Below are 46,381 nucleotides of genomic sequence, written 5' to 3'. Positions count from 1 at the left end.
ACGGCTCGATACTTCCTGGCATCGCGTCCGCTCCCAGCCAAGAAGCTGCTTGAAGCCGTGCGCGCTCATTGGGGCATCGAAAACAATTTGCACTGGGTTCTCGACGTTCTGTTCGACGAGGACGCTTGCCGCAGCCGGAAAGGCCATGCTGCCGAAAACCTCGCAGCCATCCGCAAGCTGGCTATCAATACGCTGCAGGCAACACCTGGACCTGCCCGCACCAGCCACAAAATGCTCGAAGCCAGATGGAATAACGACTTCCTTCTCTCCGCCCTCGCTCATATGCGATAGCCCTACGCTTGCGGGGGAGGGCTGGGGAGAGGGTCTCGCCGCAACGGGACAATCCCCTAGAGGAGAAAGCCCTCACCCGACGCGCGGGACGATGCTTCGCATCGCCCGGACGCGTCGACCTCTCCCGCAAGCGGGAGAGGTTTCTGAGCCCGCGGCTAAATACTTCACATCAACCAATACCGCACTGCGGCGCGCGCACGCATGTGCAGCGCGAATGGAGTCGGCTGACCGCTTCCTCTTCGCCTATTTGACGACTTCCCATTTGGCCGCGCTTGCTGCTTTCGTTTCTCCCGCTTACACAGTCATGTGAACGTCATATGGCGCTGCTAGCGCAAGCGCTTCTTTAGTGACGGGCAAGGGAGGTTTTCTTGATGGCTCTTCGACATTTTGGCGCGGCGACGGCTGTCGCACTCACGGTTGGTCTCGGCACCTCGCCGGCACTCGCGGTGACCGAAATCCAGTGGTGGCACGCGATGACCGGCGCCAACAACGACGTCATCGTCAGGCTCGCCAACGACTTCAACACCACGCAGAGCGACTACAAGGTGATCCCGACCTACAAGGGCAACTACGCCGACACGATGAACGCCGGCATCGCCGCGTTCCGCGCCGGCAACGCGCCGCACATCATGCAGGTGTTCGAGGTCGGCACCGCCACCATGATGGCGGCGACCGGCGCCGTGAAGCCGGTCTACAAGCTGATGCAGGACGCCGGCGAGAAGTTCGACCCCAAGGCCTATCTGCCCGCGATCACCGGCTATTACTCGACCTCGAAGGGCGAGATGCTCTCGTTCCCGTTCAACTCGTCCTCCACGGTGATGTGGGTCAACCTCGACGAGCTGAAGAAGGCCAATGTCGAGATTCCGAAGACCTGGCCGGAAGTCTTCGATGCGGCCAAGAAGCTCCGCGCCAACGGCCACGCCACCTGCGGCTTCTCCAACTCCTGGGTCACCTGGGTCAATCTCGAGCAGTTGTCCGCCTGGCACAACGTGCCGCTGTCGACCAAGGCCAACGGCCTCGACGGCTTCGACACCGTGCTCTCCTTCAACGGACCGCTCCAGGTCAAGCATCTCGAAAACCTGGTCGAGCTCCAGAAGGACAAGACCTACGACTATGCCGGCCGCACCAACACCGGCGAAGGCCGCTTCACGTCGGGCGAATGCCCGCTCTACCTGACCTCGTCGGCGTTCTTCGGCAACGTCAAGGCGCAGGCCAAGTTCGCCTTCACTGCGGTGCCGATGCCCTATTATCCGGACGCCAAGGGCGCGCCGCAGAACTCGATCATCGGCGGTGCCTCGCTCTGGGTGATGGGCGGCAAGTCGGCCGACGAGTACAAGGGCGTCGCAAAATTCCTCACCTTCCTCTCGGACACCGATCGCCAAGTCTACATCCACAAGGCCTCGGGCTATCTGCCGATCACCAAGGCGGCGTATGAGAAGGCCAAGGCCGAGGGCTTCTACAAGGACCAGCCTTATCTGGAGACGCCGCTGCTCGAGCTGACCAACAAGGAGCCGACCGAGAATTCGCGCGGCCTGCGCCTCGGCAACATGGTGCAGCTCCGTGACGTCTGGGCGGAGGAGATCGAGCAGGCGCTGGCCGGCAAGAAGACCGCCAAGCAGGCGCTGGACGCGGCGGTGGAGCGCGGCAACACCATGCTGCGCCAGTTCGAAAAGACTGCCGTGAAGTAAGGCGACAAGCGGCAGGCCGGTCAGCCGGCCTGCCGCCCCCGCGGACATCATGCAAAAGCAAGCCATTTTCCAATCGAAGCTATTGCCCTATGCGCTGGTTGCGCCGCAGCTCGCGATCGTCCTGATTTTCTTCTACTGGCCGGCCTTGCAGGCGGTGATCCAGTCCTTCCTGCTCCAGGACGCCTTCGGCCTGTCGACCAGCTTCGTCTGGTTCGACAATTATCTCGAGCTGTTCAGGGAGCGCGCCTATTTCGAGGCGATCCTGCGCACCTTCTTCTTCTCGTTCGCGATCGCGGTCTCATCGCTGTCGTTCGCGCTGCTGCTCGCCGTGATGGCGGACAAGCCGTTGCGCGGCTCCATGCTCTACCGCACGCTGCTGATCTGGCCCTATGCGGTGGCGCCGCCCGTGGTCGGCGTGCTCTGGATCTTCATGCTGCACCCCTCGCTCGGCGTGCTCTCGCGCTACCTGCGAGCGCTGGGCATCGACTGGAATCCGCTGCTCGACGGCGACCAGGCCGCAGCGCTGATCATCCTGGCCGCCGCCTGGAAACAGATCTCCTACAACTTCCTGTTCTTCCTCGCCGGCCTGCAGAGCATCCCCAGAAGCGTGATCGAGGCGGCCGCGATCGACGGCGCCCGCCCGATGCGCAGGTTCTGGACCGTGATCTTCCCGCTGCTGTCGCCGACCATCTTCTTCCTCCTGGTCGTCAACATCGTCTACGCCTTCTTCGACACGTTCGGCATCATCGACACCATGACCCGCGGCGGTCCGGGCAAGTCGACCGAGACGCTGGTCTACAAGGTCTATACCGACGGCCTGCTCGGCGGAAACCTCGGCAGCTCCGCGGCGCAATCGGTGATCCTGATGATCATGGTGATCGTGCTGACGGGCATCCAGTTCCGCTTCGTCGAACGCAAGGTGACCTACTGATGGTCGAGGAAGAAGGCTTTCGGCGCTACATTGCCCATATCATCCTCTGGATCGGGATCGCGATCGTCGCCTTCCCGGTCTATCTCGCCTTCGTGGCATCGACCCAGGACAACGCGGTGATCGCCAACGGGCAGATGTCGCTGCTGCCCGGCGGTCATTTCTTCAAGACCTACTACCAGACCATCTTCGTTGGCACGAGCGGCTCGACGCGCGAGCCGGTCGGCCACATGATGCTGAACTCGCTGGTGATGGCGCTCTTGATCGCGGTCGGCAAGATCGCGATCTCGATCATCTCGGCCTATGCGATCGTATACTTCCGCTTCCCGTTCCGGATGTCGATCTTCTGGCTCATCTTCATCACGTTGATGCTACCGGTCGAGGTTCGCATCTATCCGACCTACAAGATCGTCGCCGATCTGCACATGCTCGACAGCTATGCCGGCCTGTCGCTGCCGCTGATCGCATCGGCCACCGCGACACTGCTGTTCCGCCAGTTCTTCATGACCGTGCCGGACGAATTGCTGGAAGCCTCGCGCATCGACGGTGCCGGCCCCTTCCGCTTCTTCTGGGATACGCTCTTGCCGCTGTCGCGCACCAACATGGCGGCGCTGTTCGTGATCCTGTTCATTCTCGGCTGGAATCAATATCTCTGGCCGCTGTTGATCACCACGCGCGACGACATGCAGACCATCCAGATCGGCATCCGCAAGATGATCACCACCACCGACGCGCTGACCGAATGGCCGATCGTGATGGCAACCGCCGTGCTCGCCATGCTGCCGCCGGTGGTCGTCGTCGTCGCCATGCAGAAATTGTTCGTGCGCGGCCTGGTCGAGACGGAGAAGTAGAGACTTATGGCTAACGTCACCCTGCGCAGCGTCCGCAAGACCTATCCCGGCGGCTTCGAGGCCATCAAGGGCGTCGACGTCGATGTCGGCGACGGACAGTTCTGCGTGCTGGTCGGCCCCTCCGGCTGCGGCAAGTCCACGCTGCTGCGCATGGTCGCGGGGCTGGAGACGGTCACCGGCGGCGAGATCGACATCGGCGGCCGCGTCGTCAACGGGATCGAGCCCGCCGACCGCGACATTGCGATGGTGTTCCAGAACTACGCGCTCTATCCGCATATGAGCGTCTACAACAACATGGCCTATGGCCTGCGCAACCGCGGCATGGCCGAGGCCGAGATCAAGACCCGCGTCGAGGAAGCTGCGCGCGTGCTCGAGCTCTCCGCCATGCTGGAGCGCAAGCCGCGCCAGCTCTCCGGCGGCCAGCGCCAGCGCGTCGCCATGGGCCGCGCCATCGTGCGCCAACCGAAGGTGTTTTTGTTCGACGAGCCGCTCTCCAACCTCGACGCCAAGCTGCGCATCGCGATGCGGGTCGAGATCCGCAAATTGCAGCGCCGGCTCAACACGACGTCGATCTACGTCACCCATGACCAGCTCGAGGCGATGACGCTCGCCGATATTCTCGTGGTGATGAATGGCGGCCAAGTCGAGCAGGTCGGCAATCCGCTTGAGATCTACGAGAAGCCGGCAACGACCTTCGTCGCCTCGTTCATCGGCGCGCCGCCGATGAACTTGATGTCGACGCGGCCCGAGGAGATCCGGTCGCAGCTCGCCGGCAGCAATGCGGCCGATGCCGGCATCGTCGGCATCCGCCCGGAGGATTTCGTCATCACCGACGAGACGCCGGCCGGCGGCGTCGCCTTGCCGCTCACCGTGGAGGCGATCGAGCGCGTCGGCGCCGAGACCTTCGTCTACGGCTCCCGCGAGCAGGAGGACCAACGCGTCGCCGCCACGCCCGGCGAGCTGCCGCCCGGCGAGGTCATCGTCCGCATTCCCGGAACCCAAGCCCCCGCCATCGGCGCGAGAATCCGTGTCGCGGCGGTGCGGGCCAAGCTGCATCTGTTCAGCGGCGACGGGCGGAAGCGGATCGAGACCTGACGGCTTCCGAAGAGCCAGACAACAAAAGTGCGAAAACAACCCCATGCACAGTAGAAGGGGGTTTGTTTTTGTTGGAGAAATTTCTCGCGAATTCGTCATGCCCGGGCTAGTCCCGGGCATCCACGTTCTCAGTGCCGCGAGCAAGGTCGTGGATGGCCGGGACGAGCCCGGCCATGACGCAGCTGAGGCTATGTCGAGCCTATCGACGGTGGAATCGGCCCGTCCACAGGCTCCCCGCTACGTCCTTGAACCCACAGGGGAACATGCCCATATTGCTGATCAAGGGGCGCCGCTCGCGGGCCCTGATGCACCAAAGTCGCTTTCTGCGAGGACTTTGTAAACTATGTCTCGTGTTCCAACGCTCTCCAGTCCCTTCCTGCTGGGCTTCGACGAGATCGAGCGCGTGCTCGATCGGGTCGTCAAAGGCGCCGACGGTTATCCTCCCTACAATATCGAGAGGTGTGACCGCACGGACGGCCAGCCCGAGCGTTTGCGCATCACGCTGGCGGTCGCCGGATTTACGCGCGACCAACTCGATGTAACCATTGAGGAAAACCAGCTCGTGATCCGCGGGCGGCAGCAGGACGACAAGACCCGGCAATACATCCATCGCGGCATCGCCGCGCGCCACTTCCAGCGCACCTTCGTGCTGGCAGAGGGGATGCTGGTGCTGGGTGCGGATCTGAAGAACGGGCTGTTGTCGATCGATCTGGCCCGGCCTGAACCGGAGCGGATCGTTAAGACAATCGCTATCAATGAGCACGAATAATGGAACGAGTAGCGGACTCGACCGCTTAGTGTTCCAGAGGAGTCGAGACCATGAGTGAAGGTCACGTTGCGTTCGAATACGAAGCCAAGAACGTCTCTCCGGAGACCTTGGCAACCCTGGGCGAAGGCCATATCGCCTATGTGAAGCAGATCCGCTCAGAGGACGTGCCGGACCTGTTCCCCGAGGCGCCGAAAATTGCGCCGGGCCTCAAGCTGTTCGCGCTCCACGCCGCCGACGGCACGCCGATCATGCTGACCGACAGCCGCGAAGCTGCGATCGCCAACGCCTGGAGCAACGAGCTGCAAGCAGTGAGCGTGCACTAAAGCGCGCGCGTCGCACGAATAGGGTTTTGACGGGCATGCCTTCGCGAGAAGGCGTGCCCGTTTTCATTTGAGAGGTGATGGTTTCGCGTTGCCATCGCCAGCCAACGGGAATTCGGCGATGGCCCCGCCCGCGTGCGACAGGGCTGTCGCCTATATTAGATGTGGCTAAGGGCACCGACTGTGTCCACGGCGTCGTGGCCGGGCTTGTCCCGGCCATCCACGCAGCACAAAGAACGTGGATGCCCGGGACAAGCCCGGGCATGACGACCTCTGCAAAATTCAAACGCGATGTCCCCGCCCGCGCGCGGGGCGGCCTTGGCTCTTGCACACGAGACCGTCATCAATCCGTGATTTGACATTCCATTCGGATTTGTCAAATCTGACAAAATGCAGGCCAAGGCCCCTCCTCAGGACCGGATCCTCGACGCCGCCTTGCGCGTGTTCCGGCGCCACGGCTTCCGCCGCTCCTCGATCGAGCAGGCGGCGGAGGAAGCCGGACTGACGCGGCAGGCGCTCTATCATCACTTCGCCTCCAAGGAGGCGCTGTTTCGCGCCGTGCTCGAGCGGATCTACGAGCAGGGGCTCGCCGCCGAAATCGCGGCGGCGAAGGCGGCGGAAGAAGCGGGCCTCGAGCTTGCCGACATCCTGGTCGCCGAGATCGGCGCCCGAATGCAGTCGCTGCTCGCTTCGCTCAAGGACTCGCCCCATACCGAGGAGCTGTTTTCCGAGCACCTCGCGCAGGCGCGCGACCTCTACCAGAGCTATTCCAATCGTTTCGCCGACGAGATCGCAACCACGATCGCGCGGGTGTGCCGCAACCGAAAGCTTAACCTCGAAAGCGGCGTCAGCGTGCGCGAGCTCGCGCGCTGCGTCGAGATGGCGATCCACGGCACCAAATCCGCTTTTCCTTCCATGCAGCCGGTCGAGGCGTTCCTGAAGCAGCTCGAGACCATGCTGCGCATGCTGATCGCCGGCGCGATGGCACCGTCCGCAAAGAAGTCCCACCGCAAAACGGGAGTTCGAAAATGACCACCACGACCATCAATGGACGACCTCTGGCGCTACCCGACGATCCGGATGCGCTCCTGATCGACGTGATCCGCGATGGCGGCCTCACCGGCACCAAACTCGTCTGCGGCTCCGGCGTCTGCGGCGCCTGCACCGTGCTGCTCGACGGCACGCCCGTCGTGAGCTGCCTGTTGCCGGCGCAGGCGGCCGCCGGCAAATCGCTGACGACCATCGAGGGCGTCGGAGCAGCCGGATTGCATCCGGTGCAGAAGGCGTTCATGGCGCACGACGCCCTGCAATGCGGCTTCTGCACGCCCGGCTTCGTCGTCGAAGCCGCCGCCTTCCATGACAGCTGGCGCGCGACCAGGGGCGCGGCGACACCTTCGCGCGAGGAGATCGCCGCCGCGCTATCGGGACATCTCTGCCGCTGCGGCGCCTATGAAGGCATCTATCGCGCCGTCGCCGAAGCATGCTCGGGCCGCTTCGACGGCATCGATCCCACCGCGCCGCGGCTGGAAGCCCGCGACAAGGTGACGGGACTGGCCCGCTACACGGTCGACATCCACCATGACGGCCAGCTCGAAGGCGTCATCCTGCGCGCGCACGTCGCGCATGCCAGGATCACCGGCCTTGATCTGGCCCCGGCGCGCGCCATTGCCGGTGTTGCCGCGGTCGTTCCGCTGCTCGACGATGACAACATGGTCCGCTTCGTCGGCGCGCCGATTGCCGCCGTCGCGGCCAAGGATCGCCGCACCGCATTGCAGGCCATCGCCGCGATCAGCTTCAAACCCGAGCCTTTGCCCGCCGTGATCGGGCTCGATGCAGCGCGACGCGACGATGCGCCCGTCGTGTTCGAAAAGAAGGACCGTAAGCGTGCCGGCAACGTATCCGAGGGTGCCGGCGGCGCTCCGGTGTCGTGGAAGGGCAATGTGCGCGGGCCTTCGGCGCCATTCTCGCAAAAAGCCAAGCGGGCCAGGAGCTGGCTCGACGAGGCGCGCCAGCAGCGCAATCCGCTGCTGGTCGAGGAGACCTTCCGCGTCTCGACGCAACAGCACGCAAGCCTCGAACCACATGCCGCCGTGGCCCGGTTCGATGGCGATCAGCTCACAGTGGACATCTCGACCCAGGCCATTCACGAGAGCATGGAGAAGATCGCCAAGCGTTATGGTCTTCCGCACGACAAGGTGCGTGTGATCGCCGATCACGTCGGCGGCGGGTTCGGCTCCAAGGGCAGCGTTGGGCTGGAGACCATCGCCGCGATCGAGCTTGCGCGCGCCGCGAAGGCGCCGGTGCGCGTCGCCTTCGATCGTGAAGAGGAGCTTTCCGTCACTGGCTATCGTCCGGCCGCCGAGCTGAAGCTGTCCTTGCTGCCTTCGGCGGAGGGCCGCCTCAAGGCGCTGTCGCTCACCGCCCATGCCGATACCGGCGCCGCCGTGAACTCGCTGATCGCCGGCCTGGCGCGGCTGATCTATCCGGCCGAGGCAAAAGAGCTCGTCGACTTCGACGTGCTCAGCAATTTGCCGCCCGGGGCGCCGTTCCGTGGCCCCGGCGGTCCGCCGATGTCGTTTGCGCTGGAGCAGGCGGTTGACGAGGCGGCGCTGCGCATGAAGGTCGATCCGATTCAGCTGCGCAAGCTCTGGGACCCCGATCCCAACCGCCAGCGATTGTACGATTGGGCTGCCGGCCTCGACGTCTGGAAGAACCGCAAGCCGGCCGCCTCGCAGACCGGCCGCTACCGGCGCGGCGTCGGCGTCGCCACCGGCTACTGGCTCTATCTCTGGCAGACCGGCTCCTCGGTCGAACTCGCGATCAAGGGCGGCCGTATCGTGGCAAGCTGCGCGGTGCAGGATATCGGCACGGGCACGCGCAGCGTAATCGCCAACACCGTCGCGAAGGCATTCGATCTCGAGCCACAGGATGTGGAAGTTCGCATCGGCCGCTCCAACCTGCCGCCCGGACCGGGCTCCGGCGGCAGCCGCGTCACCGCCTCGGTGGTGCCGCCGACCTTGCTCGCCATCGACAAGCTGAAAGCGGAAATCAAGCGCACCGCGTCTCGCACACCCGCTCCGGGCTCGAACGCGCCATGGCGCGAGATGATCGCGGCTTCCCCTGATATCGCCGTGTCGGCGAGACGCCAGGAGGACGGCAGGCCGCCGCCCGGCGTCAGGCCCGCGCTGCACGAGGCGGGCATCATGGGCCGGGTATTCGGTTGGGTGCTGCGTCTGATGACCCACATGGTGGTCGGCGCCGGCGTGCCGAGCTCGGTGCAGGTGATGGAAGTCGAGGTCGATACCTGGCTCGGCCACGTGCGCGTGCTCAACGCCTATACCGGTCTCGCGGTCGGCAAGCTCGCCGCGCCGACGCTGGCGCGAAGCCAGGCCGCGGGCGCGGTGATCCAGGGCATCGGCTACGCACTCTATGAGACGCGGGAGACCGATCCCTCGAGCGGCCACATATTGAGCGGCAGCATGGAGGATTACCGCATTCCGGGGATTGCCGACATGCCAAAACTGGACGTGCATTTCGACGAGGCCGGTTTCGAGCATGTGCCGGGCGGCAGCGTCGGCATCGGCGAAGTCGCCACCGTGCCGACCTCACCCGCGATCGCCAACGCCATCCGCGATGCGATCGGCGTGAGACTGACTGAAATTCCGTTCCGGCCCGATCGTCTTGTAGCCGCGCTGAAAGGGAGGGATGCAGCATGAGTGTCGCCGTCATGAGCGCCAAGCCCACTGCCAAGCCCACGCCTGAATTCCGCGCCGGAGGCACCGACTTCAGCGAACGCCGCCGCAGCGGCGTGTCGCAGGGAATGCTGATCGATATCTCGGCCACCGGCGACAAGACGATCACCTGGGACGCCGACGGAGCAGCCCGGATCGGCGCGCTGACCACCATCGCCACGATCGCGACCGACGCGCGCATCGCCGCTGCCTATCCCGGACTTGCGGCGAGCGCGCAAGGCCTCGCCACGCCACAGGTGCGCCAGGTCGCAACGCTTGGCGGCAATCTCGCGCAGCGTTCGCGCTGCTGGTATTTCCGCCGGGCCGACATCGATTGCCTGAAGAAAAGCGGCAGCACCTGTCCCGCCCGGTCTGGCAATCATCTCTATGGCGTTGCCTTCGATCTCGGCCCGTGCGTCGCGCCGCATCCCTCGACCATGGCGGCGGCTCTGCTCGCCTATGATGCAAGCATCACCACGGACCGGCGCAGCGGATTGACGATTGCCGGCCTGCTCGGCGACGGCTCGATCTCGCACGCCGATCATACACTCGCAGCAGGCGAGATGATCAAGAGCATTGCGCTTCCTGCTCCGCTCGAGGGCGAGCGCGCTTCCTACAAGCGCGCGATCAGCCGGACCTATGCGGAATGGCCGCTGGTCGAACTCTGCGCCCGCGTCGTGATCGCCGGCGGCAAGTTCGAACTCGTGCGTCTCGCTGCAGGCGGCGTTGCGCCCGTGCCGCTTCGCCTCACCGCCGTGGAAGCCCAGCTCAGTGGCAAGATTGCCAATGCGGCATCGATCGCAGAAGCGGCGAAAGCGGCGAGCTCGGGTGCCAAACCATTGCCGATGACGGCCTACAAGCTCGATCTTCTGCAAGGGCTGGTGCGCGACGTGCTGGAGCGGCTTTCGGACTAACTGGTCGCGCATGCGGCGAAGACCTCGGCAGCGATTGTGCCACCGGCCGCGTTAGCGAAAGCTTTCCTGCCTCAACGCCCCGCCGGGATCAGCGCCCGCAGGATCTCCGGCTTCCAGGTTTGGCGCGCGCTGTCGAAGGCCGCGAAATCGTGGTCGAACTGCCAGTAGGCCCAATCCCAGCCGAGCCGCTCCGCGCTTCGCGCCACGAACGACAGATATCTCGTCCGTGCTTCGGCGGGAGCGGCCTCGTACACGCCGAACTCGCCGAGATAGATCGGACGCTTTTCCTTTTCGGACCAGGACCTGACCTTGTCGAAATCGGCGTGCGCCTTCTGCTCGTCCTCCGGCGTGCCCCAGTCGAGTGGGCCGATTTGCGAGAACGTCGGCGACCACGGTGCGCCCTGATGGGTGAAGCGGATCGGCGCGTAATAGTGAAACGTGACGATGAGGTTTCGGTCATCTGACGGCAGGGCCAGGTCTTCGACGGGCATGTCATCGACGTTGAGAACCGCAGCGATCACCGGCCGCCGCGGGTTGGTGGCGCGGATGATGCCGAGGCACTCGTTCAGAAGGGCGTTCCAGGCGGCAGACGTCATCTGCCCGCCCGGCTCATTGAGCACCTCGAAGACGAGCCTCGGATATTTTCCGGCATAGCGCCCGGCGATTTGCGTCCAGAACGCTTTCAGCTTCTCGGCGCACGCGGAGACGTCGCGCTGACAGACATGGGTGTCGTGCTCGTCCAGGATGGGGATGAGCTTTCGGGCGAGCACCTCCTCGATCACGGCATCGAGCCGTCTCAAGACGATCTCATCCAGCGAATTCTCCGCATTCATGAACTTGAAGCCGAAGAAATTGATCCGGACGTGCGAGAACCCGGCGCGCCTGATCGCGGTGAGGTTGTCCAGACGAAAGGGCGCGTTCCGGCCTCCCTCCCAGATGCCGTCGTAGCCGAGGATGTTGATGCCGCGCCCCAATTTCGGGGGAGCGGGCGCGTGGGCCTGCGCTTCTGCCTCGGCCGGAAAGCAGATCCCAAGCACGAACAGCGCCAGGGCGAGGCCGAAAGCTACCGACCAGCGGACGCAGATGGCATTCATCCTGCCTGCCCCATCATTGCTGCGGCACCGGCCGGCATACTGCGAAGAAGAATGCGACGAGCAGCACCGAGGTGAACATCGTGGAGCGAAGGAACATCGTCTCCGTGAAATTCGATTGAAAGCTGAGGACGACAAATCCGATGATGAGCGCGCAGTGGCGACGGTCGATCGACCGCGTCGCGATCAAGTACAGGACCTTCTCCGAGAACAGATAGACGCTCGCCACGAACAGCACGTACCCCAGGAATCCCGTCTCCATCGCCACCGCGATGTAGCCGCTATGGTAATTGTCCAGCACCCAGCCGTGGTTCTGGTTGAAATAGTCGTAAATCGCAGGTCGCGTCCAGAATCCGTTGATGCCGAAGCCCAGCAGCGGCGCATCGTTGAAATGGCCGATGGCGTACTGCCAAATGAAGGTTCGCTCCGTCAAATTGATGGTGGATTCGCCGAGATGGATGGAATCGTAGCCCGTGACATAGAAATACAGGATCAGCAGCGCAGCCAGGATGCACATGACGACCGGCAGCACCGCGTAGATCTTCATGCAGCGGATCGACCACATCGAGGTCACGAGCAGTGCACCGGCGGCAATTGCGACGGCGCCGGCACCACGGGATTCCGAGGCGATGACGCATGTCGATGCCAGGAGAAACGTCAGGAGGAAGACAATCCAGCCCTGGCCCGTCATCTTCTGATAGCAGGCAAAGAACATCAGGTAGGCGCTGATGAAGCCGAGAGTCTGCTTCGATTCGTAGATCCCTTGCCACTGGCCGTTGTGCATCCAGCTCTGATCGACGCCGATCTCGGGCACGAAGACCGCACACAGGGCCGAGGCGGCGACCAAGATGAAGAGCCCCAGCGCCGTCGCTCCGACGATCTCGTCGATGTCGACCCGCGTGATAAGGCAGTACGCGCCGAAGGTCGTCATCACGAGGGCCGCGCTCTTCATGATCGCCACAGCGGCGAGGCCGGTCCAGAGCACGGACACAGCGGCGAGAGCATAGAATGCGACCAGCGCGATGAAGTCGGGATTGGGCTGCACGCGCACGCAGGGACGCACGAACGCACTGGCATAGATCAGGGCGACCCACATCAAGAGCGCAACGGCCTGTTGCACAAAGCTCCATTCTGCGGGAAGCAGCGCGGGGTTGAAGACACCCATCGACGCGATCACGTTGACGGTGATCGAGCCGCGCATCACGTTTCTGGCGAGCTTTTCCACGCCGATGCCGGGCGCTTGCCAGATCGCGCCGTCGTCCTCTTCGGAATCGTGCACGCTGGTCACGAGCTGACCGCCTGACGCAGGGCGGATCTTTCCACACCGCGCACCACGAGCGCCTTTGCACGCGCGCCTGCCGCGGGGATCGGCCGGTCGAGGCCTGATTCCAAGGGCCGTTCTCCCACCGCGGCCGCGAGGCGCAACGGCGTCATTCCATTCCCAGTCACGTCCGCTCAGTCCACAGCTTCGAACGGCTCTCAGCGGATGTTGGCGCCGCCCAACGTGCCGTGCGTCTCAAGCGGGAGGATTGTCGTACCTTCTACCTTTGAGATCAAGGCGGCATGACGGGACGCTGCCCTCACAATCAGGTGCCAGACAGGATCGGGCCCTTACCAGGAGGGACGGAAGGTTACGCCGCCGTTGCCGGCGGCAGTGCCAGCACGGAATAGATCGCCTGCGCATCGCGCGAGGCGCGGAGCTTCTTGGCGATGTCCTGGTCGCGCAGCAGGCGGGCGATACGGGCGAGCGCCTTGAGGTGATCGGCGCCGGCGCCTTCGGGGGCGAGCAACAGGAAGACGAGATCGACCGGCTGGCCGTCCATCGCCTCGAAATCGATCGGACGATCGAGCCGAGCGAACAGGCCGAAGATCTTCTCCAGCTTGGGCAGCTTGCCGTGCGGAATCGCGACGCCATAGCCGACCGCGGTGGTGCCGAGCTTTTCCCGTTGCAGCAGCACCTCGAACACCGAGCGCTCGTTCTGCCCGGTCAGCTCGGCGGCCTTGGCCGCGAGCTCCTGCAGGGCCTGCTTCTTGCTGTTGACTTTCAATGCCGGGAGAATCGCCTCGGGTGCGACCAGATCGGTAATCGGCATGGAAGCTTTCCGAGGTGAATTAAACCGTCAGGTTCCGATTTGGCCGGCTTGATAGACCAAGCTCGGCCGGCGTCAATAACATGAAGCAGGAGGCGGACTTAGCCCCGTTCCAGATGTGGGGGGCTTCTACTCCAACGCAATCCCGGTGCCAACTCCTGCGTGCGGCTTTGCCCCCGTCATTGTTAAGGGCGGGATGGTGCGGGCGCCGGCTGGCGGGCCTAGCCACCGGCCTGGCCGTCCACCTTGGCTCCCGGCGGGTCGATCCAGCCCACGTTGCCGTCCGCCCTGCGGTAAATGATGTTCACCCGGCCGGACGAGCCATGCTGGAATACCAGGCAGGGTGCCCCGCTGAGGTCAAGTTCCATGACGGCTTCGCTGACCGAGAGCCGCTTCAGCGACGTGGTTTGCTCGGCGATGATGACGGGGCTGTAGCCGGTGACTTCCTCTTCACCCTCTCCGGGCGCTTCCAGCACATAGCTGGTGGCGTCGAGCGCTGCCATCGCCTCGGAGGCAGCATGGGCCTTGCGCGCGGAGCGGTCCTTGAGCCGGTTCTTGTAGCGCCGTAGCCGCTTCTCGATCATCACCAGCGCCTGGTCGGCACTGGCATAGGCATCCGGGGCGTTCGAATCGGCTTCCAGCGTGATTCCCGAATCGAGATGCAGGGCGCAATCGGTGCGAAAGCCGAAGCCGTCCTTGCTCAGCGTGATATGGCCGGAATAATTGCCGTCGAAATATTTGCGCAGCACTTCGTCGGTGCGGTCGGCAACGCGGCCGCGCAGAGCCTCGCCGACGCTGATGCTCTTTCCCGAGATTCTGAGAGTCATGTGATGCCTCGCTTGGTTGGTGCCCAGCTTGGATCGGTCTCGATGGGGCATCGAGAGTAGCGCGATTTGGCGCCAGCGCAATCAGGCCGGTTCGGGATTCCGGGAGCGATCGGACAATGCGGTAGAGAGGACGTTACCAAGAGCGCTCTGCTTGTCGCGGCGGCGTTGCACCGAGGAAGGTATGCGCATGGCTTCGCGGTACTTCGCGACCGTGCGGCGGGCAATATCAATGCCCGAGGCGCGCAAGCGTTCCACGATGGTGTCGTCCGACAGGATCGCGGAGGGCTCCTCCGAATCGATCAGCTGCTTGATGTGGTGACGCACCGCTTCCGCCGAATGCGCTTCGCCCCCGTCGGCCGAGGCGATCGAGGCCGTGAAGAAATATTTCAGCTCGAACGTGCCGCGGTTGGTCGCCATGTATTTGTTGGCGGTGACGCGCGACACCGTGGATTCGTGCATCTGGATGGCGTCGGCGACGGCCTTCAGATTGAGCGGCCGCAAATGCGCGACGCCGTGGGTGAAGAACCCGTCCTGCTGGCGCACGATCTCGGTCGCCACCTTCAGGATGGTGCGGGCGCGCTGGTCGAGCGCGCGCACGAGCCAGGTCGCGTTCTGCAACGCGTCGGTGAAATAGGACTTGTCGCCGTCCTTGCCGATCTTCTTCGACAGCTCGGAATAATAGGTCTGGTTAACCAGCACGCGCGGCAAGGTGTCGCTATTGAGCTCGACATGCCAGCCGCCGTCGGGACCCGGGCGGACATAAACATCGGGCACCATGGTCTGCAGGCGCGCCGAGCCGAACTTCATGCCGGGCTTGGGATTGAGGCGGCGGATCTCGCCGATCATGTCGGCGATGTCCTCGTCGTCGACGCCGCAGATCTTGCGAAGAGCCGCGATGTCGCGCTTGGCGAGCAGATCGAGGTGCTCGACCAGCGCCTGCATCGCGGGGTCGTAGCGGTCGAGCTCGCGCAGCTGGATCGCCAGGCATTCGCTTAAGGAGCGCGCGCAGACGCCGGGTGGATCGAATTTCTGCAGCACGGCGAGGACGTTTTCGACCTCGGCTTGCGACGCGCCGAGACGCTCGGCGGCCTGGCCAAGGTCGGGCGGCAGATATCCGGCCTCGTCGACGAGGTCGATCAGGTACTGGCCGATCATGCGTTGCGCGGGCGCGGTGAAGGCGACCGAGAGCTGCTCGGCGAGATGGTCCGACAACGTTGTCTCGGCCGCGACAAAAGCTTCGAGATTGTAGCCTTCGTCACCGGAGGCGCCGCCGCCCCATTCGGTATAGGTGGTCGGCGCGGCATCCTGGGCGTTGCGCGCGGCTGCCTCGGCCGGCTCCTCGGAGAAGACGTTGTCGAGTCCAGTGTCCAGGGTCTGCTCGATCTCGGCGCGGGTGCCGAGATCCTTGCTCATCCATTCTTCCTGGCCCGGCTCGAAGCCTTCCGCGCTGCCCCCGAAGCCGTCCTCGCCCTGGCTGTCGCCATGACCATCACCCTGGCCGCCCTCGGAATCGCCGTAACTGCCGGCCTCGGCCGAAGTTTCGCCCGCGGGCGCCTCGTCGCTAGCCCGTTCCAGCAGCGGGTTTCGCTCGAGCTCCTCTTCCACGAAGGTCGTGAGATCGAGATTGGACAGTTGCAGCAGCTTGATCGCCTGCATCAGCTGCGGCGTCATGACCAGCGACTGCGATTGCCGGAACTCTAATCTCTGCGTAAGCGCCATGAAGCAAGAACCGTTCCCAAAAATGGTCCGATTTTTGCTTATCCTAGTCCGAGCCCGATGTACACGTCTTGACGAAACGCAAAAAGGGGCTAGAGGCGGAATTCCTCGCCGAGGTAAAGGCGGCGCACGTCCGGATCAGCCACGATCTCATCCGGAGTTCCCTCGGTCAAGATTTCCCCGGCATAGACGATATAGGCACGGTCGGTGAGGCCGAGCGTCTCGCGGACGTTGTGGTCGGTGATCAGCACGCCGATGCCGCGGTTGGTGAGATGGCGGACGAGATCCTGGATGTCGCCGACCGCGATCGGGTCGATGCCGGCGAAGGGCTCGTCGAGTAGCATATAGTTCGGCCGTGTCGCCAGCGCGCGCGCGATCTCGACGCGGCGGCGCTCACCGCCCGAGAGCGCGATCGACGGTGATTTCCTGAGGCGCGTGATGTTGAACTCGTCGAGCAGCGAGTCGAGCTGCTGCTCGCGCTTCTTGCGCGAGGGCTCGACCACTTCGAGCACGGCGCGGATGTTCTGCTCGACGGTGAGGCCGCGGAAGATCGAGGCTTCCTGCGGCAGATAGCCGATGCCGAGCCGCGCGCGCTGATACATCGGCAGCTTGGTGACGTCGTGGCCGTCGAGCTCGATCGCGCCGCGATCGGCCTTGATCAGGCCGGTGATCATGTAGAACACGGTGGTCTTGCCGGCGCCGTTCGGACCGAGCAGGCCGACAGCCTCGCCGCGGCGCACATAGATGCTGACGCCGCGCACCACCTGGCGGCTGCCGAAGGCCTTTTCCACGCTATGCACAGCCAGGAAGCCGGGCCGCTTCAACAGCTGCGGCCCGCCGGCACCGTTGGACCTCGTGGCCGTCCGGACGGGATGAACCGCCTGCGGGCGCGGCTCGGCCTGATAGTCGGCCTTATACTCGCCTTGGAACTGGTCGGGGGCACGCGGCTGGTCGCGGGCAATCGGCGCGTCCCTCACAGGACTGGGCACGAGGCCGCCGACGCTGTCACCGAGCGCAGTGATGTCCTGACGCGCAAATCCTGGCCGGCCGCGCTTGGCGGGGCGCCGACGGAACATGCTGAAGAGATCGACCATCCCCGCCTTCTAGCCTTTCGCGTCGTATTGCGCGTCGCCTTGCACGAAATCCGCGCGATCTGCCGCACCAGCCTGAGCGATTTGCTGACGCAGCATGGGTGAAGGGATGTCTCATGCCCAGTGAAACACGCCCCAAAAGCGGCGGACCCCGCTTCGAAAGCCCTGCGCGCTAGATACAGGCTCGCTCGCCAAGCTTCAACCTCGGATCGGGAGCACCTGATCCAAGTTGTTGAATTCACTTTTGTTTACTTGCGCCGGGCAATTGCAAGGGCGGCGCCGCGCCAGGTTTGCCCCCCTGGCCGCAATCATTGCTGCCGCCCTGCGGCAGCAGCGCCTGCACCCGTCCGTTGTCGGATTCCACGCGGGACACGCCGGTGGTCATGTCGACCATCAAGCGATCACCGCGCAGCACGTTCTTGCACTGCGTCAGGACCACCTGGCCGCCAGAGCCGCCGAGCATAGTGATGAGATTGGTCTTGGTGTCGAACACGGCGGTCTCGCCCGTCACCACCTGGTCTTTCTGGGTGACCACGACGTTGCCACGCGCCTCAAGCCGCTTGATCGAGGAGCTGCCGCCCGGACCCGGCTGCGCCGACTGCATCGGCGCCGATTTCGTGCCTTTCGCCGCGGGCTGCGGCGCGGCCGGCTTGTCGCCGCCGCCCGATTCGTAAAACACCACCAGCGTCTTCGAGGTCATGGTGGTGTCGCCCTGCACGACCTTCACATTGCCGGCGAAGGTCGCCTCCTTCTTCTTGTCGCGCATCTCGAGCGAGGCGGCTTCGATCTGGATCGGCTGATCGCGGTTCTGCGAGAAGCCCTGCATCGCATTGGGCACGCCCTGCATCGTGCTCTGCGCAACGGCCGCACCGGTGACGAGCAGCGCGAGGCCGATTGCGAGCGCGGCCTTGCTGACAACAGCGTCGCGCGGAAAACAGGTCATCATGAAAATCACTTCGAATTGGCAGACTTGTTCTGAGGCGTGCGTGTCTTGGTCGGCGCCGGCTCGGGTGGTGGCGGCTGATTAGCGGCGGGCTCGTCCAGCTTGTCGAGGTGCATCACCACATTGCCTTCGAAGCGGATGACGTCGCCGCCTTCGGTAATTCGCAGGCGATCCGCGCTCAGCGTGCCGTTGGTGAGCTTGACGTCGACGCGCTCGTCCGAGGAGACCGTGCCCTTGCCCATGTCGACGAAGGCCGAGTTCAGCCGGGCCTCGTAGCCGGTCGAGGTGCGCAGGAAGATATCCTTGCGCAGATCGAGCTGTTGCTGCTTGTTGTCGAAGCGGCCGGTGCGGGCGTCGAGGAACAGGGTCGATTGATCCTCCATCAGCACTTTCGCACGGAGGTCATTGAGATCGACATGATCGGGATCGGTGATGTCCTGCGTCGCGGTCTTGGCCCAGAGCTCGTAGGGCCGCTGGTCCGGCGTGTAACCGGCGAGGTGCGGCGATTCCATCGTGATCTTGGTGCCCGACACCACCAGATTTCCGGAGTCGAGCGGCAGCTTCGGCATCAGCATGCGGAACGGATTGAAGATCGAGACGCCGACGATGGCGGCCATGGACAGCAGCACCGCTCCCGGGACCGCGATGCGCAGAATCCGCACCAGGCGGCTGTGGCGCGCCGCGCTGGCGAACTTCGCCGCGAGCGCGGCGTCGTAGGTGGGATTCTGGGCCGAGTTCACCTGGGTTCCTACTTGCCTGGCTCCTGACGTATTGCTCACCGCGTCCGGTCGAGGGGGCGCCCCATTCTATCCGGCGCCGCCCAAATATGCAGCCGGCGACAGGCCGTTACGAAAGTGTCCGAAACGGGGCGGCAACCCCGGGCCGACCGCCGCGCGGGGGCCTTCAGGAATGCGCGAAAATGTCCTCTTCCGCCCAGCCCTGGAGGTCCAGCAGGGCGCGGGTCGGCAGGAAGTCGAAGCAGGCCTGTGCCAGTTGGCTGCGGCCTTCACGCACCAGCATGGCATCCAGCCGCTCGCGCAAGGCATGCAGATGCAGCACATCGGACGCGGCGTAGGCGAGCTGCGGCTCGGTCAGGCTATCGGAACCCCAGTCGCTGGACTGCTGCTGCTTGGAAAGGTCGATGTTGAGCACCTCGCGCACGAGGTCCTTGAGGCCGTGGCGGTCGGTGTAGGTGCGGGTCAGGCGGGAGGCAATCTTGGTGCAATAAATCGGCCCGGTCATGACGCCGAAGGTCTGATACAGCACCGCGATATCGAACCGCGCGAAGTGGAAGATCTTCGTGACCGCCGGGTTGGCCAGCAGCGCCTTCAGGTTCGGCGCGTCGGTGTGGCCCTTGGGGATCTGCACCACGTCGGCGCTGCCGTCGCCGGGCGAGAGCTGCACCACGCAGAGCCGGTCGCGGTGCGGGTTCAGCCCCATGGTCTCGGTGTCGATCGCCACCGCTCCGGTGTAGCGGGACAGGTCGGGCAGGTCGCCGCGGTGCAGGCGTACGGTCATGAAAACCTCGGGTCGAATCGGTGCGTCGATATCATAGGCTAGTCGAATGGATCGCGATGTAGCCAGTCGCAACAGGTCACGCAAGCGGCCGTGACCTTACGGGCCGGTCAGATCGCGGCGAGCATGATGCAGATCATCGCCGCGACCGCGATGCGGCTGGGACCGTCCCGGAAAACGTACAGGATCGGATCGTCCGGCATCTCGCGGCGATGCGCCATCATCAGGGCACGGCCGAACCAGTACAGCAGCAGCGGCGTGAGCAGCCACAGCATCCAGGGGCGGCTGTAGAGCGGCGTCACCGCCGAGGACGAGACGTAGAGCGAGAACACGGTCACCGCGTTCATGGCGCTTGCCGCCGCCATAGCGGCGATGACGTGCAGGTCGGTGACGCGATAGTCGCGGTTGGAGGGATCGGCGAGGCCCACGCTCTCGCGCATGCTGAGCTCGCTGAAGCGCTTGATGAGGGCGAGCGAGGTGAACACGAACAGCGAGAAGATCAACAACCATTCCGACAGCACCACGCCGACGCCGACCGCGCCCGCGACGATGCGAAGCGTGTAGAGGCCGGCGAGCGTGACGATGTCGACCAGCATCTTGCGCTTGAGCACGAGCGAATAGGCGATCGTGGTGACGAGATAGAGGCCGAGCACGCCGAGAAACAGCGGCGAGATGCAGAGGCTGGCGGCGAGCGCGAGCAACCACAACGCAGGAATGGCCGACAGCGCCGACGAGATCGGCAAATCGCCGGCCGCGAGCGCGCGGTGGCGCTTGCTCGGATGCTGCCGGTCGGCGGCGAGATCGAGCAGATCGTTCATCAGATAGGCGCCCGAGGCGCAGGCCGAGAACGCCAGGAACGCGAGCAGCGCGTAGCCGAACGTCGAAAGGTTCATCTGATGCGCCGTGAGCGCCGGCACGAAAACCAGCGTGTTCCTGGCGTATTGATGAACCCGCAGCGCCTTCACCCAGGTGGCGAGGCCTGGTCTGCGGACCTCACGATGTTCGATGCGCGTGATGGAGGCAGGATCGAACGGCACGTTGCCCGCCGCGAGATCGGCCGCCGTGACGACGCCATCGAAGCCGAGATGCGCCGCGATCGCCGCGGCATGAGCGGCGAGGCGATCGGCGAGGAGATGGATCTTCTCGCCGCGCGCCCGTGCCGCCAGCGCCCGGTTCATCACCATGGAATCATAGGGCAGATGGGCGTAGTCGATTTCGGCTCGCGCCAGGATCGCCGTGAGCGCCGCCATCCCTGCCCGTCCGCCCGCGCCGAAGCGCGCCAGCAGACGGCCGGGGCTGGAGAACAGCGCCTCCATCAGCAGCTCGGAACGCAACAGCGCGCCTTCGAGGTCGACGACGAGGGTCCGGCCCGCCGACGGCTCGGACACGCCAGGATCATACTGCGAGGCACGCTGCTCCATCCGAAAACGCTCTGACTTGCCGCGACATGGCCGGCATCCGGCCGGGGAGCAGGAAATGGACGAGCAACTCTATGGGAACATTCGCTAAAGGCGGCTTAATCGGGACACCGGGGGCCCGGACCCCGCTTGATATGCGGAGGCTCCAATAATAGTTATTGAAGCATGAGTCGTCGGAGAAGCGCGGTATGGCGGTAAGTGCAGACCTCGGCGAAGCCCTTGAAAGCTTTATAACAAAGCTCGTCGCGTCGGGACGATATCACTCCAAGAGCGAGGTGCTCAGGGAGGGCGTGCGGCTCATCCAGGAGCGCGAGGCGCGTCTCGCTGCGTTGGATGCCGCGATCGCGCGCGGGCTCGACGATGCGGACGCGGGACGGACAAAGCCGATATCAGACGTTTTTGACCGGCTCGAAGCGAGATTGGCCGACAAGGCCGATCGCACGTGATCGTCGTCCTGACCGCGGCAGCCGAGGCCGACCTCGAGGACATCGCATCATACGTTGCCGCGCAAAGCCCGCAAAGCGCGCTCACGCTTATCCGTGGACTGCGGGAGAAGTGCGAAACACTCGCCGATGCACCGCGCGGCTACCCCTTGGTGCCGCGCTACGAGCAGAAAGGCATTCGCCGGCGCCCATTCGGGAACTATTTGATTTTCTATCGTGTCGGTCGCGACGCCATCGAGGTGATCCACATCCTCCATGGCGCGCGAGACTATGAGCCACTGCTCTTCCCGGCGGACTAGCGCCCGCTGCAATTCGTCCCGGCGCACCCTATCTATTGCCGACCTCGTACTGCCTTGCCCCCTCACTGCGATTGAGATGTGATGACCGAACAGACGCTCGCTGCGCCGATCGACGACCAGCGCCCGCGCGGATTCTCGCGCTACCAGGCGCTCCTCATCGCGCTGCTGGCGCTGACGCAGTTCACGATCATCCTCGATTTCATCATCATGTCGCCGCTCGGCGCCATCCTGATGCCCTCGCTCGGCATCACGGCGGGGCAGTTCGGCGTCGCGGTGTCGGCCTACGCCTTCAGTGCGGGCCTATCGGGCATCCTCGCAGCCGGCTTTGCCGATCGTTTCGATCGCAAGCGCCTCCTGCTGTTCTTCTATGTCGGCTTCACGCTGGGCACGCTTCTGTGCGCGGTGGCGCCGAACTATCATGTGCTGCTGATCGGCCGGATCGTGACCGGATTGTTCGGCGGCGTGATCGGCGCGGTCGTGCTCGCCATCATCACCGACCTGTTTCCGCTGCAGATGCGCGGCCGCGTGATGGGAATCATCCAGACCGCGTTCGCCGCCAGCCAGGTGCTCGGCGTTCCCGCCGGCCTGTTTCTCGCCAACCACTGGAGCTGGCATGTCTGCTTCATCGCGATCGTCGTGCTGTCGCTCGTGACGATCGCCGTCATCGCCTTCGCCATGGAGCCGGTCGATGCACATCTGAAGCTGAAGCAGGACAGAAACCCGTTCCACCATCTGGTCGCGACGGTCTTCGAGCCGCGCTACACGCTCGCCTTCGCCGTCACGACGCTGCTGGCGACCGGCGGCTACATGCTGATGCCGTTCTCCAGCGCCTACACCGTGCACAATCTCGGCATCGACATCACGCATCTGCCGACGATCTATCTCGTCTCCGGCCTGTTCAGCATCGTCACGGGGCCGCTGGTCGGCCGCGCCAGCGACGCGTTCGGCAAATATCCGACCTTCGTGTTCGGCTGCGCCATGACCGTCGTCATGGTGCTGATCTACACCCATCTCGGCCACGTCTCGCTCACGACCGCGATTCTCGTCAACGTGCTGATGTTCGTCGGCATCTTCTCGCGCATGATCCCGTCGCAGGCGCTGATCTCGGCGATCCCGGAAGCGAGCCAGCGCGGCTCGTTCAGCGCCGTCAGCGCCTCGCTCCAGCAACTCTCCGGCGGGCTCGGCTCGGTGCTCGCCGGCGCGATCATCGCGCAAGGCGCGGACGGCGCGCTGCTCCATTTCGACCGGATCGGCTACGTCGTCGTGACCACGACGCTCGTCACGCTGGTAATGATGTATTTCGTGCAGAAGGCGGTGGCGGAGCGGACGGGGAAGGCGGTGGTGTGAGGGGGAAGAGACCGATCCAGGTCCCATCGGGACTCACGCGGTAGCGACGCGGCCTCGCCGCCTGCCATCCGCACGATCTGGGTAGCTTTATCTTGGGTCCAGACCCAAAATGGTGCCCAGGAAAGGACTCGAACCTTCACGGCCGTTAAGCCACTGGCACCTGAAGCCAGCGCGTCTACCAATTCCACCACCTGGGCATGCCGTTTGGGGCACGGAGGCGGTTACTACGGTTCGGTGACGCCGTTGTCAATTCATGCGTGAGGCCGGAGTCGGGATGCCGATTGCGCATCGCAAACCGGCCCGATACAAGCCTGACAAGACGCACTCTTTTCCGCAGGAACGGCTCCCATGGCATCGAATCTCGACACGCTCGTCACGGTTTTCGGCGGATCGGGGTTTTTGGGCCGCAGCGTCGTCCGAGCCCTGTGCAAGCGGGATTACCGTATCAGGGTTGCGGTGCGGCGGCCGGAACTTGCCGGATACCTCCAGCCGCTCGGCCGGGTCGGGCAGGTCCACAATGTGCAGGCGAATCTGCGCTATCCGGCCTCGGTCGAGGCGGCGCTGCGTGATTCGCATGTCGTGATCAATCTGGTCGGCGTGCTTACCGAGAGTGGCGCGCAGACTTTCGACGCCGTCCAGGCCAGGGGCGCCGAGACCGTCGCCAAGGCGGCGGCCGCCGCAGGTAGCACGCTGGTGCATGTCTCGGCGATCGGGGCCGATGCGCAGTCGCCCTCGCGCTATGCCAGGGCCAAGGCGGCCGGCGAAGCCGCGGTCCTGGCCGCGGTTCCCTCCGCCACGATCTTCCGCCCCTCCGTGATGTTCGGCCCCGAGGACCAGTTCACCAACCGCTTTGCCGCACTGGCCCGGATGTCGCCGGTGCTGCCCCTGATCGGCGGCGAGACGAAGATGCAGCCGGTCTATGTCGGCGACGTCGCCAGCGCGATCGCGGATGCGGCCGACGGCAAGGCCAAGGCGGGCGCCACGTACGAGCTCGGCGGGCCGGAAGTGCTGACCATGCGCGAGATCATCGAGACCATCCTCGCCATCACCGACCGCAAGCGGATGCTGGTGCCGCTGCCGTTCGGCCTCGCCCGCTTCCAGGCCAACTTCCTGCAATTCGCGCCGGGTGCATTCAAGCTGACGCCGGACCAGGTCACACTGCTCGAGCGCGACAATGTCGTGTCGGAGGCGGCGAAGGCCGCCGGGCTGACGCTGGAAGGCCTCGGCATCACGCCCGATTCACTGGAGGCGATCGCCCCGCAATATCTCTGGCGCTTCCGCGCCGCAGGGCAGTTCCAGCGCATGAGCGTGTGAAGGATCTTCTTGACCTCGCCCCGCTTGCGGGGAGAGGTCGGATTGCGCAGCAATCCGGGTGAGGGGGTACAGGTCTCACAATGACCGCGCCCGCGGAGAGAGAGAGGCCCCTCACCCCAACCCTCTCCCCGTAAGAACGGGGCGAGGGGGCGCACTGTTGCTGGGGCAAAGACTGGCCACACGACCGTCAAAACCTCAGCTTCTTGAACACCGCTTCGGGCAGCGTCTTGATGATCAGCATCACGAGGCGCCATTTGCCGCTGACATAGACGATGTCGGTCTTGCTCTCGACGGCGCGAAGGATCGCAGCGCCGACGACGGGGGCTTCGACGGTGAGCGGGCCGATCAGCTTCATGCCTTCCGTCATCCTGGTGCGGACGAAGCCGGGCTTGACCGTGACGACACGGACGCCGCCACGGCTGGCGCGGGCGCGCAGGCCGGACAGGAAGGCGGAGAAGCCGGCCTTGGCGGAGCCATAGACATAGTTGGAGGCGCGGCCGCGATCGCCGGCCACCGACGACACGCCGACCAGCGTGCCGCTGCCACGGCCCAAGAACTTCTCCGCGAACAGGCCGAGGATCAGCGCCGGGCCCTCGTAGTTGGAACGCATGATCGCGGTGGCGTGGGCAAGATCGCTCTGCGCGCGCTCTTGCACACCGAGCAGGCCGACGATCGAGACGACGACGTCGGGCAGCGTGGGAAGGCCGGCGACGAAGCCCTCGAACGAAGCGGTGTCGAGCACGTCGAATTTGTGGAGACCTACCTCGATATTGTAGCGCGCGCGCAGATCGGCGGCATCAGGCTCCAGTGCGGCGATGTCGCGGCCGGCGAGCCCCACATCGTATCCCGCTCCGGCAAAGGCGCGCGCCGCGGCGCGGCCGATGTGGGATGAGCCGCCCAGCACCAGTAGAGACTTGCGCGACGTCACGGCACTAGACCTCATCAAACAGACGTTGTGAAAGCTTGGAGCGGATGTTGCCGGCAGGATCGAGCGCTTTGCGGATCGCGGCAAAGCGCGACAGGGCGGGATAGCCGGCTTTGAGCGTCTCGCGCGACTGGCGCGCATCCTTGGCGAGATAAAGCCGGCCCCCGGCCGCGACAACGAGCCGATCGATCTCGTCGAGAAAAATCAGGATGTCGCCGCGTACGGGAAAATCCAGCGCCAGCGTATAGCCGGGCAACGGAAAGGACAGGATGCCCTCGCCCTGGCCGAGCTTCTTCAGCACCGGAGGAAGGAGGCATCGCCGCGGCGCGCGACGCGATCGAGAATCTCGCCGAGCACGTCGCGCGCGCCGTTCTCGGGGATCACGCATTGATGCTGCAGGAAGCCGCGCCTGCCGTAGATGCGATTCCAGTCGGCAATGCTGTCGAGCGGAAAGAAATAGGGATAGAGCGAGACCACATGGCTGCCGCCGGCGCGGCGCGCGCCCATGCGATAATACAGCTCGTTGAAGGCGAGGATGCTGAAGCGGTTCAGCGTCATGGAGGGCAAATCGATGGGCACGCCGAGACCGGAATCCTTGCCGGCGTGAAACGGGGCGGCGCCGGCAGGGAGCTCGTTCTTGCCGGCGTGCTCACCGAGATAGATCAGCGAGCGGCCGAGATCCTTGCCGCGTGCGGCACAATCGATCCACGCCACCGAATAGGTCGCGGCATCGCCTGCATCGAGCGCGCGCATCGCGGCATCGAGATCGGATGCCGAGATCACGCGCTCGCGAATCCAGCCCGTTTCGACCTTGCGCAGCCGCAGGGTCGCTTCGAGGATCATTCCGGTCAGGCCCATGCCGCCGATGGTCGCAAAGAACGCATCTGAGTTCTGCTCGCGCGAGGCTTCGATCACTTCGCCCTCGCCCGTGCGCAGCAGGATGGCGTCGACATAACGGCCGAAGCCGCCTTCGCAATGATGGTTCTTGCCGTGCACGTCGGCGGCGACGGCGCCGCCGATCGACACGAAGCGCGTGCCGGGCAGCACGAAGGGCAAGAAGCCGCGCGGGCCGAATGTGTCGATCAGATCCGAGAGCAGCACGCCGGCCTCGAGGCGGATGCGGCCGGTCACGGGATCGAACCACCTGATGCGGTCGAAGCCCATCATCGTCACCGTCCTGACGGCCCCGATCGCGGCATCGCCATAGGCACGACCATTGCCGCGCGCGACGGTGCCTGACACCATGGCTTCACCTACGGCCTCGAAAGACCGCGGCCGCAGCACGTCACTATCGACGACCGGGAAGCGCCCCCAGCCGCTGACGAGGGTCATGGCTCAGCTCCTGCGCCGGGCGCGCGCCGCCCAGCATGGGAACCTGAGTACCGACCAAAAGCTTATATTGCGTTGAAGGCGCGGTCGGCGCGGTGCCCGGATCTCAAAGCCTACTGTCCCAGCGCCAGCGCGACCAGGCCGAGCGTGCCGACGATGACGCGCCACCAGGCGAACAACACGAAGCCGTGGCGGGTGACGTAGGTCAGGAACGTTTTCACCACGATGATCGCGGTGATGAACGACACCACGAAGCCGATCCCGACGATGTTGATGTGGTCCATCGTCATCTCGGCGCGGCTCTTGTAGAAATCATAGGCGAACGCGCCGATCATTGTGGGGATGGCGAGGAAGAAGGAAAACTCCGCCGCCGCGCGCTTGTCCGCGCCGAGCAGCATGGCGGCCACGATGCTGGCGCCGGACCGCGACACGCCCGGGATCATCGCCACGCATTGCGCGATGCCGATATAGAGATACATCAGCAGCGGAAATTTGGTGGCCTCAAACTCGCGCGGCTTGAGCTCGAGCCTGTCGACCCAGAGCAGGATGGCGCCGCCAACGATCAGCGTGAAGCAGACCACCCACGGATTAAAAAGCATGAGCTTGATGTATTTGCCGGCGATGAGGCCGACGATCACGGCCGGCAGGAACGCCACCAGCACGCCGATCACGAAGCGGCGCGCATAGGCATCGCCCGTGAACAGGCCGATGACGACGTCCCATAGCTTCCTGAAGTACAGCCCGACGATCGCGAGGATCGCGCCCAGCTGGATCAGAACCGTAAACGAATCCCAGAAGGCACCCTCGCCGAGGTGGAAGAAGCGCTCAGCAATCAAGAGGTGGCCGGTCGAGGATACGGGAAGGAACTCGGTCACGCCCTCGATGATGCCGAGGATCACTGCCCGTATTGCGTCTGACATATTTACGGTCCATTTCGGCTGGAAAAGCGGGGCTCTTCTCGCCTATTCCCCCCAATGCTGCAATCGCAAAATGCGGCATCACGCTCTTGCTTCGCGGTTTTGAGGGACTAGTGTGGCGCCGCACAAACATTGATGGATTCTTAAGCACCATCAAATAGTCAAAGGCTTCATGTTTACGCTGTTTCATCATCCGTTCTGTCCGCATTCGCGCTTCATCCGCCTGATCGCGGGCGAATACGGGCTCGACCTGAAGCTGATCGAAGAGCGCAGCTGGGAGCGGCGCGAGGCGTTTCTGCTGCTCAATGCGGCCGGCACCACGCCTGTGCTGGTGGACGAGGAACGGCCGCCGATCCCGGGCGCGGCCATCATCGCCGAATATGTCGACGAGGCCTATGGCGCCGGGATGGGCGTCAAGCGCCTGATGCCGGAGACGACATTCGAGCGCGTCGAGGTGCGCCGGCTGATGGCCTGGTTCAACGAAAAATTCTTCGAGGAGGTCTCGCATCCCCTGGTCACGGAACGCATCTACAAGCGCTTCATGAGCGAGGAGAACGGCGGCGGGCCGCCTTCGGCCGACGTGATGCGCGCAGCGAAGGCCAACGTGCGCTATCATCTGGCCTATATCGGCTGGCTGGCGCAGACCCGCAATTTCCTCGCCGGCGACCGGCTCACCTACGCGGATCTCGCCGCCGCGGCGCATCTCTCGGCGATCGACTATCTGGGCGACGTGCCATGGAGCGAGGACGACGCAGCAAAGGCGTGGTACGCGCGGGTGAAATCCCGCCCGTCGTTCCGTCCACTCTTGAGCGAATGGCTGGCCGGCGTACCGGCGTCGCGGACCTACGTGGACCTGGATTTCTGAGCCTTGATCCGACTGAACTGAAGGCGGCGCTGGCGCGCGAAGCGCACGCGCTCGGCTTCGACTGCATCGGCGTCACCGCGCCGGGCACGATCGATGCGGCCGGAAAATACTTCCTCGAATTCATCGCCTCGGGTGGCCATGGCGACATGGACTGGCTTGCCAACCAGCCGGAGCGACGCGTCGATCCGCGCGGGCTGTGGGCCGACGTGCGCAGCGTGATCATGCTCGGCGTCAATTACGGCCCCGACTCCGATCCGCTCGCCGTCCTGAAGCAGCGCACGCGCGCGGCGATCTCGGTCTATGCGCAAGGCGACGACTATCACGACCTGATCAAGAAGCGGCTGAAGGCGCTGGCGCGCTGGCTGGTCGCGACCGCGCCGAGCGAAGTGAAAGTGTTCGTCGACACCGCGGCGGTGATGGAAAAACCGCTGGCGCAGGCCGCGCATCTGGGCTGGCAGGGCAAGCACACCAACCTCGTCTCGCGCGAGTTCGGCTCGTGGCTGTTTCTCGGTGCGATCTACACCACGCTGGAGCTGCCGCGCGATGTCGCCGAGATCGATCATTGCGGCTCGTGCCGGGCGTGTCTCGATGTCTGCCCGACCGCGGCGTTCCCCGCGCCCTACAAGCTCGATGCGCGGCGCTGCATCTCCTATCTCACCATCGAGAACAAGGGCCCAATCCCGCGCGAGTTTCGCAAGGCCATCGGCAATCGCATCTATGGCTGCGACGATTGCCTTGCCGCCTGCCCCTGGAACAAGTTCGCGCAAGAGGGGCGCGAGGCCAAACTCGCCGCGCGTGACGAATTGCGCGCGCCCTCGCTCGCCGAGCTGGCGCGGCTCGACGATGCCGCGTTTCGCGCGCTGTTCACGAAGTCACCGGTGAAGCGCGTCGGCCGCGGCCGGTTCTTGCGGAATGTGCTGATTGCGATCGGCAATTCCGGCGATGTTTCGCTGGCTGAGGAGGCGCGGCGGCTGCTCGATGACGCAAGCCCGCTGGTGCGCGGGGCGGCAGTGTGGGCGCTGGGGCAATTGCTGCCGCGGGACGAGTTTCAAGCAATGAAAACCGCCGAGTTGAGTGTGGAACGCGACGACAGCGTGCGTGAGGAGTGGCGCGCTGTTGCCTAACTCTCGGTGTCATGCCCCGGCTCGACCGGGCGACCCAGTACGCCGCGGCTTCTCGTTCATCACTGCTGCCTCTGGAATACTGGATCGCCCGGTCTTCGCCGGGCGATGACCCCTTCTGTGTGGCGAGCACACATGCGCCTCACCACCCTTGATTTCCCCATCCATTCCCGCAATCTCGCGCGCATGACAAACATGCCTTTCTTCACCCGCGACGGCGATACATTCCATCCGACGGAAGTCGCCAACGGTCCATGGGACCCGAAATCGCTGCACGGGCGCGTCATCGTCGGCCTGCTCGGCTTCGTCATCGAGGAGCGCCATTCCGGGCCCGAATTCGTGCCGGCGCGGCTCACGGTCGACATGTTTCGGCTGCCGACCATCGACAAGCCGATTCACGTGACGACGCGGCTGGTGCGCGACGGCATGCGCATCCGCGTGGTGGAAGCGGAGTTCTGTTCCGGCGGGGTCAGCATGGCGCGGGCCTCGTGCCAGCTGCTGCGTAAGACGCAAAATCCCGATGGCAACGTCTGGTCGCCGCCGAACTGGGACGCACCGAAGCCGGCCGAGATCCCCAAGCCGACGGATCCCAGGCTCGGCATGAACGGCAAATGGGCGACGCGCCCGATCGTCGGCCAGATGGGCTCGCTCGGCCCGCGCAGGCTGTGGATGAGCGAGGTGCGCGAGCTCGTCGCGGGCGCCCCGATGACGCCGTTCGTCCGCGTCGCCACCGGCGCCGATTTTGCCAGCCCGTTTGCGAACGCCGGCGACCAGGGGCTCGGCTACATCAACAGCGACGTCACGATCTATCTGCACCGCCTGCCGGTGACGGAGTGGATCGGCTTCGATGTGGTGAACCACCACGCCACCGACGGCGTCGCGATCGGCGAATGCTGGCTCTATGACGAACAGGGTCCGATCGGCACCGCGACGGTGGCAGCGCTGGCGCAGCGCAAGCCGATGGTGAATCCGTCGAAACGTTAGCTCACCGCCGTCATTCCGGGGCGTGCGAAGCACGAGCCCGGAATCCATCGATCGGCAGAGTTGGTGGAGGAATGGATTCCGGGTTCGCGCTACGCGCGCCCCGGAATGACGACCTAATCCAAATGCCGCTGCATCTCCGGCCGCGCCTTGAGCTCGGCGCCCTGCTTGGCGACGATCTTCGCGATCCGCTCCGGTGCGAAGTTCAAATCCACGAACGCCGGCGCGGTGTTGGCGACCTCGTGATAACAGGCGATCCTGCCGTCCTTCAGCGTCATGATCGCAACGCCCTCGAACATCGCCCGCGCGCCGTCCGCTTCCGGCAGGGTCGACTTATAGCTGAACGTGTAGCGCGCATAGAGCGTGGTGCCATCGGTGACGGGATCGTGCATGTCCCAGCGGAAATCGGTCGCCGTGCGATAGAACCAGTCGTCGATCATCGCGGCGATCTTCGCCCGGCCGGCGAAGGCGCCGTAGAAGACATCGTGGTAGACACCGTCCTCGGTGAACAGCTCGGCGAAGGCTTTACCGTTGCGCTGTTCGACAGCGTCGCAGAAGGCGCGCAGCATGGCTGTGGTGGTCATTGGCGTTGCCTCTCAGTTATTGCGCCCTCTCCCCTTGTGGGAGAGGGCAGCTCCGCTCGTTGACGCGCATTCATTTGGGTGAGGGGTTGCTTCCGCGAGTCCAACTCTCAGTCGGACGCAACGCGAGATACCCCTCATCCGGCGCTTCGCACCACCTTCTCCCGCAAGGGGAGAAGGAAGAAAGACAAGCTCACCCGATCTCCGCCACCGCGGCAAGAATGCGCGCGATGTCCTGCGGGCGGGACAGGCGGTGATCGCCGTCCTGGATCATGGTCAGGACGACGTCGTCGGCGGGCAGGCGATGGGTCAGCTTGAACGCGTGCTGCCAGGGCACATCGGGATCCTTCGCGCCCTGCAGGATGCGGACGGGACAGCCGAGATCGATGGCGCTGCCGAGCACGAGGTGCTTGCGTCCCTCCTCGATCAGGTTCCGCGTGATCGGATAGGGCGAGCCGTCGCCATACTCCGACGGGCGCAGCCAGAAGCCCTTGGTCTCGATCTCCTTCTTCACCGCGGGCGAGAAATTCTTCCACATCAGCTCTTCGGTGAAATCGGGCGCCGGCGCGATCAGCACGAGCCCTGCGAGCGAGGATTTGCCGGCACGCTTCTTGATCTCGCGCGCGAGCAGCAGCGCCATCCAGCCGCCCATGGAGGAGCCGATCAGGATTTGCGGGCCGTCGCAGAAGCGTTCGAACACCGCAACACTGTCCTCGAGCCAGCTGCCGATGGTCCCATTGGCGAAATCGCCGCTGGATTCGCCGTGGCCGGAATAGTCGAACCGGACGATTGCGCGGCCGCGCTCGTTGGCCCAGGCATCCAGCGCCACGGCCTTGCCGCCCTGCATGTCCGACTTGAATCCGCCCAGCCAGACCAGGCCGGGGCCTTGTCCGGGACGGCGGCGCACCGCGATCCTGCGTGCGGACGGCCCCTCACCAACATCGATGAACTCAAGCGCGGCATCGGGAATTGCGTCGGTCATGGAACGTTTACTCTGGCTGTGCGGTTGGAGCTGTTCGGACCTGTTCCGAAAGCACGACCGGCATCGCTATTGGTCCTTTGGGACGCTTGCGGAACAGAGGCAAGGTGTCTATGTCGGTCAGCGTGCCGAGGGCCGTGACCAAAATGCCTCGCATTTGAGGGTTTTTCGCGCCTCGCACCAGCGACTTGCTTGCCGGCAAACGCATCTTCCTTCAAAATAGCCGCTTCTTTCACAACTTTGGAGAACCACCCATTCGCCGTCCTAATAAAGCTCCGCCCGCTGCCAGCAAAGACGGGCCGCGCATCAATGATGATATCCGCAATGCGCAGATCCAGCTGATCGACCAGACCGGTGAGAACAAAGGTACGGTCGAGACCGTCGTCGCCATCCGCATGGCGCAGGAAGTCGGGATGGATCTGGTCGAGATTTCGCCGAATACCAGCCCTCCCGTCTGCAAGATCATGGACTACGGGAAGTACAAGTATTCCGCTCAGAAGAAAGCCGCGGAAGCCCGCAAGCGGCAGAAGACCGTCGAGATCAAGGAGATCAAGCTCCGTCCGATGATCGACGACCACGATTACGACGTGAAGATGCGCGCGATGCAGCGCTTCTTCGAAGAGGGCGACAAGGTCAAGATCACGCTGCGCTATCGCGGCCGCGAAATGGCGCACCAGGAGATCGGCACCAAGCTGCTCGACAAGATCAAGACCGACGTCGCCGAGCTCGCCAAGGTCGAGCAGGACGCGCGGTTCGAAGGTCGCCAGGTGGTGATGGTGCTCGCGCCGCGCTGACGCGCAACGCTTTGGGACCCCGAGAATTCAACGGCCCGTCCGGATCCCCGGCGGGCCGTTTTGTTGTTCACCTCGCTTGCGGGAGAGGTCGCGCCGAAGGCGCGGGTGAGGGCTCTTACCTCTCGGGGGTTCTCGCTTGCGGAGACAGCCCTCTCCCCGACCCTCTCCCGCAAGCGGGAGAGGGGGCGCACCGTTGTCTTGGCGATCCGCGTCGATCTCAAGTCCTCGTCGCCTGCCAGGTGCCGCTGCACCGGTCGCCGGAAATGAGGCCCTTCCACGTCCCGGCGCCGTTCACGCCGGCGAGCCGGCCGCCGCCACTGGCGTGAGAGGCGCCGACCGAGACGTGGACGGCGACAGCGCCGGAGCGCTTGACCCGGCCCGAGACCCGGCCGCCGCCGGCGGAGGAGACGCGGGTGCCCGTCACCGTGAAGGGGACGCTGTAGCCCGAGCTGCAATTGCCGCGGGTCGTGGCGAAGGTGACGTTCCAGACGCCGTCATAGCCGCTGGCGCGGGCGTCGGCCGCCTGTGGCAGCCCAGCCGCGGCGAGCACGGCGAACAGCGCCAGACGGCGCAGACGGGCGAAATCGGCCAGCGAAGTCAGAAATTGCGGGAAATGGGCCATTTTTGAACCTGCTTCAGGCGAGAAGGGCTTGGACATGGGATGGCAGCCTCCAATGGTCGGCGGTCAGGTTGCGGTGGTTCATCGTTGCCAATTGGCCTGTCCTCTGTCATAAGCCCAGCCTTCACCGCCCGGCTGATTTACGGGCTGCCGTGGCGGTGTCTCGTGCGGGTTTCGCGCTTGTTCGCAAAACTTGAGCACAATCAACGCTCTAACGAGCATTTTGACGGCCCAGCCGCCTTCGCGGGCGGATTTCTGTGGCCATTAGGAGAGCCAAATGCCCAAGCTGAAGACCAAATCGGGCGCTAAAAAGCGCTTCAAGGTGACTGCCACCGGCAAAGTGATGCACGCCCAGCGCGGCAAGCGTCACGGCATGATCAAGCGGACGAAGAAGCAGATCCGTCAGCTCCGCGGCACCCGCGTGCTGTTCAAGACCGACGGCGACAACGTCAAGAAGTACTTCTTGCCGAACGCCTGATCGCGTCCACGATCATTGCCATCCGTGCCGCGCATCCCGCGGCGATCCGATAACCAAAGTCATCTCTGAAGGATTTCGTCATGTCTCGCGTCAAACGCGGTGTGACCGCCCACGCCAAGCACAAGAAAGTCTACAAGGCCGCCAAGGGTTTCTACGGCCGCCGCAAGAACACCATCCGTGCCGCCAAGCCGGCCGTGGAGAAGGCCCAGCAATACGCCTTCCGCGACCGCAAGCGTCGCAAGCGCACTTTCCGCGCGCTCTGGATCCAGCGCCTCAACGCCGCCGTCCGTCCGTTCGGCCTGACCTACAGCCGATTTATCGACGGCCTTGCCAAGTCGGGCATCACTGTGGACCGCAAGGTGCTGTCGGATCTCGCGATCCGCGAGCCCGCCGCGTTCCAGGCGATCGCCGAGAAGGCCAAGGCCGCACTGGCGGCGTAATGCGGCGAAGGCCGCACTGGCGGCGTAAGCTGCTCCACTGCGCGACTTGCGCAGCATTAAGCTTGTGATGGCCCGGGCAGAGGCGCGTCTCGCGCTTTACCGCCCCGGCCGTCATCTCTCGCGCAAGCACACTTCTCCGACGTGGATGCCCGGCGAATCTAACGCGAAGACGCGCTTCGCGCTTTTGGGCCGGGCGTGACGGGCCAGGATCATCGGCTCAGCATCCTGGCCAAAAGGGATTGCCATGACCGATCTTGCCCAGCTCCAAACCCAGATCATTGCCGACATCGCCGCGGCTGCCGACGAGGCTGCGCTCGAAGCCGTGCGTGTTGCAGCCCTCGGCAAGAAGGGCTCGATCTCGGCGCTGCTCGCCACGCTCGGCAAGATGTCGCCGGACGAGCGCAAGACGCAAGGCGCGGCGATCAACCAGGCCAAGGACGAAGTCAGCCGGGCGCTTGCGGCGCGGCGCGACGTGCTGAAGTCGGCGGCGCTCGATGCGCGGCTGGCATCCGAGACCGTCGACGTCACCCTGCCGCTGCGTGATGCGCCGGCTGATGCCGGCCGCATCCATCCGCTGAGCCAGGTCTGGGACGAGCTCACCACCATCTTCGCCGACATGGGATTCTCGGTGGCCGAAGGCCCTGACATCGAGACCGACGATTACAACTTCACCAAGCTGAATTTTCCGGAAGGCCATCCGGCGCGCGAGATGCACGACACGTTCTTCTTCCATCCGAAGCAGGACAGCTCGCGCATGCTGCTGCGAACCCACACCTCGCCGGTGCAGGTGCGCACCATGCTGAGTCAGAAGCCGCCGATCCGCGTGATCTGCCCGGGCCGCACCTACCGCATCGATTCGGACGCGACCCACACGCCGCAATTCCACCAGGTCGAGGGCCTCGTCATCGACAAGAGCTCGCATCTCGGCCACCTCAAATGGATCCTGCACGAGTTCTGCAAGGCGTTCTTCGAGGTCGACCACATCAACATGCGCTTCCGGCCCTCGTTCTTTCCGTTCACCGAGCCGTCGCTCGAAGTCGACATCCAGTGCCGCCGCGACAAGGGCGAGATCCGTTTCGGCGAGGGCGAGGATTGGCTCGAGATCCTCGGCTGCGGCATGGTGCATCCCAACGTGCTGCGCGCCTGCGGCATCGATCCCGACGAGTACCAGGGCTTTGCCTGGGGCATGGGCATCGACCGCATCGCCATGCTGAAATACGGCATCGCCGATTTGCGCCAGCTGTTCGACAGCGACGTTCGCTGGCTGTCTCACTACGGCTTCAAGCCGATGGAGGTGCCGACGCTGGCGGGGGGATTGAGCACGTGAGGGTGGCACTCGAAATTGAGTCTGCGAAGATTCTCTTCGTTCCCTCCGTGGAGACAACCCTCTCCCTGACCCTCCCCCGCAAGCGGGGGAGGGAACGGATGGACTTGATGCGTGGCACTCGTCGATTGGGTGCGTATTCTCTGTCCGCCCGACAGGTCGGACTCCCTCCCCCGCTTGCGGGGGAGGGGTGGGGAGAGGGTTTCTCCGCGATGGGGCTGCCAATGGTCGATCCCCAGCATCCGGACTGGAAAATATCCGACAAGCTGCGCGCCAATGCACGCGCGCTCAGGCGCAACTCGACCGATGCGGAGCGAATCCTCTGGTCGGAGCTGCGCGCTGGGCGGTTGAACGGCGTGAATTTTCGCCGCCAAGTGCCCATCGAGAACTACATCGCCGATTTCATCTGCCACGCGGCCAAGCTCGTCATCGAGCTCGATGGCGGCCAACACTTCTCGGACGAAGGCGAGCGCGCCGACGCGCGCCGCTCAGCCGCGATCGAAGCGAAGGGCTTCAAGGTGCTCCGCTTCAGCAATCTCGATGTCCTGACAAACCGTTCCGGTGTTCTTGAAACAATCGTCACTGCCATTGCGGAGAGAGCCCTCTCCCCAACCCTCCCCCGCAAGCGGGGGAGGGAGCAGACCGTCGCCTTGGAGAAAAAGCAGCCATGAAATTCACCCTGTCCTGGCTGAAAGATCATCTCGAGACTGACGAGCCGCTCGAAAAACTCGCCGACAAGCTCACCATGATCGGGCTCGAGGTCGAGAACATCGAGGACAAGGCGAAGGCGCTCAAGCCCTTCACCATCGCGAAGGTGATCTCGGCCGAGCAGCATCCGAATGCAGACCGTCTGCGCGTCTGTATGGTCGACACCGGCGACGGTGGTGCGCCGGTGCAGGTGGTGTGCGGCGCGCCGAATGCCCGCGCCGGACTCGTCAGCGTGTTCTCACCGCCCGGAACCTACATTCCCGGCAAGGACATCACGCTCGGCGTTGGCACCATTCGCGGCGTCGAGAGCCGCGGCATGCTGTGCTCGGCGGCCGAGCTGCAGATCTCCAACGACCATGACGGCATCATGGAATTGCCGGCGGACGCGCCCATTGGCGCGGCTTACGCCGAATGGGCCGGCCTCGGCGATCCCGTGGTCGAGATCAATTTGACGCCGAACCGGCAGGACTGCACCGGCGTGCACGGCATCGCGCGCGATCTCGCCGCCGCCGACATGGGCAAGTTCAAGGACCCCACGATCAAGCCGATCAAGGGCGAATTCCCCTGCCCCGTGAAGGTCACGGTCGAGGATGCCACGCTGTGTCCGGGCTTTGCGCTCCGCCTCGTGCGCGGCGTCAAGAATGGGCCATCGCCGGAATGGCTGCAGAAGCGGCTGACCGCGATCGGCCTGCGTCCGATCAACGCGCTGGTCGACATCACCAACTTCATGACCTACGACCGCGCGCGCCCGCTGCACGTGTTCGACGCCAAGAAGGTGAAGGGCAATCTCGTCGTGCGCCGCGCTCGCGAGGGCGAGAGCCTGCTGGCGCTCGACGGCCGCACCTACAATCTCGATCCCGCCATTTGCGTGATCGCGGACGAGCACGGCGTCGAATCACTCGCCGGCATCATGGGCGGCGAGGCCTCGGGCTGCGACGAGAACACGACTGACGTGCTGATCGAATCGGCGCTGTGGAACGAGATCAACATCGCCCAGACCGGCCGCAAGCTCGGCATCAATTCGGACGCGCGCTACCGCTTCGAGCGCGGCGTCGATCCGGCCTTCATGGTGCCCGGAATCGAGCTCGCGACCAAACTGGTGATGGAGCTGTGCGGCGGCACACCGTCCGAAACCGTCGTGGTCGGCAAGGCTTTTGGCGACGATCGCCTGATCGAATTCCCGATCACCGAGGTCAAGCGCCTGTCGGGCATCGAGGTGCCGCAGGTCGAGATGAAGCGCATCCTGACCCATCTCGGCTTCATGATGGCGGGTCCCGGCCCGGTGGTGAAGGTCGCGGTGCCGTCGTGGCGCTCCGACGTGCACGGCAAGGCCGACATCGTCGAGGAGATCGTCCGCATCTTCGGCGTCGATAAGGTGCCGATGACGCCGTTCGAGCGCGGCGACGAGCCGCGCAAGCCGGTGCTGACGCCGCTGCAGCTGCGCACCCGCCGCGCGCGGCGCGCGCTCGCAAGCCGCGGCATGGTCGAGGCGGTGACGTGGTCGTTCATCGCCAAACCTGCGGCCGAATTGTTCGGTGGCGGACAGCGCGAGTTAGAGGTGGCCAACCCGATCGCCTCGGATCTCTCCGACATGCGCCCGACCCTCCTCGCCGGCCTGATCGCGGCGGCGCAAACCAATGCCGATCGCGGCTTCGGCGATGTCGCGCTGTTCGAGGTCGGCCAGGTGTTCAAAGGCGATCGCCCGCAGGACCAGTTCATGGCGGCGAGCGGCGTGCGCCGCGGCCTTGCCTCGTCCGGAGGTCTCGGACGGCACTGGACCGGCTCGGCGCAGGCTGACGTATTCGACGCCAAGGCCGATGCGCTGGCCGTGCTGGCGGCCGCCGGCGCGCCGATGCAGGCGCTGCAGATCGTGGCGGGTGGTCCCAGCTGGCTGCATCCGGGTCGTTCCGGCACGATCCAGATCGGGCCGCAGAACGTGCTCGGATATTTCGGCGAAGTGCACCCCAGAGCGCTCGAGGCGCTCGGCGCCGACGGGCCGCTTGTCGTGTTCGAGGTGATCCTCGACCGCATTCCCGAGGCGAAGAAGAAGCCGACGCGCGCCAAGCCTTTGATCGAGCTCTCGGCCTTCCAGCCGGTGTCGCGTGACTTCGCTTTCATTGTCGACCGCGCCGTCAAGGCCGGCGATATCGTGCGCGTCGCGCAAGGCGTCGACAAGAAGCTGATCACCGGCGTCAATGTCTTCGACGTCTACGAAGGCAAGGGCATTGATGACGGCAAGAAGTCGATCGCGATCGCGGTCACGCTGCAGCCGCGCGAGAAGACCTTGACCGATCAGGAGATCGAGGCCGTCGCCACGAAGATCGTGGCCGAGGTCACGAAGAAGACCGGCGGCGTCTTGCGCGGATGAGTCCTGCGGACTTCCTTCCGAAGGACGTCAGCCTCACGATTGCGGCGGCGCTCTGCGCCGTCGCTTTCGTTTCAGGCACCGCGCGCGGCTTCTCCGGCTTTGGCTCGGCGCTGATCTTCATGCCGCTGGCGAGCAGCATCGCGGCGCCGCGGCTCGTTGCCGCCCTGCTTCTCGTCATCGACTTCGTTGCGGCCGCGCCGCTGCTGCCGGATGCGTGGCGAAAGGCCGATCGCAAGGCCACCGCGGTGATCGTGCTGGGCGCGCTGATCGGCGTCCCCGCCGGCACCTATTTCCTCAGCGTGCTCGAACCCGTCACCACGCGCTGGATCATCTCCTGCTTCGTTGCGGCGCTGCTCCTTCTGCTGCTGTCGGGCTGGCGCTATCGCGGCAAGGACCACGCCTGGCTGTCGGTCGGCATCGGCGGCCTCTCCGGCTTCTGCAGCGGGCTCGCGCAGACCGGCGGGCCACCGATCGTCGGCTATTGGCTCGGCCGCCCGATCGCGCCGATCGTCGCGCGCGCCAATATCGTGCTGTTCTTCGGTGCCTCGGATTTCTTCTCGATGGTCAGCTACGCGACGACCGGCCTGATCAGCCGCGAATCGCTGCTGCTGTCCCTGATCGTCGGCCCAGCCTATGCGGCTGGCGTTGCGTTCGGCAGCTCATTGTTCGGCCGCGCGAGCGAGAAAGTGTTTCGCGGCATCTGCTATGCGCTGATTGCGATGGCGGTGATCTTTGGATTGCCGGCGTTGGACGGGGTGCTGCGATAACTCTCTCCGCTGTCGTCCCGGGGCGCGCATAGCGCGAGCCCGGGACCCATAATCCCAGGGAGAAGTTGTTGGGCAAGCCGGTCACCACGAGTCGTCGCCAAACCACTCCCTGGGTTATGGGTCCCGGATCGGCGCGCGCCTTGGGGCGCGCTTGTCCGGGACGACAGTGGGGTTTGTCGCGGCCTAGTTGTACTTACTGCCGTGGCACCCGCCGCTTCTTCGTCGACTGCGTCGGCACGTCGGCCGGTTCGTCCTTCAGCGCGCCGATCTTGCGCAGGGCGGCGTCCGCGGCGCGTTCGCCGCTCTCCCAGGCGCCGTCGACGGTGCCCCAGAGCGTCTCGTGGGTGGCTTCGCCGGCGAGGAACACATTGCCGCCGATCGGCTCGGCCAGGGTCCTTCGCGAGAGCTGACCGCCGGGTGAGGCCGCCGACATTGCGCCCATCACGAAGGGCGAGGCGTTCCAACGCGTGGCGCTGGTCTTTTGCACCGCGGCAGCGGCCTCGCTGCCGAACAGCTTTGTGATCCATTCCTTGGCGAAAGCCACCATGGCCTTCTCGCCCTGCTCAGAGAGATCGCGGCCGAACGAGCCGCCGACATCGATCGAGCACAGCGAGGAACCGCCGATATTGGCGAACATCAGCGCCGTGCGGGTCGAATTGCTCTGCTCGATGAGGATATCGTCGCGGGACAGGCCGAGCGGATTGCCCGGCAGCTGCAGCACGATGCGATCGTAGCTGCCGAGGCTGAGCTTCGACGCCGCATCCAGCGTCCGCTTGGGAATGTCGGGCGCGAACTTGATCGCGCCCGATGTCAGCACGTTGGTCGAGACCGTGACGATGGCGGCGCGCGCCGCGATCTTGCCGGACTGCGTCTCGACGCTGACGTCGCGGCTGCTCCAGGCGATGCGGCTCGCCGGCGTCGACAGCGCCACCGGCGCCTGCTCGGCGAGCTTGGCGATCAGCGTGCCCAGGCCCTGGCGGCAGGCGATCGCCGCGTTGCGGTCCTGCGCGCGGCCCTTGTCGATCGCGGACAGCTCCTTGAGGTCCTTGCCGGCAAAGCTCGCGCCCAGCATGAACTCGGCCGCGCCGGCCCAGTCGCCGAGATCCTTCGGCAGCACCGATGCGCAGGAGGTGTCGAGCTTGCCCCGCGCGGCCTCGTCGATCGCACGATTGGCGCGCACCAGGGCGGCCAGGAACTGCTCGGTCTCGCCTGCGCGCGCGTTGCGGCGGCCGATGCGCATCTTCTGGCCCGAAGGCGCCGGCAGCACGTCCAGCCCGGCGCTGCGCGCCAGCCGGATCATCGGGTTGGTGTCGGGATTGTGCATCCAGCGCGCGCCGCGGTCGAACGGCGTCTCGAAGGTCGTGCTGTCGGTGATGCAGCGGCCGCCGACCTGCGCGGCCGCTTCCACCACGATGACCTTGCGGCCCGTTGCCATGATGCGCCGCGCTGCGGCAATTCCCGCTGCCCCCGCACCGATTACGACGATGTCGGCCTCGCGCGGCAGGGGCGCGGCGGATGCGCGCAGCATCGGCATCGCCGCAAGGGCCGCCGACGCCGAAAGAAAGCCGCGGCGCGTGATTGTCATGTCATGGTTTCCGGGGACTTGCGGCGAACGTGAACAGTCCGCGAACCTTGCCGCATCCGATGTTGCACAGCAACCATGATGGTGAATCAACCATGCTTGATCTCACAGGCCGATGAACCGAATTGCAACACGTTTCGACCATGATAGAGAAGGGAAAAAGACGGCCGGAAAAGGCCGTGGGGGGAGTTCGACATGGGGACGGTCCTCGATTCTGTCGGCAAGCTGATTGCCGCGTACCTCTCGAAGGAGGTGCCGGGCTATGAGCCGTTCACGCCGAGCGACCCCGAACATCTGCGCGGCGTCATCGAGCCCGGCGACGTGCTGCTGGTCGAGGGCAACAACCACATCTCCGGCATCATCAAATACCTGACGCAGTCGACCTGGTCGCATGCCGCGCTCTATGTCGGCCCCATAGACGGGGCGGCGGAGGAGAACGGCGAACCGCATGTGCTGATCGAGGCCAATATCGGCGAAGGCGTCAGCTCGGCGCCGCTGTCGAAATATTTCCCCTATCACACCCGGGTTTGCCGCCCGGTCGGGCTGTCCTACGAGGACCGCAATACGGTCTGCCGCTATGCGATCAACCGCATCGGCTTCGGCTACGACACCAAGAACATCGTCGACCTCATGCGCTACCTGTTCCCGCTGCCGGTGCCGCAGCGCTGGCGGCGGCGCATGATCGCGTTCGGCTCGGGCGACCCGACCAAGATCATCTGTTCGGCCCTGATCGCGCAGGCCTTCGACGCCGTGCGCTACCCGATCCTGCCGAAGATCACCAAGGCCGGCAGCCGCGCCGCGCGGCGCGAGATCCTGCACATCCGCGATTCCTCGCTCTACATGCCCCGCGACTTCGACATCTCGCCCTATTTCGAAGTCGTCAAACCCACCATCGTGCACGGGTTCGACTACACCGCCCTGCACTGGGCCGACAAGCAGAAGCCGCTCGAGGAGGTGGCGGGCACATTCAGTGTGTTTCCAGAAACGCTCGTGGCGCCGCCGCTCGTTCCTGAAGCGGCTGACGAAGAGGCGCAGGTTCAAATTCCGGCTGAAGAAGTGAGCGCGCAGGCCGCGGGGATGAGCGCGGCGTTCTCCGAGCATTTCGTGCAGCTGAGCGAGCTCGCGATGTATCGCGCGCGGGCGCGGGCGATGGCGGCTTAGGTCCGCCGTCGTTCCGGCGACGAGACTTCTCCACCGTCATTGCGAGCGCAGCGAAGCAATCCAGACTGTTGCCGCCGTGGCAGTCTGGATTGCTTCGTCGCAAGAGCTCCTCGCAATGATGGCGGAGAGAAACGGCGTTACCGCTCCGCCCGTCCGATCACCGCCATCAGCTCTGCGATCTTGGCGCGCTGGTCGGCCTTGTCGCCGCTCGCGATGGCGTGCTCGACGCAATGGGCGACGTGATCCTTCAGGACCTCTTCCTCGACCCGGCGCAGCGCGGCGCGCACCGCCGCGATCTGTGTCACGATGTCGATGCAGTAGCGGTCTTCCTCTACCATTTTGGAGAGGCCACGAACCTGGCCCTCGATCCGGCCGAGACGTTTTCCGATGGATGCCTTGATGTCCTTGCGCATGGGGTCTATATACCCTTACCGGGTATAGGTTTCAAGAGCAGGCGCAAAGGCCGGAACATGGCAATGAACAACAACGAGCACGAGCATCGTCACGACGCGGCAACGCATTCCGGATGCGGCTGTTCCACGAAAGCTGCAGCGCCGGCGGCCAAGCCCGAGGCTTCCTCGTGCTGCGGCGGTCATGCCGGCCACGGTCATCATCACGGCCATGATCATGGCGACGCCGCAACCAAGGTCAAAGATCCTGTCTGCGGCATGAGCGTCGACCCCGCGACCTCGAAGCATCGCTTCGAACATCGCGGCGAGACCTTCCATTTCTGCTCGGCCGGCTGCCGCACCAAATTCGCTGCCGATCCCGCCAAGTATCTTGCCAAGGACAAGGCACCCGAACCGGAGATGCCCGCGGGCACGATCTACACCTGTCCGATGCACCCGCAGATCCGCCAGGTCGGTCCGGGCACGTGCCCGATCTGCGGCATGGCGCTGGAGCCTGAGGTCGCGAGCCTGGAGACCGGTCCCAATCCCGAGCTCGCCGACATGACGCGGCGGTTCTGGATCGGCGCCGTGCTGTCGCTGCCGCCGATCGCGCTGGAGATGGGCGGCCATCTCGCAGGCCCCCACAGCTGGATCGATCCGACCCTGTCGAACTGGATCCAGCTCGTCTTCGCAACGCCCGTGGTGCTGTGGGCCGGGTGGCCGTTCTTCGTTCGCGGCTGGCAATCGCTGCTGACGCGCAATCTCAACATGTTCACGCTGATCGCGATGGGCACCGGGGTTGCCTATGTCTACAGCGTGCTCGGCACGGTCACGCCGCAGATCTTCCCAGCCACGTTCCGCGGCCATGAGGGCGCAGTCGCGGTCTATTTCGAGGCGGCCGCCGTCATCACCGTGCTGGTGCTGCTCGGCCAGGTGCTGGAGCTGCGCGCCCGCGATGCGACCTCGGGCGCGATCAAGGCGCTGCTGCAGCTCGCGCCGAAGACCGCGCGCCGCGTCGATGCCGATGGCAGCGAGCACGAAGTCGAGATCGACACGCTCCATGCCGGCGATCGCCTACGCGTCCGTCCCGGCGAGAAGGTGCCGGTCGACGGCATCATCCTCGAAGGCCGCTCGTCGCTCGATGAATCGCTGGTGACGGGTGAGTCCATGCCGGTGACCAAGGAGACAGACGCAAAGGTCATCGCCGGCACGCTGAACCAATCGGGCAGCTTCATCATGCGTGCCGACAAGGTCGGGCGCGAGACGATGTTGTCGCAGATCGTGCAGATGGTCGCGGATGCGCAGCGTTCGCGCGCGCCGATCCAGCGCCTGGCCGACCAGGTCGCCGGCTGGTTCGTGCCCGCCGTGATCGTCGTCGCCGTCGCGGCCTTCGCCGCCTGGGCCTGGTTCGGACCGGAGCCGCGACTCGCCTTCGGCCTCGTCGCCGCGGTCAGCGTGCTGATCATCGCCTGCCCCTGTGCGCTGGGCCTGGCGACCCCGATGTCGATCATGGTCGGCGTCGGCCGCGGCGCGCAGGGCGGTGTCCTGATCAAGAACGCCGAGGCCCTGGAGCGGATGGAGAAGATCGACACGCTGGTGGTCGACAAGACCGGCACGCTGACCGAGGGCAAGCCCAAGGTGGTGTCGATCGCGCCGGCGTCCGGCTTTGCCGAAGACGATATCCTCCGGCTGGCGGCCACCATCGAGCGCGCCAGCGAGCATCCGCTGGCCGACGCCATCGTGCGCGCGGCCAAGGAGAAGCAGCTCACCCTCGGCCAGGTCGAGCAGTTCGATTCGCCGACGGGCAAGGGCGCGACCGGCAAGGTCGACGGCAAGACCATCGTGCTCGGCAATGCCAGATATTTGTCGTCGATCGGCATCGACACCCAATCGCTCGATGCCGAGGCCGAACGGCTGCGCGGCGACGGCGCGACCGTGATCAACATGGCCGTCGACGGCCGGCTCGCCGGCCTGTTCGCGATCGCCGATCCGGTCAAGGCCTCGACGCCGGAGGCGCTGAAGGCGCTCGCGGCGGAGGGCATCAAGGTGATCATGCTGACCGGCGACAATCGCACCACAGCGGAAGCCGTGGCGCGCCGGCTCGGCATCGCCGAGGTCGAGGCCGAAGTGCTGCCGGACCAGAAGAGCGCGGTGGTCACCAAGCTGCAGAAGGCCGGCCGCAGCGTCGCCATGGCCGGCGACGGCGTCAACGACGCGCCGGCGCTGGCGGCGGCCGAGGTCGGCATCGCCATGGGCACCGGCACCGACGTTGCGATGGAGAGCGCCGGCGTGACGCTGCTCAAGGGCGACCTCGTCGGCATCGTCCGCGCCCGAAAACTGTCGCAGGCGACGATGAGCAACATCCGGCAGAACCTGTTCTTCGCCTTCATCTACAACGCCGCTGGGATTCCGATCGCCGCCGGAATCCTCTATCCGGCGTTCGGTCTGTTGCTCTCCCCGATCATCGCCGCGGCGGCGATGGCGCTGTCCTCGGTCAGCGTCGTCGGTAACGCGCTGCGGCTGCGCGCGACGCGACTGTGAGCGTCGCAAAATCCATGTAAAACAGCTCCGTTCGGCGACATGCGCGGAGAGGACCTGATGCAGCGGATTACCATCACAATCGAGGACGATCTCCTGGCGGAGATCGACGCGGCGGCCGAAGCGCGCGGCTACCAGAACCGCTCCGAGATCATCCGCGACCTCGCGCGCGCCGGCCTGCAGCAGAGTGCCGAGGACACCGCGCAGACCGGCCAATGCGTCGCCGGCCTCGTCTACGTCTATGACCACGCGGCGCGCGATCTGTCGAAACGGCTGGTGCAGGAATTCCACGGCCACCACGATCTCGCGCTGGCGACGCTGCATGTCCATCTCGACGACAACAATTGCATGGAGATGACGGCGCTGCGCGGCGCAGCCTCCGAGGTCAGGCATTTCGCCGACCACATCATCGCCGAACGCGGCGTGCGCTACGGCCGCGTGGTGATGATCCCGACGGGGAATGGCAAGCCGGCGAAGGCGCGCAAGCACGGGCACCGACACGACTAGGCTACTCCAGGAGAGAGTAGCGCTCTTACCCTCCCCTGGAGGGTAGGGGAATCGCATATGGCGTTGGTAGTGTATTGCAAAGCGATTTGAACTGGATTCTTTGGGTTTCTCTCGATTGTCGAGGGAGACCCAAATGCGCAAACTCAGGCGCCTGCTCCGACCTCTCAAGGATCCACGCGCCGATAACTCGCGGCACGCGCTGGCTGATATCGTCATCATCGCTTTGGCGGCAACGCTGGCTGGCGCCAAGAGCTGTACCGAGTTCGAATTCTTCGGGAGGGGCCGAGAGGAACTGTTGCGGGAGTTTCTGGAGCTCAAACACGGCAT

At 64.9% G+C, this 46,381-nt stretch carries 45 protein-coding genes, 1 tRNA gene and 1 pseudogene; 28 read left to right on the top strand and 19 right to left on the bottom strand.

From position 1 onward, the window contains the following. The 10 genes from HZZ16_RS35025 to HZZ16_RS34980 all read left to right on the top strand — a co-directional run. The coding region (locus HZZ16_RS35025; protein ID WP_197946301.1) for an ISAs1 family transposase at positions 1 to 291 on the top strand (291 nt) is incomplete at its 5' end. A gap of 371 nt (positions 292 to 662) precedes the next feature. Further along, complete coding sequence (gene ugpB, locus HZZ16_RS35020; RefSeq protein ID WP_197955141.1) at positions 663 to 1,979, top strand: sn-glycerol-3-phosphate ABC transporter substrate-binding protein UgpB; 1,317 nt, start codon at positions 663 to 665, stop codon at positions 1,977 to 1,979. Positions 1,980 to 2,028: 49 nt separating this feature from the next. After that, a complete protein-coding gene (gene ugpA, locus HZZ16_RS35015; protein ID WP_197955139.1) occupies positions 2,029 to 2,910 on the top strand; it encodes a sn-glycerol-3-phosphate ABC transporter permease UgpA in 882 nt (293 codons plus the stop codon). Then, positions 2,910 to 3,758, top strand: a complete 849-nt coding sequence (gene ugpE, locus HZZ16_RS35010) for a sn-glycerol-3-phosphate ABC transporter permease UgpE (RefSeq protein WP_197955134.1) — start codon at positions 2,910 to 2,912, stop codon at positions 3,756 to 3,758. Before ugpA ends, ugpE begins: the two co-directional genes overlap by 1 nt. 6 nt (positions 3,759 to 3,764) lie before the next feature. Next, positions 3,765 to 4,853 (top strand): sn-glycerol-3-phosphate import ATP-binding protein UgpC, encoded by a 1,089-nt coding sequence (locus tag HZZ16_RS35005; RefSeq protein ID WP_197955133.1) that lies wholly within the window; start codon positions 3,765 to 3,767, stop codon positions 4,851 to 4,853. 343 nt (positions 4,854 to 5,196) lie between these two features. Continuing rightward, the gene (locus HZZ16_RS35000; protein ID WP_024338612.1) at positions 5,197 to 5,622 is read left to right on the top strand and encodes an Hsp20 family protein; all 426 of its coding nucleotides are present in this window, start codon (positions 5,197 to 5,199) and stop codon (positions 5,620 to 5,622) included. A gap of 50 nt (positions 5,623 to 5,672) precedes the next feature. Next, positions 5,673 to 5,945 carry a BQ00720 family protein gene (locus HZZ16_RS34995; RefSeq protein ID WP_035704148.1) on the top strand — a complete coding sequence of 91 codons (273 nt, stop codon included), beginning with the start codon at positions 5,673 to 5,675 and terminating at the stop codon, positions 5,943 to 5,945. Between the two features lie 387 nt (positions 5,946 to 6,332). Then, positions 6,333 to 6,974: a TetR/AcrR family transcriptional regulator gene (locus HZZ16_RS34990; protein WP_197955131.1), complete on the top strand. Its 642-nt coding sequence runs from the start codon at positions 6,333 to 6,335 to the stop codon at positions 6,972 to 6,974. Further along, the gene (locus HZZ16_RS34985) at positions 6,971 to 9,658 is read left to right on the top strand and encodes a molybdopterin-dependent oxidoreductase (protein ID WP_197955130.1); all 2,688 of its coding nucleotides are present in this window, start codon (positions 6,971 to 6,973) and stop codon (positions 9,656 to 9,658) included. The genes HZZ16_RS34990 and HZZ16_RS34985 overlap by 4 nt, the downstream gene beginning before the upstream one ends. Further along, complete coding sequence (locus tag HZZ16_RS34980; protein WP_197955129.1) at positions 9,655 to 10,587, top strand: FAD binding domain-containing protein; 933 nt, start codon at positions 9,655 to 9,657, stop codon at positions 10,585 to 10,587. The genes HZZ16_RS34985 and HZZ16_RS34980 overlap by 4 nt, the downstream gene beginning before the upstream one ends. Positions 10,588 to 10,658: 71 nt before the next feature. On the opposite strand, the gene HZZ16_RS34975 is transcribed toward HZZ16_RS34980, so the two are convergent. The 10 genes from HZZ16_RS34975 to HZZ16_RS34930 form a co-directional block, all read right to left on the bottom strand. Beyond that, positions 10,659 to 11,681 (bottom strand): glycoside hydrolase family 5 protein, encoded by a 1,023-nt coding sequence (locus tag HZZ16_RS34975; RefSeq protein WP_197955128.1) that lies wholly within the window; start codon positions 11,679 to 11,681, stop codon positions 10,659 to 10,661. A gap of 13 nt (positions 11,682 to 11,694) precedes the next feature. After that, a complete protein-coding gene (locus tag HZZ16_RS34970; protein WP_197955127.1) occupies positions 11,695 to 12,966 on the bottom strand; it encodes an O-antigen ligase family protein in 1,272 nt (423 codons plus the stop codon). Between the two features lie 343 nt (positions 12,967 to 13,309). After that, positions 13,310 to 13,771 (bottom strand): PTS IIA-like nitrogen regulatory protein PtsN, encoded by a 462-nt coding sequence (gene ptsN, locus HZZ16_RS34965; protein ID WP_008141251.1) that lies wholly within the window; start codon positions 13,769 to 13,771, stop codon positions 13,310 to 13,312. Positions 13,772 to 13,989: 218 nt separating this feature from the next. Further along, positions 13,990 to 14,595: a ribosome hibernation-promoting factor, HPF/YfiA family gene (hpf, locus tag HZZ16_RS34960; protein WP_197955126.1), complete on the bottom strand. Its 606-nt coding sequence runs from the start codon at positions 14,593 to 14,595 to the stop codon at positions 13,990 to 13,992. A gap of 81 nt (positions 14,596 to 14,676) precedes the next feature. Beyond that, entirely contained in the window at positions 14,677 to 16,314 is a 1,638-nt protein-coding gene (gene rpoN, locus HZZ16_RS34955; RefSeq protein WP_197955124.1) for an RNA polymerase factor sigma-54, read from the bottom strand. 89 nt (positions 16,315 to 16,403) lie between these two features. Beyond that, on the bottom strand, positions 16,404 to 17,405 hold the full coding sequence (gene lptB, locus HZZ16_RS34950) for an LPS export ABC transporter ATP-binding protein (RefSeq protein ID WP_197955122.1): 1,002 nt from the start codon (positions 17,403 to 17,405) through the stop codon (positions 16,404 to 16,406). Between the two features lie 235 nt (positions 17,406 to 17,640). Continuing rightward, positions 17,641 to 18,348 carry an LptA/OstA family protein gene (locus tag HZZ16_RS34945; protein WP_197955113.1) on the bottom strand — a complete coding sequence of 236 codons (708 nt, stop codon included), beginning with the start codon at positions 18,346 to 18,348 and terminating at the stop codon, positions 17,641 to 17,643. Between the two features lie 5 nt (positions 18,349 to 18,353). Then, positions 18,354 to 19,085 carry an LPS export ABC transporter periplasmic protein LptC gene (gene lptC, locus HZZ16_RS34940; protein WP_197955111.1) on the bottom strand — a complete coding sequence of 244 codons (732 nt, stop codon included), beginning with the start codon at positions 19,083 to 19,085 and terminating at the stop codon, positions 18,354 to 18,356. 163 nt (positions 19,086 to 19,248) lie between these two features. Beyond that, positions 19,249 to 19,863, bottom strand: coding sequence for a ribonuclease D (locus tag HZZ16_RS34935; RefSeq protein ID WP_197955110.1), 615 nt, complete (start codon positions 19,861 to 19,863; stop codon positions 19,249 to 19,251). Between the two features lie 107 nt (positions 19,864 to 19,970). Continuing rightward, complete coding sequence (locus HZZ16_RS34930) at positions 19,971 to 21,248, bottom strand: UbiA family prenyltransferase (RefSeq protein WP_311974443.1); 1,278 nt, start codon at positions 21,246 to 21,248, stop codon at positions 19,971 to 19,973. Positions 21,249 to 21,466: 218 nt separating this feature from the next. Between HZZ16_RS34930 and HZZ16_RS34925 the strand changes: the two genes are divergently transcribed. The 3 genes from HZZ16_RS34925 (at position 21,467) to HZZ16_RS34915 (ending at position 23,367) form a co-directional block, all read left to right on the top strand. Then, entirely contained in the window at positions 21,467 to 21,724 is a 258-nt protein-coding gene (locus HZZ16_RS34925; protein ID WP_197955108.1) for a type II toxin-antitoxin system ParD family antitoxin, read from the top strand. Next, positions 21,721 to 22,020, top strand: coding sequence for a type II toxin-antitoxin system RelE/ParE family toxin (locus HZZ16_RS34920; RefSeq protein WP_197955107.1), 300 nt, complete (start codon positions 21,721 to 21,723; stop codon positions 22,018 to 22,020). The genes HZZ16_RS34925 and HZZ16_RS34920 overlap by 4 nt, the downstream gene beginning before the upstream one ends. A gap of 81 nt (positions 22,021 to 22,101) precedes the next feature. Further along, positions 22,102 to 23,367, top strand: coding sequence for an MFS transporter (locus HZZ16_RS34915; protein WP_197955105.1), 1,266 nt, complete (start codon positions 22,102 to 22,104; stop codon positions 23,365 to 23,367). Positions 23,368 to 23,477: 110 nt separating this feature from the next. Here HZZ16_RS34915 and HZZ16_RS34910 read toward each other — a convergent pair. Next, positions 23,478 to 23,564 (bottom strand) — tRNA-Leu (locus tag HZZ16_RS34910). Between the two features lie 151 nt (positions 23,565 to 23,715). Between HZZ16_RS34910 and HZZ16_RS34905 the strand changes: the two genes are divergently transcribed. Next, positions 23,716 to 24,681: a complex I NDUFA9 subunit family protein gene (locus HZZ16_RS34905; protein WP_197955103.1), complete on the top strand. Its 966-nt coding sequence runs from the start codon at positions 23,716 to 23,718 to the stop codon at positions 24,679 to 24,681. 187 nt (positions 24,682 to 24,868) lie between these two features. Here HZZ16_RS34905 and HZZ16_RS34900 read toward each other — a convergent pair whose 3' ends face one another. The 3 genes and pseudogenes from HZZ16_RS34900 to HZZ16_RS34890 form a co-directional block, all read right to left on the bottom strand. Continuing rightward, positions 24,869 to 25,609, bottom strand: coding sequence for an SDR family oxidoreductase (locus HZZ16_RS34900; RefSeq protein ID WP_197955101.1), 741 nt, complete (start codon positions 25,607 to 25,609; stop codon positions 24,869 to 24,871). Positions 25,610 to 25,613: 4 nt separating this feature from the next. Beyond that, a pseudogene (locus HZZ16_RS34895) lies at positions 25,614 to 26,938 on the bottom strand (FAD-binding protein). Between the two features lie 110 nt (positions 26,939 to 27,048). Then, positions 27,049 to 27,855 carry an undecaprenyl-diphosphate phosphatase gene (locus HZZ16_RS34890; RefSeq protein WP_197955099.1) on the bottom strand — a complete coding sequence of 269 codons (807 nt, stop codon included), beginning with the start codon at positions 27,853 to 27,855 and terminating at the stop codon, positions 27,049 to 27,051. Positions 27,856 to 28,024: 169 nt separating this feature from the next. On the opposite strand from HZZ16_RS34890, the gene HZZ16_RS34885 reads away from it, so the two are divergent. The 3 genes from HZZ16_RS34885 to HZZ16_RS34875 all read left to right on the top strand — a co-directional run bounded on the left by HZZ16_RS34885 (position 28,025) and on the right by HZZ16_RS34875 (position 30,822). Beyond that, positions 28,025 to 28,717, top strand: a complete 693-nt coding sequence (locus tag HZZ16_RS34885) for a glutathione S-transferase family protein (protein WP_197955097.1) — start codon at positions 28,025 to 28,027, stop codon at positions 28,715 to 28,717. Beyond that, a complete protein-coding gene (queG, locus tag HZZ16_RS34880) occupies positions 28,666 to 29,841 on the top strand; it encodes a tRNA epoxyqueuosine(34) reductase QueG (protein WP_197955096.1) in 1,176 nt (391 codons plus the stop codon). The genes HZZ16_RS34885 and queG overlap by 52 nt, the downstream gene beginning before the upstream one ends. A 183-nt stretch (positions 29,842 to 30,024) precedes the next feature. Next, on the top strand, positions 30,025 to 30,822 hold the full coding sequence (locus tag HZZ16_RS34875; RefSeq protein WP_197955093.1) for an acyl-CoA thioesterase domain-containing protein: 798 nt from the start codon (positions 30,025 to 30,027) through the stop codon (positions 30,820 to 30,822). A 113-nt stretch (positions 30,823 to 30,935) separates the two neighbouring features. Here the strand turns inward: HZZ16_RS34875 and HZZ16_RS34870 are convergent, their stop codons facing one another. Then, positions 30,936 to 31,403 (bottom strand): nuclear transport factor 2 family protein, encoded by a 468-nt coding sequence (locus HZZ16_RS34870; protein ID WP_197955091.1) that lies wholly within the window; start codon positions 31,401 to 31,403, stop codon positions 30,936 to 30,938. Between the two features lie 190 nt (positions 31,404 to 31,593). Continuing rightward, positions 31,594 to 32,382, bottom strand: coding sequence for an alpha/beta hydrolase (locus tag HZZ16_RS34865; protein ID WP_197955089.1), 789 nt, complete (start codon positions 32,380 to 32,382; stop codon positions 31,594 to 31,596). A gap of 251 nt (positions 32,383 to 32,633) precedes the next feature. Between HZZ16_RS34865 and infC the strand changes: the two genes are divergently transcribed. Beyond that, complete coding sequence (gene infC / locus HZZ16_RS34860) at positions 32,634 to 33,173, top strand: translation initiation factor IF-3 (protein WP_027574769.1); 540 nt, start codon at positions 32,634 to 32,636, stop codon at positions 33,171 to 33,173. Between the two features lie 217 nt (positions 33,174 to 33,390). Here infC and HZZ16_RS34855 read toward each other — a convergent pair whose 3' ends face one another. Then, positions 33,391 to 33,795, bottom strand: coding sequence for a hypothetical protein (locus HZZ16_RS34855; protein WP_197955143.1), 405 nt, complete (start codon positions 33,793 to 33,795; stop codon positions 33,391 to 33,393). Between the two features lie 274 nt (positions 33,796 to 34,069). On the opposite strand from HZZ16_RS34855, the gene rpmI reads away from it, so the two are divergent. The 6 genes from rpmI to HZZ16_RS34825 all read left to right on the top strand — a co-directional run bounded on the left by rpmI (position 34,070) and on the right by HZZ16_RS34825 (position 39,877). Further along, entirely contained in the window at positions 34,070 to 34,270 is a 201-nt protein-coding gene (gene rpmI / locus HZZ16_RS34850) for a 50S ribosomal protein L35 (protein WP_008539890.1), read from the top strand. Between the two features lie 80 nt (positions 34,271 to 34,350). Further along, complete coding sequence (rplT, locus tag HZZ16_RS34845) at positions 34,351 to 34,710, top strand: 50S ribosomal protein L20 (protein WP_027550107.1); 360 nt, start codon at positions 34,351 to 34,353, stop codon at positions 34,708 to 34,710. A 244-nt stretch (positions 34,711 to 34,954) separates the two neighbouring features. Continuing rightward, entirely contained in the window at positions 34,955 to 36,037 is a 1,083-nt protein-coding gene (gene pheS / locus HZZ16_RS34840) for a phenylalanine--tRNA ligase subunit alpha (protein WP_197955087.1), read from the top strand. A 221-nt stretch (positions 36,038 to 36,258) separates the two neighbouring features. Continuing rightward, positions 36,259 to 36,705, top strand: coding sequence for an endonuclease domain-containing protein (locus HZZ16_RS34835; protein WP_197955085.1), 447 nt, complete (start codon positions 36,259 to 36,261; stop codon positions 36,703 to 36,705). Continuing rightward, positions 36,702 to 39,110, top strand: coding sequence for a phenylalanine--tRNA ligase subunit beta (gene pheT, locus HZZ16_RS34830; RefSeq protein WP_197955083.1), 2,409 nt, complete (start codon positions 36,702 to 36,704; stop codon positions 39,108 to 39,110). The genes HZZ16_RS34835 and pheT overlap by 4 nt, the downstream gene beginning before the upstream one ends. After that, complete coding sequence (locus HZZ16_RS34825) at positions 39,107 to 39,877, top strand: sulfite exporter TauE/SafE family protein (RefSeq protein ID WP_197955082.1); 771 nt, start codon at positions 39,107 to 39,109, stop codon at positions 39,875 to 39,877. The genes pheT and HZZ16_RS34825 overlap by 4 nt, the downstream gene beginning before the upstream one ends. A gap of 193 nt (positions 39,878 to 40,070) precedes the next feature. On the opposite strand, the gene HZZ16_RS34820 is transcribed toward HZZ16_RS34825, so the two are convergent. Further along, positions 40,071 to 41,462 (bottom strand): flavin monoamine oxidase family protein, encoded by a 1,392-nt coding sequence (locus HZZ16_RS34820; RefSeq protein WP_197955081.1) that lies wholly within the window; start codon positions 41,460 to 41,462, stop codon positions 40,071 to 40,073. Between the two features lie 192 nt (positions 41,463 to 41,654). On the opposite strand from HZZ16_RS34820, the gene HZZ16_RS34815 reads away from it, so the two are divergent. After that, positions 41,655 to 42,620, top strand: a complete 966-nt coding sequence (locus HZZ16_RS34815; RefSeq protein WP_197955080.1) for a YiiX/YebB-like N1pC/P60 family cysteine hydrolase — start codon at positions 41,655 to 41,657, stop codon at positions 42,618 to 42,620. Positions 42,621 to 42,757: 137 nt separating this feature from the next. On the opposite strand, the gene HZZ16_RS34810 is transcribed toward HZZ16_RS34815, so the two are convergent. Continuing rightward, positions 42,758 to 43,033, bottom strand: coding sequence for a metal-sensitive transcriptional regulator (locus HZZ16_RS34810; RefSeq protein WP_197955079.1), 276 nt, complete (start codon positions 43,031 to 43,033; stop codon positions 42,758 to 42,760). Positions 43,034 to 43,096: 63 nt separating this feature from the next. On the opposite strand from HZZ16_RS34810, the gene HZZ16_RS34805 reads away from it, so the two are divergent. The 3 genes from HZZ16_RS34805 to HZZ16_RS34795 all read left to right on the top strand — a co-directional run. Further along, positions 43,097 to 45,550, top strand: a complete 2,454-nt coding sequence (locus HZZ16_RS34805) for a heavy metal translocating P-type ATPase (RefSeq protein WP_197955078.1) — start codon at positions 43,097 to 43,099, stop codon at positions 45,548 to 45,550. Between the two features lie 57 nt (positions 45,551 to 45,607). After that, a complete protein-coding gene (nikR, locus tag HZZ16_RS34800; RefSeq protein ID WP_197955077.1) occupies positions 45,608 to 46,054 on the top strand; it encodes a nickel-responsive transcriptional regulator NikR in 447 nt (148 codons plus the stop codon). 133 nt (positions 46,055 to 46,187) lie between these two features. Beyond that, a partial coding sequence (locus HZZ16_RS34795) for a transposase family protein (protein ID WP_197954020.1) occupies positions 46,188 to 46,381 on the top strand: 194 nt, incomplete at its 3' end.

The sequence above is a fragment of the Bradyrhizobium glycinis genome, assembly GCF_016031655.1.
Lineage (GTDB): Bacteria > Pseudomonadota > Alphaproteobacteria > Rhizobiales > Xanthobacteraceae > Bradyrhizobium > Bradyrhizobium glycinis.
This window is presented reverse-complemented; position numbering and strand designations above follow the sequence as displayed.

Excerpts from the sequence above, each read along its gene's own strand:
- pheT (WP_197955083.1), top strand. The coding sequence starts at position 36,702 with ATGAAATTCACCCTGTCCTGGCTGAAAGATCATCTCGAGACTGACGAG.
- HZZ16_RS34805 (WP_197955078.1), top strand. The coding sequence starts at position 43,097 with ATGAACAACAACGAGCACGAGCATCGTCACGACGCGGCAACGCATTCC.
- HZZ16_RS34835 (WP_197955085.1), top strand. The coding sequence starts at position 36,259 with ATGGTCGATCCCCAGCATCCGGACTGGAAAATATCCGACAAGCTGCGC.
- HZZ16_RS34980 (WP_197955129.1), top strand. The coding sequence starts at position 9,655 with ATGAGTGTCGCCGTCATGAGCGCCAAGCCCACTGCCAAGCCCACGCCT.
- HZZ16_RS34890 (WP_197955099.1), bottom strand. The coding sequence starts at position 27,855 with ATGTCAGACGCAATACGGGCAGTGATCCTCGGCATCATCGAGGGCGTG.
- HZZ16_RS34810 (WP_197955079.1), bottom strand. The coding sequence starts at position 43,033 with ATGCGCAAGGACATCAAGGCATCCATCGGAAAACGTCTCGGCCGGATC.
- HZZ16_RS34925 (WP_197955108.1), top strand. The coding sequence starts at position 21,467 with ATGGCGGTAAGTGCAGACCTCGGCGAAGCCCTTGAAAGCTTTATAACA.
- hpf (WP_197955126.1), bottom strand. The coding sequence starts at position 14,595 with ATGACTCTCAGAATCTCGGGAAAGAGCATCAGCGTCGGCGAGGCTCTG.
- HZZ16_RS34885 (WP_197955097.1), top strand. The coding sequence starts at position 28,025 with ATGTTTACGCTGTTTCATCATCCGTTCTGTCCGCATTCGCGCTTCATC.
- HZZ16_RS34915 (WP_197955105.1), top strand. The coding sequence starts at position 22,102 with ATGACCGAACAGACGCTCGCTGCGCCGATCGACGACCAGCGCCCGCGC.
- HZZ16_RS35000 (WP_024338612.1), top strand. The coding sequence starts at position 5,197 with ATGTCTCGTGTTCCAACGCTCTCCAGTCCCTTCCTGCTGGGCTTCGAC.
- rpmI (WP_008539890.1), top strand. The coding sequence starts at position 34,070 with ATGCCCAAGCTGAAGACCAAATCGGGCGCTAAAAAGCGCTTCAAGGTG.
- nikR (WP_197955077.1), top strand. The coding sequence starts at position 45,608 with ATGCAGCGGATTACCATCACAATCGAGGACGATCTCCTGGCGGAGATC.
- HZZ16_RS34990 (WP_197955131.1), top strand. The coding sequence starts at position 6,333 with ATGCAGGCCAAGGCCCCTCCTCAGGACCGGATCCTCGACGCCGCCTTG.
- HZZ16_RS35005 (WP_197955133.1), top strand. The coding sequence starts at position 3,765 with ATGGCTAACGTCACCCTGCGCAGCGTCCGCAAGACCTATCCCGGCGGC.
- ptsN (WP_008141251.1), bottom strand. The coding sequence starts at position 13,771 with ATGCCGATTACCGATCTGGTCGCACCCGAGGCGATTCTCCCGGCATTG.
- HZZ16_RS34865 (WP_197955089.1), bottom strand. The coding sequence starts at position 32,382 with ATGACCGACGCAATTCCCGATGCCGCGCTTGAGTTCATCGATGTTGGT.
- HZZ16_RS34975 (WP_197955128.1), bottom strand. The coding sequence starts at position 11,681 with ATGAATGCCATCTGCGTCCGCTGGTCGGTAGCTTTCGGCCTCGCCCTG.
- HZZ16_RS34935 (WP_197955110.1), bottom strand. The coding sequence starts at position 19,863 with ATGACCGTACGCCTGCACCGCGGCGACCTGCCCGACCTGTCCCGCTAC.
- HZZ16_RS34820 (WP_197955081.1), bottom strand. The coding sequence starts at position 41,462 with ATGACAATCACGCGCCGCGGCTTTCTTTCGGCGTCGGCGGCCCTTGCG.
- ugpA (WP_197955139.1), top strand. The coding sequence starts at position 2,029 with ATGCAAAAGCAAGCCATTTTCCAATCGAAGCTATTGCCCTATGCGCTG.
- HZZ16_RS34985 (WP_197955130.1), top strand. The coding sequence starts at position 6,971 with ATGACCACCACGACCATCAATGGACGACCTCTGGCGCTACCCGACGAT.
- HZZ16_RS34815 (WP_197955080.1), top strand. The coding sequence starts at position 41,655 with ATGGGGACGGTCCTCGATTCTGTCGGCAAGCTGATTGCCGCGTACCTC.
- HZZ16_RS34995 (WP_035704148.1), top strand. The coding sequence starts at position 5,673 with ATGAGTGAAGGTCACGTTGCGTTCGAATACGAAGCCAAGAACGTCTCT.
- pheS (WP_197955087.1), top strand. The coding sequence starts at position 34,955 with ATGACCGATCTTGCCCAGCTCCAAACCCAGATCATTGCCGACATCGCC.
- rpoN (WP_197955124.1), bottom strand. The coding sequence starts at position 16,314 with ATGGCGCTTACGCAGAGATTAGAGTTCCGGCAATCGCAGTCGCTGGTC.
- HZZ16_RS34875 (WP_197955093.1), top strand. The coding sequence starts at position 30,025 with ATGACAAACATGCCTTTCTTCACCCGCGACGGCGATACATTCCATCCG.
- ugpE (WP_197955134.1), top strand. The coding sequence starts at position 2,910 with ATGGTCGAGGAAGAAGGCTTTCGGCGCTACATTGCCCATATCATCCTC.
- queG (WP_197955096.1), top strand. The coding sequence starts at position 28,666 with ATGGCTGGCCGGCGTACCGGCGTCGCGGACCTACGTGGACCTGGATTT.
- HZZ16_RS34905 (WP_197955103.1), top strand. The coding sequence starts at position 23,716 with ATGGCATCGAATCTCGACACGCTCGTCACGGTTTTCGGCGGATCGGGG.
- HZZ16_RS34855 (WP_197955143.1), bottom strand. The coding sequence starts at position 33,795 with ATGGCCCATTTCCCGCAATTTCTGACTTCGCTGGCCGATTTCGCCCGT.
- lptB (WP_197955122.1), bottom strand. The coding sequence starts at position 17,405 with ATGGTCGATCTCTTCAGCATGTTCCGTCGGCGCCCCGCCAAGCGCGGC.
- ugpB (WP_197955141.1), top strand. The coding sequence starts at position 663 with ATGGCTCTTCGACATTTTGGCGCGGCGACGGCTGTCGCACTCACGGTT.
- HZZ16_RS34870 (WP_197955091.1), bottom strand. The coding sequence starts at position 31,403 with ATGACCACCACAGCCATGCTGCGCGCCTTCTGCGACGCTGTCGAACAG.
- rplT (WP_027550107.1), top strand. The coding sequence starts at position 34,351 with ATGTCTCGCGTCAAACGCGGTGTGACCGCCCACGCCAAGCACAAGAAA.
- HZZ16_RS34945 (WP_197955113.1), bottom strand. The coding sequence starts at position 18,348 with ATGATGACCTGTTTTCCGCGCGACGCTGTTGTCAGCAAGGCCGCGCTC.
- HZZ16_RS34825 (WP_197955082.1), top strand. The coding sequence starts at position 39,107 with ATGAGTCCTGCGGACTTCCTTCCGAAGGACGTCAGCCTCACGATTGCG.